Annotated in this window: 38 protein-coding genes, 3 tRNA genes and 3 rRNA genes (1 of these 44 running past the window's edge); 9 read left to right on the top strand and 35 right to left on the bottom strand. The window is 57.7% G+C overall.

The window, feature by feature from the left end:
- The 12 genes from tilS to ruvC all read right to left on the bottom strand — a co-directional run.
- Positions 1 to 732: the 5' portion of a tRNA lysidine(34) synthetase TilS gene (gene tilS, locus JNX03_RS00220; RefSeq protein WP_203210504.1), read on the bottom strand. Its footprint begins 525 nt before the window's first position; 732 of the gene's 1,257 nt are visible here — the first part of the coding sequence; the start codon lies at positions 730 to 732; its stop codon lies off the left edge, out of view.
- Between the two features lie 4 nt (positions 733 to 736).
- Complete coding sequence (gene ybgF, locus JNX03_RS00215) at positions 737 to 1,564, bottom strand: tol-pal system protein YbgF (protein WP_203210503.1); 828 nt, start codon at positions 1,562 to 1,564, stop codon at positions 737 to 739.
- A 14-nt stretch (positions 1,565 to 1,578) separates the two neighbouring features.
- A complete protein-coding gene (pal, locus tag JNX03_RS00210) occupies positions 1,579 to 2,100 on the bottom strand; it encodes a peptidoglycan-associated lipoprotein Pal (RefSeq protein WP_203210502.1) in 522 nt (173 codons plus the stop codon).
- 91 nt (positions 2,101 to 2,191) lie between these two features.
- On the bottom strand, positions 2,192 to 3,526 hold the full coding sequence (gene tolB / locus JNX03_RS00205) for a Tol-Pal system beta propeller repeat protein TolB (protein ID WP_203210501.1): 1,335 nt from the start codon (positions 3,524 to 3,526) through the stop codon (positions 2,192 to 2,194).
- A 127-nt stretch (positions 3,527 to 3,653) separates the two neighbouring features.
- Positions 3,654 to 4,766 carry an energy transducer TonB gene (locus JNX03_RS00200; RefSeq protein WP_203210500.1) on the bottom strand — a complete coding sequence of 371 codons (1,113 nt, stop codon included), beginning with the start codon at positions 4,764 to 4,766 and terminating at the stop codon, positions 3,654 to 3,656.
- Between the two features lie 3 nt (positions 4,767 to 4,769).
- Positions 4,770 to 5,249 carry a protein TolR gene (tolR, locus tag JNX03_RS00195; protein WP_203210499.1) on the bottom strand — a complete coding sequence of 160 codons (480 nt, stop codon included), beginning with the start codon at positions 5,247 to 5,249 and terminating at the stop codon, positions 4,770 to 4,772.
- 3 nt (positions 5,250 to 5,252) lie between these two features.
- Entirely contained in the window at positions 5,253 to 5,948 is a 696-nt protein-coding gene (gene tolQ, locus JNX03_RS00190; RefSeq protein WP_203210498.1) for a protein TolQ, read from the bottom strand.
- Between the two features lie 116 nt (positions 5,949 to 6,064).
- On the bottom strand, positions 6,065 to 6,463 hold the full coding sequence (locus JNX03_RS00185) for a YbgC/FadM family acyl-CoA thioesterase (protein ID WP_203210497.1): 399 nt from the start codon (positions 6,461 to 6,463) through the stop codon (positions 6,065 to 6,067).
- Positions 6,460 to 7,089 (bottom strand): hypothetical protein, encoded by a 630-nt coding sequence (locus JNX03_RS00180; protein ID WP_419584920.1) that lies wholly within the window; start codon positions 7,087 to 7,089, stop codon positions 6,460 to 6,462. Before JNX03_RS00180 ends, JNX03_RS00185 begins: the two co-directional genes overlap by 4 nt.
- A gap of 29 nt (positions 7,090 to 7,118) precedes the next feature.
- Entirely contained in the window at positions 7,119 to 8,138 is a 1,020-nt protein-coding gene (gene ruvB, locus JNX03_RS00175; protein ID WP_037910064.1) for a Holliday junction branch migration DNA helicase RuvB, read from the bottom strand.
- Between the two features lie 43 nt (positions 8,139 to 8,181).
- The gene (gene ruvA, locus JNX03_RS00170; protein WP_203210496.1) at positions 8,182 to 8,850 is read right to left on the bottom strand and encodes a Holliday junction branch migration protein RuvA; all 669 of its coding nucleotides are present in this window, start codon (positions 8,848 to 8,850) and stop codon (positions 8,182 to 8,184) included.
- Positions 8,847 to 9,350, bottom strand: a complete 504-nt coding sequence (ruvC, locus tag JNX03_RS00165) for a crossover junction endodeoxyribonuclease RuvC (protein ID WP_203212072.1) — start codon at positions 9,348 to 9,350, stop codon at positions 8,847 to 8,849. The genes ruvA and ruvC overlap by 4 nt, the downstream gene beginning before the upstream one ends.
- A gap of 335 nt (positions 9,351 to 9,685) precedes the next feature.
- Between ruvC and JNX03_RS00160 the strand changes: the two genes are divergently transcribed.
- The gene (locus JNX03_RS00160) at positions 9,686 to 9,904 is read left to right on the top strand and encodes a DUF1127 domain-containing protein (protein WP_203210495.1); all 219 of its coding nucleotides are present in this window, start codon (positions 9,686 to 9,688) and stop codon (positions 9,902 to 9,904) included.
- Between the two features lie 123 nt (positions 9,905 to 10,027).
- Here JNX03_RS00160 and JNX03_RS00155 read toward each other — a convergent pair whose 3' ends face one another.
- From JNX03_RS00155 to JNX03_RS00135, 5 genes are all read right to left on the bottom strand, one after another.
- On the bottom strand, positions 10,028 to 10,354 hold the full coding sequence (locus JNX03_RS00155) for a hypothetical protein (RefSeq protein WP_203210494.1): 327 nt from the start codon (positions 10,352 to 10,354) through the stop codon (positions 10,028 to 10,030).
- A 132-nt stretch (positions 10,355 to 10,486) separates the two neighbouring features.
- Entirely contained in the window at positions 10,487 to 11,359 is an 873-nt protein-coding gene (locus tag JNX03_RS00150; protein ID WP_203210493.1) for a 50S ribosomal protein L11 methyltransferase, read from the bottom strand.
- Positions 11,359 to 12,750: an MATE family efflux transporter gene (locus JNX03_RS00145; RefSeq protein ID WP_231024097.1), complete on the bottom strand. Its 1,392-nt coding sequence runs from the start codon at positions 12,748 to 12,750 to the stop codon at positions 11,359 to 11,361. The genes JNX03_RS00150 and JNX03_RS00145 overlap by 1 nt, the downstream gene beginning before the upstream one ends.
- 3 nt (positions 12,751 to 12,753) lie before the next feature.
- Positions 12,754 to 13,986, bottom strand: coding sequence for an MFS transporter (locus tag JNX03_RS00140; protein ID WP_203210492.1), 1,233 nt, complete (start codon positions 13,984 to 13,986; stop codon positions 12,754 to 12,756).
- A 115-nt stretch (positions 13,987 to 14,101) separates the two neighbouring features.
- A complete protein-coding gene (locus JNX03_RS00135) occupies positions 14,102 to 16,297 on the bottom strand; it encodes a primosomal protein N' (RefSeq protein WP_203210491.1) in 2,196 nt (731 codons plus the stop codon).
- A gap of 103 nt (positions 16,298 to 16,400) precedes the next feature.
- On the opposite strand from JNX03_RS00135, the gene fsa reads away from it, so the two are divergent.
- From fsa to JNX03_RS00120, 3 genes are all read left to right on the top strand, one after another.
- On the top strand, positions 16,401 to 17,054 hold the full coding sequence (fsa, locus tag JNX03_RS00130; RefSeq protein WP_203210490.1) for a fructose-6-phosphate aldolase: 654 nt from the start codon (positions 16,401 to 16,403) through the stop codon (positions 17,052 to 17,054).
- A gap of 179 nt (positions 17,055 to 17,233) precedes the next feature.
- Complete coding sequence (locus JNX03_RS00125) at positions 17,234 to 17,941, top strand: DUF484 family protein (RefSeq protein ID WP_203210489.1); 708 nt, start codon at positions 17,234 to 17,236, stop codon at positions 17,939 to 17,941.
- Positions 17,938 to 18,888, top strand: coding sequence for a tyrosine recombinase XerC (locus JNX03_RS00120; protein ID WP_231024096.1), 951 nt, complete (start codon positions 17,938 to 17,940; stop codon positions 18,886 to 18,888). Before JNX03_RS00125 ends, JNX03_RS00120 begins: the two co-directional genes overlap by 4 nt.
- Before the next feature lie 14 nt (positions 18,889 to 18,902).
- Here JNX03_RS00120 and meaB read toward each other — a convergent pair whose 3' ends face one another.
- Positions 18,903 to 19,877, bottom strand: a complete 975-nt coding sequence (gene meaB, locus JNX03_RS00115) for a methylmalonyl Co-A mutase-associated GTPase MeaB (protein WP_203210488.1) — start codon at positions 19,875 to 19,877, stop codon at positions 18,903 to 18,905.
- A 78-nt stretch (positions 19,878 to 19,955) separates the two neighbouring features.
- On the opposite strand from meaB, the gene hrpB reads away from it, so the two are divergent.
- The gene (gene hrpB, locus JNX03_RS00110; RefSeq protein WP_203210487.1) at positions 19,956 to 22,370 is read left to right on the top strand and encodes an ATP-dependent helicase HrpB; all 2,415 of its coding nucleotides are present in this window, start codon (positions 19,956 to 19,958) and stop codon (positions 22,368 to 22,370) included.
- A 93-nt stretch (positions 22,371 to 22,463) separates the two neighbouring features.
- On the opposite strand, the gene JNX03_RS00105 is transcribed toward hrpB, so the two are convergent.
- The 6 genes from JNX03_RS00105 to JNX03_RS00080 form a co-directional block, all read right to left on the bottom strand.
- Complete coding sequence (locus tag JNX03_RS00105) at positions 22,464 to 22,955, bottom strand: hypothetical protein (RefSeq protein WP_203210486.1); 492 nt, start codon at positions 22,953 to 22,955, stop codon at positions 22,464 to 22,466.
- Positions 22,952 to 24,595 (bottom strand): hypothetical protein, encoded by a 1,644-nt coding sequence (locus JNX03_RS00100; RefSeq protein WP_203210485.1) that lies wholly within the window; start codon positions 24,593 to 24,595, stop codon positions 22,952 to 22,954. Before JNX03_RS00100 ends, JNX03_RS00105 begins: the two co-directional genes overlap by 4 nt.
- Entirely contained in the window at positions 24,592 to 25,572 is a 981-nt protein-coding gene (locus JNX03_RS00095) for a membrane dipeptidase (RefSeq protein ID WP_203210484.1), read from the bottom strand. Before JNX03_RS00095 ends, JNX03_RS00100 begins: the two co-directional genes overlap by 4 nt.
- Positions 25,573 to 25,757: 185 nt before the next feature.
- Positions 25,758 to 26,303 carry a fasciclin domain-containing protein gene (locus tag JNX03_RS00090; protein ID WP_203210483.1) on the bottom strand — a complete coding sequence of 182 codons (546 nt, stop codon included), beginning with the start codon at positions 26,301 to 26,303 and terminating at the stop codon, positions 25,758 to 25,760.
- A 130-nt stretch (positions 26,304 to 26,433) separates the two neighbouring features.
- On the bottom strand, positions 26,434 to 27,126 hold the full coding sequence (locus tag JNX03_RS00085; RefSeq protein WP_203210482.1) for an anti-sigma factor: 693 nt from the start codon (positions 27,124 to 27,126) through the stop codon (positions 26,434 to 26,436).
- Positions 27,123 to 27,665 (bottom strand): sigma-70 family RNA polymerase sigma factor, encoded by a 543-nt coding sequence (locus tag JNX03_RS00080; RefSeq protein ID WP_203210481.1) that lies wholly within the window; start codon positions 27,663 to 27,665, stop codon positions 27,123 to 27,125. The genes JNX03_RS00085 and JNX03_RS00080 overlap by 4 nt, the downstream gene beginning before the upstream one ends.
- Before the next feature lie 159 nt (positions 27,666 to 27,824).
- Here JNX03_RS00080 and JNX03_RS00075 point away from each other — a divergent pair, with 159 nt between their 5' ends.
- The 4 genes from JNX03_RS00075 (at position 27,825) to JNX03_RS00060 (ending at position 30,859) form a co-directional block, all read left to right on the top strand.
- Positions 27,825 to 28,436 carry a 2-hydroxychromene-2-carboxylate isomerase gene (locus tag JNX03_RS00075; protein ID WP_203210480.1) on the top strand — a complete coding sequence of 204 codons (612 nt, stop codon included), beginning with the start codon at positions 27,825 to 27,827 and terminating at the stop codon, positions 28,434 to 28,436.
- A 42-nt stretch (positions 28,437 to 28,478) separates the two neighbouring features.
- Positions 28,479 to 29,321: an NAD-dependent epimerase/dehydratase family protein gene (locus JNX03_RS00070; protein ID WP_203210479.1), complete on the top strand. Its 843-nt coding sequence runs from the start codon at positions 28,479 to 28,481 to the stop codon at positions 29,319 to 29,321.
- A gap of 213 nt (positions 29,322 to 29,534) precedes the next feature.
- On the top strand, positions 29,535 to 30,506 hold the full coding sequence (locus JNX03_RS00065; RefSeq protein WP_203210478.1) for a response regulator: 972 nt from the start codon (positions 29,535 to 29,537) through the stop codon (positions 30,504 to 30,506).
- Positions 30,503 to 30,859, top strand: coding sequence for an Hpt domain-containing protein (locus JNX03_RS00060; protein WP_231024095.1), 357 nt, complete (start codon positions 30,503 to 30,505; stop codon positions 30,857 to 30,859). Before JNX03_RS00065 ends, JNX03_RS00060 begins: the two co-directional genes overlap by 4 nt.
- An 83-nt stretch (positions 30,860 to 30,942) precedes the next feature.
- Here the strand turns inward: JNX03_RS00060 and JNX03_RS00055 are convergent, their stop codons facing one another.
- The 11 genes from JNX03_RS00055 to JNX03_RS00005 form a co-directional block, all read right to left on the bottom strand.
- Positions 30,943 to 31,320, bottom strand: coding sequence for a response regulator (locus tag JNX03_RS00055; RefSeq protein ID WP_203210477.1), 378 nt, complete (start codon positions 31,318 to 31,320; stop codon positions 30,943 to 30,945).
- 12 nt (positions 31,321 to 31,332) lie between these two features.
- Positions 31,333 to 33,000, bottom strand: coding sequence for a PAS domain-containing sensor histidine kinase (locus JNX03_RS00050; protein ID WP_231024094.1), 1,668 nt, complete (start codon positions 32,998 to 33,000; stop codon positions 31,333 to 31,335).
- Between the two features lie 149 nt (positions 33,001 to 33,149).
- The gene (locus JNX03_RS00045; RefSeq protein ID WP_203210476.1) at positions 33,150 to 36,365 is read right to left on the bottom strand and encodes a CHASE domain-containing protein; all 3,216 of its coding nucleotides are present in this window, start codon (positions 36,363 to 36,365) and stop codon (positions 33,150 to 33,152) included.
- 263 nt (positions 36,366 to 36,628) lie between these two features.
- A complete protein-coding gene (locus JNX03_RS00040; protein WP_203210475.1) occupies positions 36,629 to 37,678 on the bottom strand; it encodes a TIGR03032 family protein in 1,050 nt (349 codons plus the stop codon).
- Between the two features lie 102 nt (positions 37,679 to 37,780).
- Positions 37,781 to 51,325 (bottom strand): Ig-like domain-containing protein, encoded by a 13,545-nt coding sequence (locus JNX03_RS00035; protein WP_203210474.1) that lies wholly within the window; start codon positions 51,323 to 51,325, stop codon positions 37,781 to 37,783.
- Between the two features lie 310 nt (positions 51,326 to 51,635).
- A tRNA-Met gene (locus JNX03_RS00030) sits at positions 51,636 to 51,712 on the bottom strand.
- 161 nt (positions 51,713 to 51,873) lie between these two features.
- Positions 51,874 to 51,988: ribosomal RNA gene (gene rrf / locus JNX03_RS00025) — 5S ribosomal RNA — on the bottom strand.
- Between the two features lie 88 nt (positions 51,989 to 52,076).
- Positions 52,077 to 54,953: ribosomal RNA gene (locus JNX03_RS00020) — 23S ribosomal RNA — on the bottom strand.
- 519 nt (positions 54,954 to 55,472) lie between these two features.
- A tRNA-Ala gene (locus JNX03_RS00015) sits at positions 55,473 to 55,548 on the bottom strand.
- A 22-nt stretch (positions 55,549 to 55,570) separates the two neighbouring features.
- Positions 55,571 to 55,647: transfer RNA gene (locus tag JNX03_RS00010), tRNA-Ile, on the bottom strand.
- Between the two features lie 158 nt (positions 55,648 to 55,805).
- Positions 55,806 to 57,266, bottom strand: a 16S ribosomal RNA gene (locus JNX03_RS00005).
- Together the 16S, 23S and 5S rRNA genes with 3 tRNA genes alongside form the textbook arrangement of a ribosomal RNA operon.
- Positions 57,267 to 57,671: the final 405 nt, after the last annotated feature.

Raw genomic sequence — 57,671 nt, 5'->3', positions numbered from 1 at the left:
TGCATCAATCGTCACGATATCCCGCGCCACGAGAAAGCTTTGCCAATTCAGCGCCTTACGCGCCTCGGCCATCTGACCAGCCACTTGCGATAGCCCTTGGGCGTCAATGCCCAAAGGTTCCAATAGCTTGAGCGCCTCGCGCATGCGAACCCGTTCAAATGTGGCATCTTCGTTGCTTGGGTCTTCGATCCATTTGATATTTTGGTGCAGCAGGTAATCCCGCAGATCCGTCCGGCTGGCCCGCAAAAGCGGCCGCACCCAAATGACGCTGTGGCGGGTGATACGTGGCGCCATACCCGAAAGGCCATCCACCCCGGCCCGCCGCGCCAGCCGCATGAGCAGCGTTTCCGCCTGATCATCCGCGGTATGGCCCAGCGCAACTGTCGAAATCTCATGTTGTTTTGTCCAACCCGCAATCAGCTCATACCGCGCCTTGCGGGCTTCGTTTTGCAGATTGCCGGTGCCGTCCCACCCCTTCCAATACAGGGTGTCATGGGCAATGCCGTGGCGTTCACAAAAATCGGCGACTGATTTTGCCTCGGCTTCGGCCTCGGGGCGCAGGCCGTGATTGACCGTAACGGCCCGCACTTTGGTGCCGTGCAATGTGGAAAATCCATGCATCAGGTGCAAAAGCGCAACGGAATCGCCGCCGCCTGACACTGCAACGCCCGTCACCGCAGGTGGATGTGGAAGGAACGCATCCGAAACCTGCTGTGTCAGGCGTGTGAACATCCGCTCAGGAACAGCCGATGGTCTGCCGACGCTGTTCGGCTTGGGCCACCATGGGGCTGTTGGGGAAACGCACACCAATTTCACTGAGTGTCACGCAGGCCTCCTGGGTTTGGCCAAGATCCGCGAGGGCACTGCCAAGCTCATAAAGGGAATGCGGGGCCATCGGCCCTTCGGGTTCGGTGCTAAAACTGGCGAGGAATGCGCGGGCGGCCTCTCGGGTGTCGCCCAGCGCGGTCAGTGCCTCGCCGCGGCGCAATTCGGCCTCTGCGGCTAGTGGTCCGCCCGGATAGGTCTGATTGAAGGTCGCAAAGAGGTCTGCGGCGGTGCGAAAGTCACCGGAGGCGAGCACCTCCTGCGCCCGCTTGAAATCATCCGCTTCGCCAATGGCAAGCGATGCCTGATCTGTGGGCGTTGAGGGCGCGGTGATCGGCGCCGATACAGAGGTTTGCGTGTCGCCGCCCAAGGTGGTTGTCTCACCCAATGCGGACAGATCGCCCCCTTCAAGCTCAACCAAGCGGAATTCCAGATCGCCGATCCGGTTGGTGCCATCGGCAACAATGCGGTTGATGCGGTTTTCCAGCTCTTCGGTTTTGGAAGTCAGGCGCTGCAATTCGCTTTCCATCGCGCCGACACGTTCCAGCACGCTCACGCCGGCAGCATTGACCGACGCGCCGCCCGTTGTTGACAGCTCCCGCTTGAGCTTTTGCACCTCGACAAACAGCACGTTCAGTTCCTGGCGCACATCGGCCAGTGTCTGATCATCCTGGGCCATTGCCACAGCAGGGCAGAGCAAAAGCCCGAGGATCGCACCGCGTAGAATTGCCACTGTCATGTTCTTCCCTTCGGTTAGCTGGTCAAACCACCAGCAAGCACTGTAACCGCACGGCGGTTCTTGGCATAGCAGGCCTCGTTCGAACACACCTCGATCGGCCGTTCTTTGCCATAGCTGACAACCCGCAGACGCGATGCTGGCACGCCCTTGGACACCAGATATTCGCGGGCCGCATTGGCGCGGCGTTCGCCAAGCGCGAGGTTATACTCCCGCGTGCCTTGTTCATCGGCATGGCCTTCGATCACCGCCTGATAGTCGCTGTTGGTCAAAAGCCACGTGGCTTGGCCGTCCAATGTGGCGCGGCCCGTGGCCGTCAGGTTGGACTGGTCCACCTCGAACAGCACCCGGTCGCCGATGGCCTGCTGGAAATAGGCCGTTGAAGCCGGATCATTGGCACTGCCCGGCACAATGCCGGTATTCACAGGCGCGGCGGAGCCGACATAGGTGCCATCCTCACCGCCAAAACGGCCCGGATTGGTACAGGCCGACACGGCCAAGGTTGCGATCAGGATCGTGCTTGTCGTAATGCGTTTCATGGTCTGCCTCTCATGGGTGGCGTTTTTGTTGTTTGATTGATGTTTAACACAGGCCGCGCGGGCATTGAAATTTTTTCCCGCACCGGGCCGATCACTTTTGCAGGGGAGACCACGATGGGTCGGACCCGCCTTCGGGTGTGCGCACCGGACGCAGATTGCGGCCAGAGACATCCACCGAATAGAGCGTCGATGAACCGCTTGCCCCTTGAGTCTCGCGGGCAAACATCAACACCCGACCGTTGGGTGCCCATGTCGGCCCCTCATCGAGGAAAGATGCCGTCAAAAGCCGCTCTTCGGAGCCATCGGTGCGCATGACGCCGATATGGAAACGGCCTTTGTTCTGTTTGGTAAAGGCGATCAGGTCACCACGCGGTGACCAGACCGGCGTACCATAACGCCCCTCGCCAAAAGAAATGCGCGTCGCCTCGCCGCCGGTCGCGGGCATGATATAAAGCTGCTGCGTGCCGGACCGGTCGCTTTCGAACACGATGCGCCCGCCGTCTGGCGAATAGCTGGGCGCGGTCTCAATGGCCGGTGTGTTGGTCAGGCGCACGGATTGGCCACTGGCAATGTCCATGCTGTAGATGTCAGTGTTGCCGCCCTGCGAGATCGAAAACACCACCGTTTGCCCCGATGGGGAAAACCGGGGTGCAAAGCTCATGGTGCCGTCGGCACTTTCCAGAACGCGCCGCTGCACCGAGCCGACATCCAGCACATAGATCCGCGGAAAGCCGGTTTCGTAAGATGTATAAAGCACCCGGTCGCCCGTGGGTGAGAACCGCGGTGCCAGCACGATGGAACCGCTGTCCGTGAGGTACTGCACATTCGCGCCGTCATAATCCATCACCGCGAGGCGTTTCTTGCGGGCATCTTTCGGGCCGGTCTCGGATACAAAGACCACGCGGCTGTCAAAATAGCCGCCTTCGCCGGTGATCCGGCTATAAACCGCATCGGCCACCTTATGTGCCATGCGCCGCCAGCCCTCGGTTGTGCCGGAAAACTGCAATCCGCTGCCCAACTCGGCGCCTGAGAACACATCATAAAGGCGGAACTTGACGGTCAGGCTGTTGCCTTGCACGTTCACCGCGCCTGTGACCAAGGCCTGCGCGTTGATTGCCTTCCAATCGGCATATTGCACCGGCGCGTTAAAATCGCTGACTGTCGAGATAAACGCAGAGGCGGGAATTTCCCGGAACAACCCTGTGCCGGTCAGGTCATCTGAGACCACGCGCGCCAGGTCATTGGCCATCTGTCCGGCCTCGGCGCTTTCTGGTTGAAAGCTGGGCACTGCAAAGGGCAAGGGTTCAATCACACCCTCGGTGATTTCAATACGCAACGGCCCCTGCTGGGCCAATGCCCCGCCGGCCTGAAATCCAAAGATCGCCACAGCCGCGGCAAGACATTTCAACGTAAACCTGACACTCATCTGATACGCATCCTTTCGGGATTGAACGTGATCTTACTATTCCGCCAATTGCGGCGGTTTTCGAGGGGAAGTTTGCCCGCAATGACACCATGGCGGAACGCCGCTGCAACGAGATACAAATTTCCCATCATTTGACCCGCATCTTTTCGGGATTGAAGGTCATCTCAATGCTTTGCCACTGGCCGTATTTGTCTGCTGGCAGATCATATCCTTTCGACCCGCAGCGGATGATCGCGCGGCGGGCTGCCTCAAAGGCCTGCTTGGCCGAGGCCGCCGTCCCGCCGGAGCTGCCCTCCATACGGATCGACCCGACAATCGGTTTGCCGTTCTGCGCCATTTCGACACTGACGACCACCGTCGTCTGCAAGGCGGCGGTAGACAGCGAACCCACGTTCCAACAGCTGCTGACCGCAACGCGCAGGTCTTCCTTTTCACCTGCGGTCAAGGGCGGACCGCTGGGCGCGGCGGGTTTGGGGGTTTCTGCCGGTGCTTGCGCAGCGGCAACCGCTGCTGCAATCGCGGCGGCGTCGGCGTCTTCGCTGCTGCCGCTTTCCGGCTCGGGCTTGGCGGCCGCCACCTGCGGCTTGGGCGCAGCAGGCCGTCTTCCCGGCGGGCGCGGCGAGGCTTTGGGCGCCTGGGTCGCTTCGGTCACAATTTCCGTTGTCGCCTCTTCCGGCGCGGTGGCCTCTTGCGGCTCCTCGGGCGGCGCTTCGGCAGCAGGCTCCGGCGTCACGGCCTCTTGCGCAACCGGATCAGGCGCCGCCTCCGGTGCGGGTTGGGCCACCGGTTCGGGCGCGACACGTGGCACAGGGCGCGGCACGGAACGCGGCGCCAAATCCGGGATGATCACGGCCACATCGCCGCTGGGTTGATCCAGTTCCGGCGGGGTGTCTGCGACTTCGGCCTCGGGTGGAAGGGCGGCTTGCTCTGTCACCTCGGGGGCCGGATCGGCGGGCGGCGTTTCCGTTGGAATGGGTTTGGGCTGCTCAATCGCCTGATCCGGCGTTGCCGCAATCTCGGGCGCGTCTGGTGTCACCTCGGGTGCGGCAGGTTGGGCCACCTCTGTTGGCGCATCCGGCGCTTGCCGGGCGGCCAGCATTGCCTCAAATTCCGCGCCGGTGATCACCGAGACCTCAGTCATTTCAAACGGCAAAGGCTCTGACTGGAACACACCACCCAAAAGCAACCAGCCAATCAGGCCAATGTGGCCTGCGCCAGAGATATAATGCCCGGCATGCACCGCCTAGTTCCCCGATGCAACGTCGCCGTCCAGCGCCGGACCGCCAATATCCGTCACCAAACCGATGTTGGAAAACCCGCCTGCATTCAGTGCGCCCATGATCTCCATCACGGCGCTGTAAGGCACCTTGCCATCCGCCCGCAGGAACACGCGGTCGCTGGTGCGCTCTGCCGCGATGGCCCGCAGTCGCGTGACAAGCGCGGCCCGTTCCACCTGCGTGGTCTGGATCTGAACGGCGCCCTCGGCGGTGATGGTCACGGTCAGCGGCTCTTCCTGATCGGCAGGCAATGCGCCTGCGGCGGTCTTGGGCAGTTCAACCGGCACCCCAACCGTCAGCAAGGGGGCAGCAACCATGAAGATGATCAAAAGCACCAGCATGACATCCACGAAAGGCGTCACGTTGATCTCTGACATCGGCTGAACCCGGCCACGCCTGCGGCCGCGTCCGCCCCCGCCTTGCTTTTTGACTACACCTGCGCCCATCTGTCAGCTGTCCAACTGGCGTGACAGGATCGTGGCAAATTCATCGGCAAAAGCCTCATGTGTGCCCAGCACCCGGTCACTGTCTGCCGAAAGCTTGTTGTAGAAAATAACCGCCGGAATCGCGGCAAGCAGACCAAGACCCGTCGCCAAAAGCGCCTCGGCAATGCCGGGGGCCACCACGGCGAGGTTGGTGTTTTGTTGTTCCGCGATTTCGATAAAGGCGTTCATGATGCCGATCACCGTCCCGAAAAGACCGATGAAAGGCGCGGATGACCCGACTGTTGCCAGCACCGTCAGGCCTTTTTGCAGGCGCTCGGCCTCCTTGGCGATGGCCACATCCATGCTGCGGTCAATGCGGGCCGTGGCACCGGGGATCAACCCGCCATCATCGCGGTGCGAACGGCGCCATTCCGACATGCCTGCCGCAAAAATCTTCTCCGACGGGCCATCGGGATCTGCGCCAATGGTGTCAAACAATCCATCCAGCGGCTCCCCCGACCAGAACGCCCGATCAAACCGCGCGGCCTCGCTTCGAGCGCTGCGATATTGGATCAATTTCTGGATGATGATCGACCAAGACCAGAACGAAGCGATGATCAGCATGATCATCACAAGTTTCACCGTCAGCGTGGCCCGCGCAAACAGACCCCACATGGAGAAATCAATCTCCTGCGCCAATGCCAGCGTTTCTGCTTCCATTTTTCCCGCTCATATTTGTGCCGTTTACACGGCGTGCTGCCTCAAGGGCCCTGTTTTCAAGGCTCCATTTCGCCTGAATCTAGCGAAGTGCAAGAGTGAAAGCTAGTGCAACGGCCTTATTCCGCCGGATCGGCCAGCATTGAGCGAAGTTTTGCTGGCAAACGGGTCGGTTTTCCGGCGGTTGTCATGCAGACCGCCGTAACCTTGGCGCGAAAAATCACCTCGTCCCCCCGCAGCACCTCCTGATCAAAGATCCAGCGCGTCGCGCCTTTGCCGTGATGGCTGGTGCGCACCTCAAGCCGGTCGCCAAAGCGGCCAGAGCCAAGATAGTCCGCCTCAACCCGTGTGATCACGAACACAAGATCCTCATCGCGCATGCTGCGTTGGTCGACGCCCATCTGCTCGACAATGTCGGATCGGGCCCGCTCAATATAACGCAGATAGTTGGCGTAATAGACGATGCCCGCCATATCGGTGTCCTCGTAGAACACCCGCACAGGAAAACTGTGGCTCATTGCACCGCTCCAACCCGCGCGGCCAGCCGCAGCGCATGTGAGGGGTCTTGCGCCGCATGGGGCAAAACCGGATCATAAGCGGCGCGGATCAGTGCCGCCACATCGGGGCGCAGCACCGTGGTGTCCGCCGCGATGGCCAGCGGACTTTGGTCCTGAAACGCCTCATCCGACCATAGCAGCATGGATTGCACGATCTGGCTGAGCGCAAGGGTCTGCGCCGGTACATCGGCCAGATGGTCGTCCATGCGCAGAAACACGAAACAGGCCTTGATCGCGCCCGCCTCATCAAAGCGGAAAAACCGGTATTGATTGGCATCTGCGGCCTGCAGCCGCCCAACCATCTGATCCAGATCCGGCACCAGACGGTCCATGCCCGGCACCTCGATCAATTCGGCCCAGTCCGAGAAAAAGAACATCATCAGATTGCTGCCCAACTCGGCGTCCATCTCTCCCATGTCGTGGCCCGCCAATTGGCAGGTCGCCTCAATCGCACCCTTCACAACCGCCAGCGTGGCGTCATCCACGCCAAATACAATGGGGCACACCGGCCGCCCCCAGCGCGCAAAGGCAAAGCTGCCATCACTGCGGGTGAACAGGGTTTCGATCTGCGCTGCATCCATCTTCATTTGGCCCTTAAAAACTCATTTCTGCCCTGTCATCCAAACAGATCGCTCTGCGATTTGGGCGGTGTCATGCCCAGATGCGTCCAGGCTTTTTGCGCCAGCATCCGCCCGCGCGGTGTGCGCTGGATCAACCCTTGTTGCAACAAGAAGGGCTCGATCACCTCTTCCAGGGCATCGCGGCTTTCGGACAGGGCTGCCGACATGGTCTCAATGCCCACCGGTCCGCCTTGGTAATTTTCGGCAATCAAACGCAGATACCGCCGGTCTGCACCATCAAGGCCCAGGTGATCCACCCCCAGCCGCGTCAGCGCCATATCAGCCAATGCGCGGGTCACGCGTCCGTCCCCTTCGACCACGGCAAAATCGACCACCCGGCGCAGCAGACGGCCCGCGATGCGCGGGGTGCCGCGGGCGCGTTTGGCGATCTCGCGGGCGCCGCCCTCATCAGCGGGGGCACCCAGCTTGCGGGCGTTGCGGTCCACGATGACGAACAGCTCGTCCTCGGTGTAGAACTGGAGCCGGGTGGGAATGCCGAAACGGTCACGCAGCGGCGTGGTCAAAAGCCCCATACGGGTGGTTGCCCCCACCAGCGTAAAGGGCTGCAGTTCGATCCGCACCGTGCGGGCGGCGGGCCCTTCGCCGATCACCAGATCCAGCTCAAAATCTTCAAGCGCGGGGTAAAGCACCTCTTCGACGGCCGGGTTGAGCCGGTGAATTTCGTCGATGAACAAAACGTCGCGGGCTTCAAGGTTGGTCAGGATCGCGGCCAGATCGCCCGCCTTGGCCAGCACAGGGCCAGAGGTCATGCGAAAGCCAACACCCAATTCACGCGCCATGATCTGTGCCAGCGTTGTTTTGCCAAGGCCGGGGGGGCCGTGAAACAGGGTGTGGTCCATCGCCTCGCCGCGTTGGCGGGCGGATTGGATAAACACCTTGAGGTTTGCCCGTGCCTCTGCCTGCCCGACAAATTCGTCCAGCATTTGTGGACGCAAAGCCCGGTCAAAGTCTTCCGGCAGCGCCTCGGGGCGAACAGTGGGGTCTATTTCTGTCATCATTTATCCAAGCAGGACCGGCGCCGGGGCCGTTGTCTGCACTCTACCCTTTGGGGGCCAGAAGTTTCAACGCCGCACGGATCAATGTGGGGGTGTCCGCGCCCTCTTGGTCTCCGGCGGCCTGGGCCACGGCCCCTGCTGCATCGCCGGGGGCATACCCGAGGTTGGCCAGCGCCGACATCGCCTCGGCCTGCGCAGAGGCATTCGGCGGTGTCATTGGTGGGGAGGCCGGCGATACCGCTTCGATTACGTCAAAATCTGCCGCGCTTTCGCCTTGGGCCTGCGCCATGGTGCCGCCCATCGCCATCACGCTGGGCGCCTTGTCTTTGAGATCCAGCACGACGCGCTGCGCAATCTTGGGGCCAACACCTTTGGCCGCCTTAACCGCATTCCAATCCCCAAGCGCAATGGCCCGGCTGACCCCATCCGGGCCAAGCGTGCCCAGGATCGCCAGCGATGCCTTTGCCCCGACCCCTTGCACAGAGGTCAACAGCCGGTGCCATTCCTTTTCCACCAAGGTCTGAAATCCAAAGAGTTGCAGCACGTCTTCGCGCACCAGCAAATCGGTATAAAGCGCGGCGACCTGCCCCGCGCCGGGCAAAGCGGCCAAAGTGCGTTCGGAACAATATACCAGATAACCAACACCGCGCACGTCGATCAGAACATGATCCGTGGTACGGTACTCGATGCGGCCCGAGATTTTGCCAATCATGCGCTTGCCTTTGCGATTGCAGCCGCCAGTGTGCTCGCGGCGCCGTGATGGGCATGGCAGATGGCGATGGCAAGGGCATCGGCGGCATCCGGTCCTGCGATTTCAACCCCCGGCAATTGCATTCGCACCATATGCGCGATCTGGCCCTTGTCGGCATGACCGACACCCACAACGGTTTTCTTGACCTTGTTCGGGGCATATTCGCCCACGACCAAACCGGCCTGCGCCGGAACCAGCATCGCGATGCCCCGCGCCTGCCCCAGTTTGAGCGTGCCAGCCCCGTCCTTGTTCACGAATGTTTGCTCTACCGCCGCTGCCTCGGGGCGGTAAGTGGCCAAAACACGGGTCAATTGCCCATGCAGAGACAATAAACGATTCGCCAGATCATCCCCTTCTGAGCAACAGATTCCGTTCGCGACATGCGAAATGCGGCTGCCCGCCACGTCGATCACGCCCCAGCCGGTGTTTCGCAACCCCGGATCAATGCCAATAACCCTGATCATCTGCCCGCCTCGTTCAATTTTGTTGCTTTTTTGATGCACTAGCACGAAACGCGAACATCCGCCAAGCATTTCGACAAATCATCCGATTGCGACACCCCGATTGTCGCTTTCCGGCCGCATCGGTCATTATCGCCAAATTCGAGGTCAAAAACGACAATACCAAGCCATGATTTTGCCTTACTTAACGGTAGCTTAACCACAATCCTGACCTATGCAAAAAACGCAGGTCACACATGCGTTTCCATCTGTTGTGCAATCCCGGACTTAGGCCTATCTGCCCCTCACACCGCCGGGGAAACCGGCCCAACGATTAGACATAAAGGACGGCTAACATGGCATCTTTCGACACATCCCGCACCGCATACGGCTCCGCGACAGCCGTTTCTTCAATCGCCGCATTCTTCGCAGGCATCGTCGCCTCCGTTGTTGCATGGAACGACGCACGCGTGACACGCGCGGCACTGGCATCTCTGTCCAACCGTGAGCTGGAAGACATCGGTCTGGTTCGCGGGGACATCGACTACGTCGCACAATCCAACATCATCCGCTAAGGCGGAACGCGGCGCTGCCCAGCGCCGCACCACGTCCTAGAACGAAAAGCCGCGCTTCTGATCGACAGAAGCGCGGCTTTTTCGTGTGGAGGGTTGCGGCCCCATCGCAGGGGCCGTTCCAGATTACTTCAGCTTGGTCACAGCTTTTTCTGCCAGTGTTGCAGTCACCGGATCAACGGACAGGGCAAATGCGCCTGCTTTTTCGATGATGGTGCCGTTCTCCAGCGTGGCAAGACGCGCGTTGTAGGTCTCAGGACCGACAGCCGCCAGCATAAATACCTTGAAGCCCAAAAAGCCAAGCAAAGCCATCATCACCAGCTTGACCGGAAACGCCCAATTGCGGCGTTCCTCTTTCGGCTCAATTACAATCAAACCGCTGGTACTGATCTTAGTGCCATACCCACGCGTCATTTTAGCGTGTTTCTCACCCAGCATTTCCAGCCGGTTCACGAAGTGATCATGCGTTTCTACCATGACAGTCTCTCTCAACAGTCGGCCCCCACCGCTGTTAAGAAAGTATTAGTCATGAAATGTGGCGAAAACAGGGCAAATCGCGAGAATAAGACCTAAAATAGCCGAAAGTTAATGGCCAATCCGCAAGGTTAGTGTCGTCCAGTCAACAATGCTCTCGCGATGGACCAGATTGATGCCGGATCGTGCATAAACCTCGATCACCTCATCCGCCTGTTCATTCAGAATCCCCGAGAGAATCGCATAGCCGCCCGGTTGCAGCGCCTGCGCCATGTCCGGGGCCAATGCGACAAGCGGCCCTTTGAGGATATTGGCAAAGACCAGGTCAAACGGTGCTGCCGCTGCCAGATCAGGATGATCAAAACCAGCCGCCTCAACACAGGTCACCCGCCCCTCAAGGCCATTGGCCACCACATTGGCCCGAGCGACATCCACCGCGACCTCGTCGATATCGCTGGCCAGCACCGTTTCCGGCCAGATCCGCGCCGCTGCCATCGCCAGAACCGCCGTGCCGCAGCCGATGTCGGCCACGTTTTGTCCATGAAAGCCCTCGTTGGCCAGACGGTCCAGCGCCCGCAGGCAACCCAGCGTCGTGCCATGGTGGCCGGTGCCAAAGGCCATCGCGGCCTCGATCAACAGTGGCGCGCTGCCCTCAGGCACCTTATCGGCGTCATGGCTGCCATAAACAAAAAACCGGCCTGCCTCGACAGGGGCCAGTTCGCGGCGCACATGGGCCACCCAATCGGTTTCGGGCAGTTCCGACACAACAAAGGGCTTTGCGCCCATCGCCGTGGCCAGCAGCGTCAGCGCCGTTTCATCTGGTGCCTCTTCGAAATAACCGCCCACTTCCCACAGGCCCGATCCGTCTTCCATCTCGAAGACGCCGACGCCTGTTGGCTCGGGCTCCAGCCGCTCCATCGCATCGCCAAGGGCATAGGCCTGATCGCGGCCTGTCAATGTGGTGAGCGCAGTGAATGTGGTCATTATCTTCTCCGATGTCTGTCGGGGTTCGGGTAGGGCCGTGGATGCGCGGGGTCAAGGGCCAGAGGTGCGGCCCGGTCCAGCCTCGCCACATAGATCCAGCCCCAGATGGCCGCGACCAGCCCCATAACGCCTCCCGCCAGTGCCTGACCATAGATCACGCCCGGCGCACCAAAAAGCGCAGCAAGCCCCGCCGCCGCGGGCCAGCTCAGCGCGCCGTCCTTGACCCAGTTCAAAAAGGTCGACCGCCCCGGCTTGCCCAGATTGTTGAAGGCCGCGTTGGAGACGAACAGCGCTCCGATAAAGACAAACCCGCCCACCCCGACAAAGGTAAAGGCCCGCAACACTTCGGCCCCCTGCCCGTCCAGCGCAAAGGCCTGCATGACAAGAGGTGTGGCGGCATAAAGCAGAACCCAAGCCACCAGCGTGTACCCCAGACAAAACAGCAGCGCGTCCCGATAGGTGCGGCGCACCCGGTCCATCTGGCCTGCGCCATAGTTCTGTCCAAAGATACCGCCAATGGCGCCGGACAGCGCAAAAATGCCACCAAAGACCACCACCGTCAGGCGGCCCACCACGGCCCAGGCCGCCACTGCATCATCGCCGAACTGCGCCATAACGATGGTCAGGATATAATTTCCCACAGGTGTCGACATCTGCGTCGCCACAGCCGGAATTGCCACCGCGATGAACGGCGCCGATATATTGCGCAGCGTCCGCAGGCGTGGCCGGTCCACCAACCCGCATTGATGCACCGCGTAGAAAAGGCCAAGTCCCATCAGGCTGAACCGGAACAGCACCAATCCGACGGCCGCGCCATCCAGCCCCCACTCCAGCCAGAATATCAAAATCGGATCAAGCACCAGCAGCACCAGTCCCGAATACAGGGTGATATACATCGCCTTGGCGCCGAACCCTTCGGCCCGCAGCGCCCCCGAGCAGATCAGCGAGACCGCCATGGGCAGCAGGGAAGGCACCGTCATGGCCAGATAACGCGCCGCCAGTCGCGCGGTTTCTCCTTCGGCCCCCGCAAGGGCCACAAGGTGATGCCGAAACCCAACAATCACCGCCACGACCAGTGCCATCACGGCAACGGCAATCGCGATACCAGCCCCGGCCTGCCGCCGCGCCTGATCGCGCCGCCCCTCACCGATGGACCGCGAAATCACGGCGGTGGCCGCAATCATCAGGCCGACAATGATCGAGACCGAAAAGAACTGCACCGCATAGGCAAATCCAATGGCAGCGACCAGTTGCGGATCACCCAGTTGCGAAATCCACAACAGGTTCGCAGCATCCACCAGAAAGACAAAGGTGATGCCCATCGCACCGGTGGCCGTCATCCTCACCACATGGCCCATCGTGCCGCCGGTCAGGAAGCGCCCTTCGGACATGGATTACTCCGCCGCCTGCGCCAGCGGGCGCGAGAATATCGTCTCATGCCCCGGTTCGGGATGGCGCGGGATCAACATCGCCAGCATCAACGAAACCGCCGCCATGGCTGCCGCCAACAAAAAGACCAAAGCGGGTGAGAGCAGCCACAAAAGGCCCAGCCCCACGGGCAGAAACACCGCCGCGATGTGATTGATGGTAAAGGCCACTGCCGCCGTGGGTGCAATATCCGCCGGATCGGCGATTTTCTGAAAATAGGTTTTGAGCGCCAGCGCGAGGGCAAAGAACATGTGGTCCAGCACATATAGCGTCGCAGCCACCATCACGCCCCAGCCGAGATAATAGACACCTCCATAGCTCAGAAACACCAAAATCAGCCCGATGTATTCAAAGCCCAGCGCCTTGCGTTCGCCAAAGTAACCCACGGCCCGGCCCATCAGCGGGGCAAAGATCATATTGGCAATCAGGTTGATCAGATAAAGCGTGGTGATCTCATGCACTTCGAACCCAAAGCGTTCGACCATCATGAAGCCGGCAAAAACAACAAAGATCTGCCGCCGCGCGCCCGACATGAATTGCAGCGCGTAATAGAGCCAATAGCGGCGGCGCAGAACCATTTTCTTGATCTGCACGGTCGGGGCTTCGAACTGTGGATAGGCGAGCATTGCAAACACCGCGATCAAAACGGTAGCACCGCCGCCGATCAAATAGACGATATTGTAGGTCAGATTCAGCGTCTCCCAGAGCGCCATGATCGCCAGATAGGCAACCAAAGTGGCCAGAGATCCCGCCGCCATCAGCCATCCCAACATGCGCGGGGCGTCTTCGATCTTGAGCCATTGCAACTGCAACGACTGGTTGACGGTCTCGTAATAGTGAAACCCGATAGAGCTGAGCATGGTGATCGTCAGAATGCCGCCCATCGAGGGAAACCACGCCGTCACGGCAGTGGCAACGCCCAACAGGATCAAGGACACCAGCCCAAGCACCTGTTCACGCACAAAAACGATAATGGCGATCACGCCAACGGCCAGAAACCCCGGAATTTCCCGAACCGTGTGCAACAGCCCGATATCCGAGCCGTCAAAATCCGCGACCTCGATCACAAAGTTGTTCAGCAGCGCCGACCAGGTGTTGAAGGCGATGGGCATCGCCAAAGCCATCAGGAAGAGCAGCGCCACGGGCCGCCGCCAGAACGGGAGCGCCTTGGCGTCTTGAAGGGTGATATACTGTGCCATAGGGGTTCAATACGCCTACCGCCAAGAATTGACGAGACCCAAAACACGGGCATATCCGTGCAAGGACGCACAGCCTCCCTGCTTCATTGGCCAAAAAACTCATCCGCATTGAAATCTAGTAGAAACTTTGCGGATCAATATCCACAGCCAGCCGCAAATCCCCCTTCAACCGGACCTGCGCAACCCAGCGGGCCAAGGCCTCTTGCAAAGGTGCGGTTTTGTCCGCCTTGACCAGCAATCGCACCCGATGCCGCCCTCGCACCCGCGCAATCGGGGCGGCGGCCGGGCCAAAGACCTGCGCCCCAATGGCCCTGAGCGGGCCGTCCTGGCGGGCCAGAAGATTGCCTGCATCAAACACCTGCGCCACATCCGGCCCGCTGAGAATGATACCGGCCATCCGGCCATAGGGCGGCACCCCTGCTTGTTTGCGCTCTCCTGCTTCGGCGCTCCAGAAGGCTTCTTCGTCACCGGCCAGAATGGCGCGGATCACCGGATGTTCCGGCTGGTACGTTTGCAAAAGGGCCGTGCCCGGCGCTTCGGCCCGGCCTGCACGGCCCGCCACCTGCCGCATCAGTTGAAAGGTCCGCTCTGCCGCGCGAAGGTCAGAGCCCATGAGCCCCAGATCCGCGTCGATCACACCGACTAGCGTGAGATTGGGAAAATTATGCCCCTTGGCCACCAGTTGCGTGCCGATGATGATATCCGCCGCGCCCGCCGCGATGCCTGCAATCTCGGCCTTGAGCGCCCGCGCCGATCCGTACATGTCAGAGCTGAGCGTGGCCACCCTGGCATCGGGCCAGAGCGCCAGTGCCTCTTCGCCCAGCCGTTCCACCCCCGGCCCCACCGGGGCCAGCTTGTCCACCGCTTCGCAGGACGGGCAGGCCTCTGGCATGGGTTTGCTTTCGCCGCACTGGTGACACACCAGCCGCTTGAGAAACCGGTGTTCCACCATCCGCGCATCACAATGATCGCAGCCGATCTGATGCCCGCAGGCCCGGCAGAGCGTGATCGGCGCATAGCCGCGGCGGTTGATGAACAGCATCGCTTGTTCACCTTTCTCCAGCCGTTTGTTGACTTCGGCTTGCAGGCTCGGTGACACCCATTTGTCGCTTGGCAAGGCTTCGCCGCGCATGTCGATTGCGCCCATGGTCGGCATCACCGCCGGACCAAAACGAGAAGTCAGATCAAGCCGCCGGTATTTGCCCGCCTCGACATTGGCCCATGTCTCAAGGCTGGGTGTAGCCGAAGCCAGCACCACCTGCGCCCCGCAGATCGCGGCCCGCAGCACGGCCATATCGCGGGCATTGTAAAGGACACCCTCCTCTTGTTTGTAGGAGCTGTCGTGTTCTTCATCCACGACGATCAGGCCAAGGTTCTGATAGGGCAGGAACAGTGCCGAGCGTGCCCCGATCACCAATTGGGCTTGCCCCTGCCCGACCATCCGCCAGATCCGCCGCCGCTCGGTCATGGTCGCGCCGGAGTGCCATTCGGCAGGTTTTGCGCCAAAGCGCTCCTCGACACGGTGCAGGAATTGTTCGGTCAGGGCAATTTCCGGCAGCAGAACCAGCGCCTGCCGGCCGGCCCGCAATGCGGCGGCCACCGCTTCGAGATAAACTTCGGTCTTGCCTGACCCTGTCACCCCGCGCAGCAATGTTGTGCCGTAGGTCTCTGATCGGACGGCCTCGGCCAGCATCTCCGCCCCCTTGGCCTGATCTTCGGTCAGTTCCTTGCCCGGCAAAGCGGGGTCAAGGCGCGGAAAAGGCAGATCGCGCGGGCTGTCTTCTTCGAAGACCGCGCCGGATTGCGCCAATCCCTTGACCACCGAAGGCGTGACCCCGGCCATTTCGGCCAGTTCCTTGAGGGTGAAGGCCAGATCGCCGTATTCTTCCAGCGTCTCCAGAACACGGCTGCGGGCATCTGTCATGCGCGGCGGCGTGCCGCTGCCGCGCCGGTAGATCTTGCGCATCGACGGTGGATCGCCCAGCCCCGGCGCACGGGTCGCAAGGCGCAGCATCGCGGGCATCGGGGTCAGGGTATAGGCTGCTGCGCGGGTCAAAAACGCGCGCATCTCGCTGCGCATCGGTGCCGCATCAACCACCCGGATCACATGGCGTACCTTTGCGATATCATAATCACCCTGCCCCGGCCCCCAAACCACACCAAGAACCTTGCGCGGACCCAGCGGCACCTCGACAAAGGCACCCAGAAAACAGCCACCCTCCGGCGCTTTGTAATCCAGCGCCTTTCCCAAGGGCTGCGTGGTCAACACCGCGACCAGGGCGCCATGGTCATAAAATTCCGGTGTGCTCACCAAGGGCTCCGATCAGACAAAGGGGTTTTCAGGGTTTAAGCAGGTCAGATCATGCGGTAAAGGCAGGATCAAGGCTCCCTTCCTCAAGCGCAAGGACACTGAGATGAAATTTTTCGTAGATACCGCCGAAATCGACGCCATTGCCGAACTGAACGATCTGGGCATGGTGGATGGCGTCACCACCAACCCGTCGCTGATCCTGAAATCAGGACGCGACATTCTGGAAGTCACCAAAGAGATCTGTGATCTGGTGGATGGCCCCGTCAGCGCCGAAGTGGTCGCACTGGAAGCGGACGCAATGATCGCCGAGGGCCGCAAACTGGCCGAAATTGCGGACAATATCACCGTTAAACTGCCCCTGACATGGGACGGGTTGAAAGCCTGTAAAGTGCTGTCCGGCGAAGGCAAGATGGTCAACGTCACCCTGTGCTTCTCGGCCAATCAGGCGCTGCTCGCGGCCAAGGCCGGCGCGACCTTTATCAGCCCTTTCATTGGCCGTCTGGACGACATCCATCTTGATGGTCTGGAACTGATCCAGGACATTCGCACGATCTATGACAACTACGGTTTTGACACCCAGATCCTTGCTGCTTCGATCCGGTCGGTGAACCACGTGCAGGATTGCGCCTTGATCGGGGCTGATGTGATGACCGCGCCGCCAGAGGTGATCAAGAAGCTGGCCAACCACATGCTGACTGACAAGGGCCTTGACCAGTTCATGAAAGACTGGGCCAAGACCGGCCAGAACATCCTTTGAGAAACGCCCGCCTTTGGTGAGCTGACCCGCCGTTGCGCATGCCGCTGCGGCGGGTTTGTTTTGAGACGAAATGACTCCCTTTGGACACAGGGCCAAGGCGCAGGCAAAAAAGAACGCGACGGGGGGCAGATTTCGTTCTGCAACCATGCTATACGGGCGCAAATAAAAAAGAGACGACCATGAGCAGCAATCCCAAGATTGATGACGCCCTGCGCGAGGCGATCATCACACAGCCCAATGTTATTTTGGATGACAGCGATGTGATGCAGGCCCTGATCGCGGCCAATGAAAAGGCGATGGGCGGCAATATCGTCGATTTGCGCGGCATCGCAATGGAACGATTGGAAAGCCGTCTGGACCGGCTTGAAGACACCCACCGCAGTGTGATTGCCGCCGCTTATGAAAATCTGGCGGGCACCAACCAGATCCACCGTGCGATCCTGCGGATGCTTGATCCGGTCGAGTTTGAGACCTTCCTGCGCGATCTGGGCGGCGAAGTTGCAGAAATCCTGCGGGTGGATACGGTCAAACTGGTGCTGGAATCGGTTCAGAATGACAATGACCCGGCGGTCAAACGGCTGGGCGAGGTTCTCAGTGTGGCCGAGCCGGGGTTCATCGACGATTACCTGACACGCGGGCGCAGCACACCGCCCCGGCAGGTGACTTTGCGCGGTGTTCAGGACGGATCAGAAGAGATCTTTGGCGAAAAGGCCAACTGGATTCGCTCAGAGGCCTGCCTGAAACTGGACTTCGGCGAAGGCCGCCTGCCCGGTTTGCTGGTCTTTGGGGCAGAAGATCCACATATGTTCGGCCCGCAGCAGGGCACCGATCTTTTGGCTTTCTTTACCGGCGTGTTTGAGCGTGCGATGCGCCGCTGGCTGTCTTGAGCGGCCCTGCCAAATCCGAACATCCCGGGCTGATCAGCCCAGCGGCACGCGATGCCCTGCAAAACTGGCTGTCCCAGCAAAGGGCGCTCAAAGGCGCGGCGGAAAACACGCTGACCGCCTATCAGGGTGATGTTGCCGAATTTCTCGCTTTTATGACCGTCCACAAGGGTGACGCCCAAGGTTTGGGGGCTTTGTCCAAGATCACCATATCCGACATGCGCAGCTGGATGGCGCAGACCCGTTCGGGCGATGTCGGGCCGCGTTCGATGGCCCGCAAGCTGTCCTCGGTCAAAGCCTTCTATCGCTGGCTGTCCGAGCGCGAAGGGTTTGAGCCAACGGCAGTTTTGTCCACCCGGTCGCCCAAGTTCACCAAGAAGCTGCCGCGCCCCTTGGCGGTAGATGCGGCCAAGGCATTGCTCGACTGCGTCGAAATCCAGTCAGACCGGCCATGGGTCTCGGCGCGGGATGTGGCAGTGTTGACCCTGCTATGGGGCTGCGGCTTGCGCATATCCGAGGCCTTGGGCTTGCGCGGTGCCGATGCGCCCCTGCCCGACGTGCTGCGGATCGTTGGCAAGGGTGGCAAAGAACGCGTGGTTCCGGTGTTGCCTGCCGCGCAGGCGGCGGTGGCCGAGTATTTGCGGCTCTGCCCGCATATGCAGTCAGACGAAGCGCCGCTGTTTCGGGGCATTCGGGGCGGTGCACTTGGGGCGCGTGCAATTGCGCAGGTGATGGCAGATGCGCGGATGCAGCTTGGTCTGCCCGCCACCGCAACGCCGCATGCGATGCGCCACAGCTTTGCCACGCATCTGCTGGATGCCGGCGGCGATTTGCGGGCCATTCAGGAATTGCTGGGCCATGCGTCCCTATCGACGACACAGGCCTATACGGCGGTTGATACCGCACGTTTGATGGAAGTCTACAACAAGGCGCATCCCAAGGCGGGTTAGGCACCGAAAGCGGGTTACGCCCTGCCAAGCTGATCTACAAAATCTTGCGCCGCTGCTGCCGGATCAACCGCGCCTTCGGCAACCTTATCCCCCAGATCGGCCAATGCGGCCTGCGCGTCGGGCGCCTGCAATCGTGCCAAGAGCCGCTGTTTTACATCTTCGTTGAACCAATACCGCGCCTGGGCGGCACGGGTGCTGTCCCAAAACCCATTGGCGCGGCGCCAGTCCGTGAGGTTTTCCAGCGCCTCCCAAGCCTCGCCCAGTCCGTTTTCCTGCAGTGCCGAAACGGTCATCGCCTTGGGGTAGCCATCGGGATCTTGCGGCCGTTTGCGCAGCAGACGCAGGGCGCCGGCATAATCGGCGCAGGTGCGCGTGGCGGCGGCTTTCAAATCGCCATCCGCCTTGTTGACCAAGATCACATCGGCCATTTCCATGATGCCGCGCTTGACACCCTGCAATTCATCGCCGCCTGCCGGGGCCAGCAGCAACAAGAACAGATCAGACATTTCCGCCACAACGGTTTCGGATTGGCCGACGCCCACGGTTTCGATCAACACCACATCAAAGCCGGCCGCCTCACAAAGGCGCACGGCCTCGCGGGTGCGGCGGGCCACGCCGCCCAGGTGGGTCTGGCTGGGGGACGGGCGGATAAAGGCATTTGGATCACGGCTGAGATGATCCATGCGGGTCTTGTCGCCCAAGATCGACCCGCCAAAGCGCGACGACGACGGATCAACCGCAAGCACCGCTACGCGCTTTCCCTGCGCGGTCAACATCATGCCGAAGCTCTCGATAAAAGTCGATTTGCCCACCCCCGGCGTGCCGGACAGGCCAATGCGCAGCGCCTGACGGTCCTGCGGCAATGCGGCGAGCAGATCAGTTGCCGCCGCGCGATGATCGTCGCGGGCCGATTCAACCAATGTGATCGCGCGGGCAAGGGCACGGCGCTCTCCGGCGGTGACCCGTTGGGCAAGGTCTTGAATATCCATGCCGCTTTTTCGCGGGACAGCGGTGAAATGTCCATCCCCTGCCCTTGGCGCGGCCCTCTGTTTCCCTGATAAAGCGCTATGTCATTTGCTTTGCCCATCGACGACGTATTGCCGCAGGTCCTTGCCGCCCTGCGCAGCACAGGCCGCGTGGTGCTGCAAGCGCCGCCTGGTGCGGGTAAAACCACCCGTGTGCCGCTGGCCATGCTGGAGGCAGGTTTGACCGAGGGGCGCATCCTGATGCTGGAGCCGCGCCGCCTTGCCGCGCGCGCAGCGGCGGAGCGGATGGCGGCCACTTTGGGGCAAGAGGTCGGACAGACCGTCGGCTACCGTGTGCGCGGTGCCTCGGCAATCAGCAAAGAGACCCGCATCGAAGTGGTGACCGAGGGTATCTTGACCCGCATGTTGCAAGGTGATCCGGATCTGCCCGGTGTCGGCGCGGTAATTTTCGACGAATTTCATGAACGGTCCCTCAATGCCGATCTGGGGCTGGCGCTCTGTCTTGAGGTGGCCGGGGCGCTGCGCGATGATCTGATGCTGGTGGCGATGTCTGCGACACTGGACGCCGCCCCGGTGGCCGAGCTGATGCAGGCGCCGATTGTGACATCCGAGGGGCGGTCTTTTCCTGTTGAGTCGCGCTGGTTGTCTCGCCCAATTGGCAAAGAGCGCTTTGAGAATGCGGTCTCTGATCTGGTTCTGACCGCGCTGGCGGAGGCGAAGGGATCGGCGCTGGTGTTTCTGCCGGGGGAAGGCGAAATCCGGCGGGTTGAAAGCCTGCTGGCCGCGCAGGTGCCGAAAGACTGCACCATCGCGCCGCTGTTCGGGGCGATGGATTTCAAAGCGCAACGGACCGCGATCCGCCCTGCGCAAACGGGGCGCAAGGTGGTCTTGGCCACCTCGATTGCAGAAACCTCCCTCACGATCGAAGGCATCACGATCGTCGTGGATGGCGGGCGGGCACGTCGGGCGCGGTTTGACGCGGCCTCCGGCATGTCCCGACTGGTCACGGATAAGGTCACCCGCGCCGAGGCCACACAACGGGCGGGCCGCGCGGGCCGGATGTCCGAAGGAGTGGCCTACAAGCTGTGGACCAAGGGCGAAGAAGGGGCATTGGCCGCCTACCCGCCCGCCGAGATTGAGGCGGGAGATCTCACCGGATTTGCGCTTGAACTGGCGCTTTGGGGGGCGCAGCCAAACGATCTGGCCTTTGTTACGCCGCCCCATGAGGGGCGTCTGGCCGAGGCGCAGAATGTGCTGCGGATGTTGGAAGCGTTGGACGCTCAGGGCCGGATCACCGCACATGGGCGGGCCTTGGCGCGGCTGCCGCTGCATCCCCGGCTGGCGCATATGGTGGCCAAAGGCGGCCCGCTGGCCCCGACATTGGCGGCGCTGCTGGCGGAACGTGATCCGCTGCGCGGCGCGGGTGTCGATCTGTCCTTGCGCATGGCGGCCATTCGCGGCCAAGGCGGCGCGGCGCAGGCCCATGCGCCAACGCTGGCCCGCATCCGGCAGGAGGCCAAGCGGCTGGCGAAGGGCCAGAACGGCCCCGGTTCTGACGATATCGGGGTTTTGGCGGCCCTGGCCTATCCGGACCGGGTCGGCCTGCGCCGCAAGGGGGACGCGCCGCGCTATGTGCTGTCTGGCGGCAAAGGGGCAGTGATGCCGCAGGGCGATGCGATGGCGGGGGAACGTTTGATCGTGGCCACCGATCTCGATGGTGATCCGCGCGAGGCCAAGGTTCGGCAAGCCGCCCGGATCAGCGAGGCCGATCTGCGCGAGGTGTTTGAAGATCAGATCCTGTGGCAGGATGTCTGCACCTGGTCGCGACGCGAAAACCGTGTGTTGACCCGCCAGCAGCAGCGTTTTGGCGCATTGGTTCTGGAAGATCGCAACTGGCCAGACGCACCGCCAGAGGCTGTGGCGCTGGCGATGCTGGACGGCGTTCGGCAGTTGGGGCTCTTGCCCTCCGCCGCAGCGCAGCGGTTTTTGTCGCGGGCAGCCCTGATGGGCGAAGGGTTTCCCGACTTTTCCGATTCGCATTTGATGGCGACACTGGAGGAATGGCTTTTGCCGCATCTGACAGGGGTGCGCAGCGCGGGGGACTGGAAGGGGTTTGATCTTTTGCCAGCCCTGCGCGGGCGACTGGATTGGGATCAGACCCAAGCGCTTGACCGCGCCGCCCCCGCGCATTTCGAAACGCCGCTGGGCCGCAAGGTTCCAATAGATTATTCCGGTGCGCAGCCGCAGATATCGCTGCGATTGCAGGAGGTGTTTGGCGTCACACGGCATCCGCAAATCGCAGGGCAACCCTTGCAGATCACCCTGCTGTCCCCCGCCCAGCGCCCGGTACAGGTGACAACCGATTTGCCGGGGTTCTGGGTCAGCTCTTATCTGGATGTGCGCAAGGACATGCGCGGGCGTTATCCGCGCCATCCATGGCCCGAAGACCCCACCGTGGCCGATCCGACCCTGCGGGCCAAGCCGCGCGGGACGTGATAGGATGTGCGGCTGCGCCGCATTCTATTTTGGTGATGGGGGGCTGTTTGCCCCCCAAACCCCCCAAGAATATTTAGGGCCAAAAAGGGGGGATCAGTCGTTGTCGGTCAGACCGGCCCCTGCCCCGGCAAGGCGGGAGGCTTCGGTTTCGGGAACCAAAAGGCGGGCCGCGAGAGTTTGCATTTTAGCCGCCAGTGTATCGGGCAATGTGACGCGTTTGGCGGGTGTTTGGACGGCCTGTTGATCGAAGGTCTGGGATACAGTGAGTTGACTGCCGCAGAGTATCGCGGTGCAGGCGAAGGATTGGGTTTGGGCATAGCTCAGCGTGAGTTCGGGCAGTGGACCGGCGGGAATCATTGCCTCATGCTGCCGGGCTTCGGCGCAGGCCATCAGCAGCACCGGCAGATCGAGGATCGGGCCGTTTGGCAGAGCGTCAAGCGCCGCACCCAGATCCGCGGCGGGACGGCCCGCAATGAGGTGGCAGGCCGCAGCCCGGCCAAAGGCATAGGCCTGCGCCACGGGGGCGCCACCACCGCGCGCGGCCTTTGCGGCAAGGTTCATCACTTCATTTGCGGAACCGATCATGGGGCAAACACCGGCAGCCACCAGTCATCTGCTGATGCGTTCAATTCATCCGCAAGCGGCGCGCCCTGACACAGGGTGATCCGGGTCCAGCGATCCGATTTGGGGTCAAATTTCGACGCGCCAAAGAACGACAGTTTGCAGCGCAGCATGTCGATGGGCAGGCAGGAGGTCGCGATCAGGTTATCGCGGATCTCGGCATAGGGATGCACCGCGCCCAGTTGCACACGCTCCACCGCCATGGCGTGCTGCGGGTGGTCCGACAGGAAGGTTGAAATGGGTTGATCCTCATCCGGCAGCGCCATCTGGAGCGCTTTGATCTGACGTCCGATGTCCAGCGGACTTTCCAGTTCTGCGCCGGGCTCGGAAAAGCGCAGGCCAAGGCGGGGTTCCTGTTTCGCTTCAGACACATACCAGAACTGGCCGCAGCCGGTGTCTGCATCGTAATCCGGCACAAGCGCCCAATTGAAGTGGCTGCGGATGCTGTCTTGCAGGGCGGCGGTGCCCGTCAGCGGCGGGCAAAACGGGCCTTGCGGGTCGGCCATGCAACCGCACAGGCCGTCGACCAGATCACCAAAGGGTTCGATCACCAGTGCCGCCATCAATTCCTGCACATCAAAGCTGAAGCGGGCGGCCTGTTCCATCGCTTTGTCCAGCGGATGCGTGCCATCAAATTTCAGATCTGACAGGACCGACTGCCAATCCGCCCGCAAGGTCACGATGCGGGCCTGATGTTCGGGGTCCGGTACATCCCATTCCGCCAGATGCCGTGCGGCGCGGATGGCCAGTTGCATCAGGCGGTCCTGCTGGGCTGGGCTGAGCGTTTCAATGGCGCGGACCCGTGCCAATGCAGTCTCACGCGCCATCATCCAATTGTTGAGCAGCACCGGATGGGTCACCAGAAACGGCGCCATGCCAAGGCCGGTGGAATTGCCGATGCCCAGATGGCGCTTGATCCGGGGATCCAGCTTGGCGCCGCCCACATGTTCGACCAGATCATGGGTGAAATGCCGGATCAGCCAGACCGTCAGCATTTCAGCAGCGAACGGCCCTTCCAGACCGGGGCGATCCGCGATCAACGCCCGATCCGCGATGCCAAATTTGCCGTTGCCATAGACCGCCGTGGTGCGCATCAGATAGCCTACGTCGCGGATCATCTTTTCATCCGGTTGCTGACCATCCTGCAAGGCCTGCACCACATGGGCAAAGAGCCGCACGGATTTGTTGGCACGGCTGAGAACCAGATCACGTTCGGTGAACCGGGCCGCCTCCTGTTTGGGGGCGGCAGCGGCGATCCGGGCGATTTCTGCTTCGTCCGGCACCCCGTCATAAAGGACATAGGCACTGTCCCACGCGGTGGCGATCACCCGATCCGTGCGCAACTCAGGTGGCAGATCGGTAGAGATGGCCACCAGAGAATATACATGACCGCCAAATCGCAGCGAATAAACAGCATGGCCAAAACCGTCTGCGTCCATGTTCCAGACCGGGCGGGCGACATGGGCGTTTTCCTGTGCCAGCCGCCGGATCATACTGCGCAGAAACGACAGCCGGGTGGGAAACATCGATCCCATCCGCGCCAGGCGCATCACCTCATCGGGAGGGCGCAGGGGCATTTGTGGTGGGATCACATCGTCCTTCATGCCGGGCCAAAACTTTCGCTGTAGAACCGCGCCCAGTTGCCGCCCATGATCCCGTCAACTTCGGCAACGCTCAGCCCCGCATTGGTCAAGCCATTGCGAATGTTGCCAAAATCGCGGTTGTCATTGAACCAGTTTGGCATCGGGGGAAAGCCCGCGTTGCTGGCGGATCCTTCGCCATAGTCGATGCCCTTGGTCCAGCGGCCCACACGCATCCATGTGACGATGCTGTCGGGCTGGTTCTGGCAAAGATCTGTGCCAATACCGAGGTTCTGCGCCCCGTATCGGTCAGCCGCCTCTGCGATCATTGTGCAGAAGCTCTCAATCGTACAATCAGAGCCGCCCGCGAGGTGGTGTGGATAAACCGAGAAGCCAAGCATCCCCCCTGCCTTGGTCAAGGCTTTGAGCACCTCGTCTGATTTGTTGCGCAGCGCGGCATGCCACCAATGCGGATTGGCATGGGTGATGGCAATCGGGCGGGTCGAATGGTCAATCGCCTCCAACGTGGAGCGGTCCGCAGAATGGGACATGTCCACCACCATGCCGACGCGGTTCATCTCAGCCACCACCTCGCGGCCCATGCGGGTCAGTCCGGTGTCGTCCTCCTCATAACAGCCCGTGGCCAGTAAGGATTGGTTGTTATAGGTCAGCTGCATGAACCGGATGCCAAGTTGATGGCAAATCTCGACAAGGCCGATGTCGTCTTCGATTGGGCTGGGGTTTTGGAAGCCGAAGAAGATCGCGGTGCGTCCGGTTTCTTGGGCCAGTTCCACATCAGCGGCGCTTGTGCCCTTGAAAATCAGATCGGGATGGTCCTCAAACCAGCGGTTCCAGCGTTCAAGGTTCAGCACCATTTCGCGAAAATTCTCGTGATAGGCGATGGTCACATGCACTGCATCCACACCGCCCTGCCGCATCTGTTCGAAGATCGCGGGAGAGAAATTGGCATATTGCAGATTGTCAATCAGGGGGGCTTTCATAACGTCAGCATGCGTCCGGCGCAGCATTTTCTCAACACAGAAAACGACCTGTAGGTCAAAATGCAGCGTCGCTCCTGATCAAGTGGCGTTGCGTTTGCGGCGCGAAATACAAACCGGACCGACATGCAGGCACATCGGTCCGGTGGCACCATTTAAGCAAGTGGGGTGGTCACTTGCGGCACTGGTTACTTCGGTACGAGGACATGATCGACGACATGGATCACGCCATTGGATTGTTTGACGTCAGCGATGGTGACTTTGGCGGCATTGCCGCTTTCGTCATAGATATAGACATTGCCGCCCCGCACCTGTGCGGACAGCGCATCGCCTGAGGCTGCGTTGAAGTGATAGAACCCGTCATTGGATGCCTTTGCCTTGGCCGCGATGGTCGCCGCTGACCAATCGCCCGGCACCACATGGGCCGTCAGAACCTTGACGAGCATATCCTTGTTTTCTGGCTTCAGGAGCGTTTCAACGGTGCCCGCTGGCAGCGCTTCGAAGGCGGAGTTGACGGGTGCAAAGACCGTGAATGGCCCTTCGGAATTCAAAGTGTCCACCAGACCTGCGGCTTTGACCGCGGCTACAAGTGTTGTGTGATCGGCAGAGTTGACCGCGTTTTCAACGATTGTCTTTTTCTCGAACATCGCCGCGCCGCCCACATCGGGGTTGGCTGCGAAAGATGCGGTTGCTATCAGGGCTGCTGCTGCGGTTATTGCAAATTTGTGAAACATTGTGGTCGTTACCTCCAAAAACGCCGCCCCTTCGGCGGCTTGTAATGAAGATACGGAGCGGGGTGGCGGAGAGTTTCAAAATAGTTGAAATTCTCTCGCGAATTTCAGCAAGACCTTGAGTTCAGGCCTTTTAAATTTCTTCCAAAGCACCAAGAGCGCGAATTTCGCCCGTCGGGCTGCCGCCTGGCGCGCCGCCAATGGGCTCATCCGTGATGGCGAGGGTGACTTGTTCCAACTGACCAGACAGCACATCAGGCAATGCAATGCGCATGACCTCCGCCTGCGGCAGCACGCCGAGAGACAACGGTGGTTGCTCTGGCAAAATCGCCCAAAGCTCTAGCACACGCCCCTCGGGCGCAGCGCCTGCGACGCGGCGCAATCCAACCTCGTTGCTGCCTGCCTCAACAATGGCCAGAAGTTCAAGCGGGCCGGCTTGCCCTTTGAGTTGTGCCGCCAGTATCGGCACCTGCACTTCTGGCGGCGCGGGGCGCAGCATCGGAATGGCGAGATAGGCAAGCAATCCGATCGCAGCAAAGCTGATACCCTTCCACACCCAGAGCCGTTCCAGCAATGGAACCTGCTGTTTCGGGAAGAGGTCCTTGAGCAGTTTTTTCTTGATCTTGCGCGGCGGTTTTACCGGGGCGATATCGTCCGTCAGCCGTGCAAAGCTTTCTTGCCATGCGGCCACCTTGATCGCGAACTGGCGGTCATTGGCCAGCTTGAACCGAGCATTGGCCAGATCTTCGCCTTCGGAAAGGCCGAGCGCATATTCTGCCGCCAGAAACGCATCATCTTCCGGCGGGATTTCCTGCGGTGCGGTCATTGGCTCATACACTCCCGCAGGGCAATCAAGCCGCGGCGCAACCATGTACGCATCGTGTTGAGCGGTACGTTGAAACGATCCGCCAGATCGGCATAGCTTTGCCCGTCCAGATAGGCTCCGCGCACCGCCAAGGCGCGATCCGGCTCAAGCGCATCAAGACAGCCAATCAACCGCTTGGCCTCTGATCCGGCAACGGCGGCCTGTTCCGGCGACGGACCGGGCGCAGACAGCTCAAGCCCCGGTGTGTCAATGTCCTGATGCCCGCTTTTCCGCGCGCGCAAACGGTCGATCGAGGTATTGCGGGCAATGGTGATCAGCCAAGTCATCGGAGACAGACCATTTGATTGGTATCTATCCGCATTGTTCCAGATTTTGACAAAAGTGTCCTGCATCGCATCCTCAGCCGCGGCCCGTTTGGACAAGACACGCAGGCAAACCCCAAAGAGTTTCGCGCTCACTTGATCATAAAGCATGTCAAAGGCCGCGCGGTCTTTGAGCGCGACGCGGGCAATCAGGTTTTCAATTTCGCGGCGATCCATGCCGGTGTTGCCTATTTCCTAGGGTGTTGACCAAAGATGACCTGCGCGGCGCAGAAGTCAAATCCACACTTTTCCCCCTGCCACATGTCTTTGGCTTTCCTCACTGCGCCAGACCTGATTAGGTTGCCGCATCTGCCATCTGCAACAGAAAGCCCCGCCATGCCAGCGACGCCGATTATCGAGTATTTCTATTCTGCCCATTCCGCCTATGCCTATCTTGGCGCATGGGAGCTTGACCGTATTGCAAAGGCCGCAGGGGCGCAGGTTCAGCACCGGCCGTTTGACTTTATGCCGGTGATGGATGCGGCAGGCGGCAGGCGGTTCAAGGACCGGACGCAGGCGCATGTCGATTACTTCTTCGGGCGCGAGATGGTGCGTTGGGCCGAATGGCGCGGTCTGCCGATGATCCGCCATCGTCCTACGTTTCATGACAATCCACTGCATTTGGCCAATGGAATGATCATCGCATCGGACGATCATGCGCCCGCGCTGAGCAAGGCAATCTTGCAAGCCCATTGGCGGGATGATGCGGATATTGCCGATCGGGCCACCTTGATCACACTTGCCGAGCAAATTGGATTGGACGGAAACGCCCTGTTGCTGGCCGCCGAAACGGATGCAGTGCAGGCCCAGCATGATGCCAACACCCAAGAGGCCATTGCCCGAAACGTCTTTGGCTCGCCCACCTATTTCGTCGGCGGGGACATGTTTTATGGTCAGGACCGGCTGGACATGGTGGCGCGGGCATTGGACAAACCCTTTGCCGCCTAGGCCCTGATCGCCACGGGTTCACACCATTCGAAAGGACATCTCATGAAACTCAAGAAAATCGTTCTCACCGGTGCCGCGGGGCGGCTTGGCTCTTATCTGCGCGAGCCACTGAGCCAGATGTGCGACACGTTGGTCAGCACCGATATCGCCGATGATATTGGCAAGCTCCACCCAAATGAGACCTATGAGCAAGCTGATCTGGCCAGCTATGACGCGGTGTTTCCGGTTCTGGAAGGCGCTGAAATGGTTGTACATTTTGGTGCCATCGTGGACGAAAAACCTTTTGAGGAGTTGCTTGGCCCGAACTTTGTCGGCTCCTACAACATCTGGGAGGCCGGGTATCAACAGGGCGTACGCCGGATTGTCTATGCGTCGTCTATCCACGCCGTCGGGATGCACAAGAAGTCCGACTTCATTGGCGTTGACGCGCCGCACCGCCCGGACACATTCTACGGCCTCGCCAAATGCTTCACCGAAGATCTGGGCAGCATGTACTGGGACAAACGCGGGCTGGAATCCGTGCATCTGCGCATCCTGAGCGCGGCACAGGTCAACAACGCCCGGGCTTTGGGGTCTTGGCTGTCTTATGATGATTTGATCCATCTGGTCACGCGGGCGGTCGATACACCATCGGTCGGATTCAGCATCATTTACGGTGTGTCCAACAATGACCGCGCCCCGGTCGACAACACCAAGGCATCGTTCCTCGGCTATCGGCCCAAGGACAACGCCGAACAATTTGCCGAAAAAGTGCTGGCTGAAACCCCTGCCCCCGATTTGACCGATCCTGCCGAAATGTTGCAGGGCGGACCTTTTGCCAAAGTTGATTTGGGGCAGAGCGGGATCGCACAGATGAAAATCGTGAATGACAAGAAAACCATGTAGTTTGGTAATAAATGAGGCCGAACGTACCATTTCCTACACGCCCGCCCCCCGTTTAGAGGGGGGTGGGTTAAAGCGATGTAAATAATTGCAGATAATTTGACCTAGAATTCAGAATTTTCTGATCTCCGCCCAAATTAGGCCATGTTTCCCGTTCAGATTGGTAACATCGCAGTCAAAGCTTTTGGCGCATATAAACGGTTTTTGGAGTTTGAGATGAGAATCCTGGCGGTAGACGATGATCCGATCATTCTCGAATTGCTCACGCAGTTCGTGATGGCAATCGGCGATCATGATCTGACCACAGCGGACAGCGCAACAGAAGCGCTGGTTGTTCTCGAAAATCCCAACACCCCCGAATTCGATTGTTTCCTTTTTGACGTTCAAATGCCCGCAATGGACGGGATCAGCCTGACCCGGTCTGTGCGCAGCATGTCCACCTATGCGGACACGCCTGTTCTGATGCTGACCGCGATGGCGGACAAACGTTACGTGGACGCGGCCTTTGCAGCCGGAGCCACTGACTACGTTACCAAGCCATTCGACATTGCAGAGCTGACCGCACGTGTCACGATGGTTGAAGGGCTTGTCGAGTCCCGCCGGGAACGCAATCGCAAGATTTTCGCAACGCAGGGGCTGGCAGAACCAGAAGCCCACGTGGAGCTTTATGAGCCGATTTCGATTTATGACGTGGAAAACGTCATCGATTATATGGCGATGGAAAACTACGTTGAACAACTGTCGCGCAGCGCCTTGTTCGGCTCGACGACCTTTGCCTTTACCATCCGTGAAGTGCTCCAATTCCATCAAAGCCTCAGCTCTTTCGAGTTCTATAGCCTGATCTCTGATGTGGCGGAGATTATTTCCGACACGCTTGAGGGCCATCAATACCTGATGTCCTACGCCGGAAATGGCACCTTTGTGTGCATCACTGAAAGCGGCTGGCGTCCTGACATGGGCCGGTTGATGGATGCGGTGAATCTGTCGCTTGCGCAGACCGAGCTCTACAACAACAAAGGCGAACGTTTGCAGGCCCGCGTGAGTGCTGGCGAAGCCGTGCGTTTGATCTGGAAATCTGGCGCCTCCCTGATGGATGCGATGGCGCAGGCCCATGCCAGTGCCGAAAATGCCAGCTTGGCCTTTGAGCAATCCAAACATGATTTTTGGCAGATGGGGCAAACAGCGTGAAACGGTTCAATTACGAATTACCCGGCATGTCCGAAATTCGGACTCGATTTATCGACCTTCTGGCCGAACGGCGCGAGCAAATCGCGTCTCATACCGTTGCAGCATGGGACGCAAAGAACCCCGACGACATCAAGACCAACCTTGCCGCGGCACAAGCCACATTGCACCAGATTGCCGGCACAGCCGGATCGCTGGGCTTTGGTCCTTTGGGCGACACCGCCCGCGCCTGCGAGATCCGCATCATCAAACACCTCGAAGACAACGATGGCAGATCGCTGACCTGCCCTGGTGATCTGATTGTGGAACTGGATGAATTCGTCGTGCAATGCCGGGCTGTGTCCCACCCGAGTTGATTGATCAAAATTGAGGTAGAACGACAAAGGGCCCGCGCGGGCCCTTTTGCATTTCTCAGGTTGTTTTGAAAGTGATCGCAGTGTCAGGCGTCGATCTTGGCCATCGCCTCTTTGATCTGATCGGACAGGGTCATCGGGTCAAACGGCTTGGTGATCACCTCGACATTGCCTATCGCCCGCAGTTCATCCATGTCCGATTGTTGGGTGCGGGCTGTCATAAAGATCGCCGGAACCTCGGCCAAATGGGGCATCTTGCGCATGTGTTGCAGTGTCTGAAGACCGGTCATGCCCGGCATCATCATGTCCAACAGGATGACATCCGGCGTTGAGTTTTCAACTTCGGACAATGCCTCATCCCCGGATTCGCATTGAATAATGGCAAACTCTCCCGAGATGCCCAGCGCCATCATCGCAATTTCCCGGATATCAGCATCGTCTTCGACATGAAGTAAGTTGATCATCTGCGTTCCCTTTTACGAGGCTTCGCGGAACTCTTCTTCTGCCCTGTCGCCATCTTCTGCGCACTGCGTCTGCGGGAGAACAAAATAGAACGTCGTTCCGACATTCTCTTCCGTTTCAAAGCCTATAGTGCCTCCTAGACTTTCCACGATGGCTTTGCAAATACTCAAACCCAAGCCTGTACCACCTTTAGAAGATCTATCCGAATTTTCCAGATCTGCAAAGCGTTCAAAAATCTTGTGATGATCGCTGCTTGGGATGCCCGGACCCTCGTCCGTGACGGACACCCGCAGGCTTTCATCAAGCTGCTGAACTTCGATGACGATCTTGCCGTTCGGCTTGGAAAATTTGCAGGCGTTGGACATGAAGTTGGTCAACACCTGAATGATCCGGGTGGAATCTGTCTTGACCGGAATTGGCTTGTCGATGCCCTTGGTTTCCACCTGAAGCGCAAAGCGTTGTTGCAGCATTTCGGTGGCATGGTTGGTTTCGCGTACAAGGTCGGACATGTCACAATCTTGCAGATCAAAGTCCATGCGACCGGCAGAGATTTTCTCAAGGTCCAGAATATCGTTGATAATCAATACCAAACGATCCGCATTGCGGTGTGCAATGCCAAGCAGTGCCAGCGCTTTGTCCGGCAGCTCGCCGGTGGCATTGGACAACAGCAGTCCCATGGACCCCTTGATCGAGGTCAAAGGCGAACGCAATTCGTGGCTCACCATCGCGATGAAATCGGATTTCTTACGTTCTTCGGCAACGCGGTCAGAGATATCGTTCAGCAAGATCAGGAACCGGTCTTCGGCATTTTTGACCCGCAGCAGCTTGATGCTGACGTAAAACGGTCTGCCCTTCAGAACCGTTTCGAAATGGGTCATGCCCTCGCCATTTTCTTTCAGCTCCCGGCAGGCGCTGACAATAGCCTTCGCGCCGCGGTCCTGGGCGATATCACCCAGTGATTTTTCCTTGTAATTACTCTTGGTCCAGTCGGTGCGGCGCATTGCCGCCCTGTTCATATAAGTAAAGCGCTCGCTGTCGGCATCGACAATCCAGATGTCATCGCGGAGCTCTTCCAATGTTTCCATTGTTTCTTGCTCGGCCAGCAGTTTTTTCGTGCGCGTGATGTCCGTGCGCGCGGCAATGGACCCGGTCCATTCTCCCAATGCATCGAACAACGGAATCACAGTTGTATGCGTGTGCATCACAGTGCCGTTCTTGCGGCGCAACGGGGTCTCACCCTGCCATGTCTCGCCGCGCAGCAAAGTCTTGCGGATCTCATCCGCCTTGGATTGTCCATTGCTTTCACAATAGAGAATTTTAACAGGCTGACCGATCAATTCGTCACGTGCATAGCCGGTCACATCAAGAAATTGGTCGTTCGCTTCGCTCACACAATGATTTGTGTCGACCACATTGACCATTACATGCCGGTCCAGAACGCCCAGGCGTTGGGTCAAGGCGACATTGTCGATGTTGGCTTGTTGTTTGACCGCATGGCGGTTCAGGAAAACCGGAATCATACCCGCCAGCGCGATCGCGCCGCCAATGGGGATGAACATGTCCAGCAGGAAACTCGAAGGGGACGCCATAAGGGCGCTGGTAATCGCATACCAACCTGTCGCCGCCAATGTCCCGACGGCGAAGGCCCTTGCGGAGGTCTTGCTAGAAATAATGTCTGCCACAATCCTGCCCTCATACTCAAATCTGTATCGCTTTCGCCCGCTTAAATGACCGGGACGCAACTCAACATTTTTGAAACCTTGCACAAGCAAACTGGCAAGAATGTGGCAGCGGCAACATTTTTAAATAAAAAGGACCCTCAATCCGGTCTTTAAGACACTTTCGCCATCCGAGAAGAGACATATTCCGCAATTGTCGACAATTCTGTTCGGGATTTCTCCAAATTGACCGTCACCCGGCTGTCGCGGCGCCTGTTGCCGTCTGAAGACAAGCCCAGAACCGTGACATTCGGGAGGATTTGGTCAATGTCATCAAACAGTTCAGAGGCATCCCCGTCAGGCAGAGACCAATCCACGATGAGCAGATCCAGATTGCCGTTCTTGATACATTTTCGGGCTTCTTCCAGACTGCCGGCATGGGTGACATCCGCCACCTTTGACAGGCCGGATTTGACCACTTCGGCAAAGTCGTAATCGTCTTCAATATGCAGCACGCGGGCTTTTCCGCGCCTCGGCAGGCGCTTGACGTTGGGTGCCGCAACGGGATCATCCAGCGTATCTTCGGCGGTGGACGGGTAGGTGAACCAAAAGACCGTGATGCCATCGGGCGTGCTTTCAAAGCCTATTTCGCCCTGGTGGCGCGTCACGATCTGTTTGGTGATATTCAAGCCAAGTCCGGTGCCCCCCTTCGCACGTGTGTCAGAGCTATCGGCTTGGGAAAAGGCTTGGAACATCAGCGGCTTAAAGTTGTCAGGAATGCCTGGACCGCGGTTTTGAATGTAGACAATGACTTTGCCTTCCAATTGCTCGGCCTTTATCAACACCTCGGTTTCGGGGTCTGAATATTTGCAGGCATTCGAGATGAGGTTGGCCAGCACCTGTTTGCTCCGGTTGAAATCGGCACTGACGTTCAAGGGCTTGTCCGGGTGCTCAAATCGCAAGGTGTTCTTGTGGGTGGTTGCAAATGGCGAATTCTCCCGCACCGCCTCGTTGATCAATGCTGTCATGTCGAGATCCTGAAAGACAAAATCCACCTCGCCGGATGAAATCTTCTCAAGATCCAGAATGTCGTTCACAATGGTCGTCAGGCGTTCGGTATTGGACAGCGCGATGTCGATCAGGCGTTTCTTGGCATCTTCCAGCTGATCCGACCCAGTGGCCAGAACCAGCCCCAATGCGCCCTTGATCGAGGTCAAAGGTGTGCGCAACTCGTGGCTGACGGTTGAGACAAATTCATTCTTGATCTGCTCGATCTTTTTCTGGTCGGTGATGTCGATGATCTGCGAGATAAAATAGTGTTCGTCCTTGTTTTTGTCATAGGCCCAAGTCGTGTGAAACAAGCCCCAGCGCTCGGTTCCATTGCTGTTCACGATGCGATGTTCCCCGGTGTAAACATGGCTGCCATCGCTGTTCATCAAATCGCTGATCGCTGAATAAAGCTTCTTGCGTTCGTCCTTGGACATCATGTCCGGCATGCGCACATTGGCCAGCAAATCTTCTTCACTGTAGCCGGCAAGGGCGCAGAACGCGTCATTCACCCCAAGAAATCTACCGTTATTGTCCATCAGCACCATGCCAATCGGCGCGGCCGACAGCACCTGTCGGAAACGTTTTTCGCTGGCCTCAAGCGCATGTCTGGAATTGTGCAGTTCAGTAATATCGGCTTGCGTGCCGATCATCCTGAGGGCTTTGCCCTCTTTGTTGCGGTTCACCACGACCGCCTCTGATCGCATCCAGCGCCATTCGTTGTCCGAAAACTTGATCCGGTATTCTGAAATGGACCGGGCGGTTTTGCCCTCGATACAGGCGGCGTCGTTGGCCAGCAACACAGGTAGGTCTTCCGCATGCACACGGCTTAGAAAGTTGTCCTGTGCGTCAATGTCGGTTTCTGATGGATCAACTCCCATGATCTCGCGCCATGTGTCCGTGACATCGGAATGACCGGTCTCAAGGTTCACGTCAAAAACGCCGATCCCCGCCCCCTGCAAGGCCTGATCATAGCGGATCTTGGTGATCCGTATCTCCTCGCGGGCTTCGGTTTCGCGGGTCAGATCGCGCACAATCGCAGTGACGCGGGGAGCCCCTTCAAAGGTGGTCCATTCATTGTAGTGCAGATCCAGGACCAGCTCCGCCCCTTCGCGGGTGGTGCCTGTGGCGTTAACGCCGGATGTCTCATCCTGATCGTGCGCCGCCGACACCAGATCGTCAAAGAGCAACCCTTTGATCTGCCGAGGAGAATACCCAAAGCTTTCTTGTGCAGCCTGGTTTGCGAAAAGGATCTTTCGCTGCCCATCAAGGATAAAGACAGCCGTCACAGCGTTTTCGACAACGGCGCGGTTCTCTTCCTCGCGGGCACTGATCTGACGCTCGCGCAATTGAGCCAGCTCATGGGTTGCATCGCCCCGTATGCGCAGGCTGCGCACCGAAAAGACCAGCATCGCCGACAACACCAAACCGCCGATCAAAAGCGTCCAGGCCATGGTGTTGCGGAACGTTGCCTCGAACGGCAACGTGCTTTCATACAGCACCGTCCACTTGCGACCGTAGTTTTCAAATGTATAGGTCGCTGTATATTTTCCGCTCGGCGCTTCGCTGTCGGTTTCGCTGGCGTAAATCAACTGGTCCATGTCTGTCGTGGTGCCATCAAACACAGAAAATTGGTAAACAACCCCTTGATTGGCGGTCAGGTTGGTCAGCAGATTGCGGCCCACAAACGGGGCATAGACAAACCCTTTGAAACGCGACACCGCCGGATCGGGCCGCACTTCGCCTGTGTCGTTAAAATAAACAGGCCGAAGCAACAGAAAGCCCGGTTGGCTGCTGTGTTCCTGCACCAACAAAATGCGCGGCGTCAGTTGCGGCAATCCGGTTTCCCGCGCCGCATTGGCCGAATTTCTGCGACCTTCTTCAAACGAGATATCAAGGCCGAGCGCCTCTACATTGGGGCCAATCGGGGAAATCCGGTTGATGATGTACTTTTGCGCGTTGTCAGTCAGCGGATGAATGTTCAAATCCGGCTCACCCAGAGCGGCCATCTCATCAACCAGTTGCTGTTCCTGACCCGACTGAATGGGGGTTATATAGCCAATGCCGTTGATCCCCGGCAGATATCTCTCGATTTCCAGCTGAGAAACAAACCGATCGAATTCGGCGCGTGTCACTTCGCTAGAGGATTCCAGGAACGCGGCCGTTGCATTGAGGCTGCTCAGATAGGTGCTCATCCGGACTTGCAGGCTATCAATACTGTCATCCGTCAAGCGCCGGAATTCAGCGTTCGCAACCTTGGCGTTCGTGCGAACGCTGTTTGCAAAAAGGCCGAGGATGACCAGAACACACACACATCCCAGCAGAATCTCAAGTTTGCGCAATTGATCGCACCTTGTTTTTTGTGACTGCCGAGCGGTGCAAAGCTTCTGCTTCGATCACGACCCCGCACCAAATCAAGTCAATTGTTCTTTTCTATCCTCAGTTGATAAGTAGGTTTTTTCAACCAATCAATCAATTTTCCGGTGAGAACAGACAAGAGCAGTAAACTGAAGCACTTTCGCCCGTCAAAATTAACCCAAGATTAACCCAGCCGTAATTTCTCTCTATTCATGGTTGAAACAAGAACAACGCCTTTGCTAGCGCATCACCGACCAAGCTGGCTTTCAGGGCGGAGGAAAAACCGGATTTCATCGCTTCGAAAACCCAGCACCCTTGGCCGTTTGACATCAGGCAGCACTGCCACGTCATAAAGTTCCTGCACCACGCCTTCGATCTGCAACATGTGCTCCAACTCGCCCGTTTTGAGGTTCACCACACACAGCCCGCATTTTGGGCTCAGCCCCTGTTGCGCCAAGCGGGCATCAAGCATGAGCCCTTCAAACGTGCGGTTCTCGCGCGGGCGCGACAGGCCGATGACCGCATGATCGCCGACAAAGGACAATCCACGCGCAAAGCCGGGCAAAAAACAAATCGGGTTGAACCGGCCGGTTGCAAGATCCATCTCGCCAAATTCGCCAGTGCCGGTTTGCAAAATCCATAGCCGTCCCTGATGCAAACGCGGGGAGTGCGGCATGGACAGCCCGGCCGCAACGGGTGCCCCGCTTGCCACATCCAAAACCATGCCCCCGTCCCGGCGATGGTCACGCCAGCCATCGGCGACGTTGGTTTGGCCAACAAGGCTGACATAGCGTGGCCCCATGTCATCCGCGGCCATGCCATTAAGGTGGCAACGGTCTTCGGCTGTCAGCCGATCAATAAAAGGGGGCCGCCAAACTTCGGCAAAGCTGCCCGTATGGCTGAGCGTCGCCAGGCAATTGAAACGCGTGGCCACAAAAAGCGGTGTGCCATCCGGCTGTACGTGGATATCATGCACGTCAATGTCGCCTGTGGTATGGCCTGCAATCGGGACGTAGGTCGCATCAAAGCCATCCTGAATGACGCCTTGATCATGGAAGTTCTCGAACTGCCAAAGCTGATAGAGAGAGGACATCCAGAACCGGCGTTGCCCCACCCCCAAGCCCATGCAGTGATCAAAGGTGCGTTCAAAGACCGCCAGCTTCCCGTTCGACTGGGCGCCAACCAAAAACAACTTGCCGATTTGATAGGTCGTAAACGCAATCGACAGATCCTGCCCTGCCAACCACGCAGCGAAAGACTCTGATCCGGTCAGTGAAAACAGTGGGGTATCTGTCATGATCTCTCCCTCCCCGAAGGGGCTGGAGCTTGCCTAATATCACAGGCCGCCATGACCAACCGCAAACAGATCATCTGCACGTCCTGCCCCGTCCCCGGCCGTTTAGGCAATCGCAAACGGGTCATCGATGACGCCGATCAGCTGCATCAAGAACTCTCCCGTATTGGGATCAAGCGCGTCTTCGAAATAGGCGTCGATGGCAAAGAGCGTGTCAGCGACGCTTTGCGCTGATCCATCATAAAGCGCCATCGCGGTCTTGGCATTGTTGACCTCGGACATGCCTTTGAGAACGGAATAGTAGGCGCCGATGTCTGTCTTGGTCTGCAAATAGGCCTGGTCGAGCTGTTGCTGGTCGATAAACTCTTGCGTTGAACCCGGCGCTGGATCGGCTTTGGCGCCCCGCAGGACTTCAAGGATAAAGGCATCACGTGCGACAAAACCGTTGTCCAACAACCCAACCCAGAAGTTGAAACCGGCAGCATCGGGTGTCCGGCCAAGCACGTTGTTATAGACGGTCTGCGCAAAGACGTCGTTGGCCGTGCCTTCGGGATATTCAAGCTGCGTTTCCGGTTGCCCGACAAACAGGGTTGCCATCTCTTCCAGCGAGGTGCCGGTGGTAAAGGATGTCGCCCAGAAGTAGAGGCCCAGCGCATCCGGGGCGCGGTTGAAATACGCGATATAAAGCTCAATGATCGGCGCAAACTCTTCGGCCGTCAGTGAAGCCGGACCGCCAAAGATGTTCAGTGGCATAGGCTGACCACCAAAGATCGGCAACTCAGTTTCGAAATCCAGAAACTCAACGTCGATAAGCTCATCCGTGCCATCGCCGCCGGCGCGGCGATCGGTGATCCGAGTGCCGTCAGGGGTGAAGGTCAGGGTATAGCCCAGCTGGTCGCCGGAATAAATGGCGCGATCTATGCCTGCGCCGCCGTCGACAGTGTCATTGCCCTTGCCCGGATTGATCACGTCATCGCCATCAAGGGCGCGAATGACGTCTGACCCTGCCGTGCCGTCAAGAGCCTCGGAGCCCGTGCCGCCTGTGATCTCCTCGCCGGTGGCAATGATCGGTCCGACACCTTCGCTGGTGACCGTTTCCGGCGTGCCAAAACTGTCTTCGAACATGTAGATCACGGTGATGGTCTTGCCGACATCCTCTTCGGTGAGGGTGTAGGTAATTTGTGTTCCACCCGGAATATCCACGCCGTCACGCTGCCATTGATACGTAACGCTGTCCGGGTTGATTTTCTCGACGTCCTCGACCGTAGACGGATCCGCCTGAAGCACGGCCCCCTGTTCGGTCTCGCCGTTCACATCCGGTGTGCCGGTGGGTTCAATGTTGCCGTCGGCAAACAGGAAATCGTCAAAGGTCAAAGTGTCCGGACTCACGCCCTCCCCTTCGATCCGCAGGACGCTACCATTGTCAAAGATCAAAACCGCGCTGCCCTCGGTGGCATCGTTCACGGCGCTCAGCGCATCAAGCAAGGCAACGTCACGCAGATCAATCCGGTCTCTGCCCAGTTCAAACCCTTTCAGATTTACAAAACCGGGGATTGCCCCATTTGGACCTCCCGAACCGTCGAAGGGATCAAACAAGTCATCCACGCCGGGTTGCAGGTTATAAGAGATAATGACCCGCACATCAGGCACAGAAACGGCCGCGCTCTGGATCAAGCTGGTGTTGCCCTGCTCATCCGTCAGGGTTGCCTCTACTGTGAGCTGTTTCTGCCCGTCGTCCGGCGCGGGGAAATATTGCGCATCAAAGCCTTCGACAACGCCCCCATCGATCCGCCACACCCAGTTGTCGAAATAGCCAAATTCATCATCCGTGGGCGTTGCGCCATCTAGAAGGTCATCCAAGGACAGGGCCGGTAATCCGTCAGCATCTTCCAGTTGCGATGCATCAAGCATGAACTCGGGGTTTCCAAAAACGTCAAAGCTGGTCTGGATCAGCAAATCCCCGGTGATCGGGTCGTCCTGGGGAGCAACGTTAAAGCTCATGGTCGAGGTCACCGACCGGCCAAAACTGTCAACGATGGTGTATTCCACGACGTCCAAGGCATCACCAAACAGGTTTGCGTTTGGTGTGTAGGTGATCGTGTTCTGATTTGCATCGAACTGGACCACCCCATTGGCCGCAGCGCCCACATTGGTCAAAGAAAACGGATCGCCCTCTGTGTCATCGTCATTGGCAAGCGGGCTGTCGCCGCCTGCAAGATCGATGGTGAGAGTGGTGTCTTCGTTCAGCTCATAGCTGTCTGGTCGTGCGACGGGGGCGTCGTTGCGGCCCACGGTGACGGTCAAACTGGCCTCATCAAACCGTCCGGTGCCATCACCGATCCGATACAGAAATGTGTCCTCGCCGATAAAGCCCGCATCGGGGGTGTAGATAAGCTGGGTCAGATCGTCGGAGAGCGCGAGCGTGCCGTTTTGGGCGGTCGCAAAGGTATCCAAGAAAACCGCATCGCCATCGGGGTCACTGTCGCTATCCGCAGGATTGCCAGTGGTCGATTGCAGAGGATCAAAGGTTAAGCTGCTGTCTTGCTGGACAAAAATAGATTTGTCCTTGGCATCCGGATCATCCGGCAGCGCCGCAACATCGATGGAAACGGTTGCTGTGCTTTCCTGCCCTGCGTTGTCGGTGATCACATAGGTAAAGCTGTCCGGGCCGTTGAAATCCTGATCCGGCGTATAAAGCAGATTGCCATTGGCCAGTTCAATCACACCGCCCGAATTGCCTTCTGAGAAACCGAGGATCGAAATGTCATTCTCGCCAAAGTCCAGATCATTGGCCAGCACGTCAATCTCGATGGGGGTGTCTTCGTCCGTCGTGGCAATGTCATTGAGCGCCACAGGCGCATCGTCCACGGCGGCAAAGCTGACAGTGATCTGCGCCTGGCTTTCCGCACTGGCGCTGTCGCGCACTGTATAGGTCAGGATCTCTGTGCCAAACGCCTCTGCCTCGGGCGTCACGGTGATTGTTCCATCCGGATTGATCACGGATGTACTGAAGGTGCCGTTTGTGACATCAACAACGGTCAAAACGGCGCCAGTATCTGGATGCGTGTCATTGCCAAGCACGTCGATCACCAGTGCCACATCCTCACTGCCTTGGGCCGTGTCGTCATTGGCTGTCGGTGTATCGGGCTCGTCTGTTACGTTCACCGTGACCGTGGCCGTGCTGGTGTTTCCGGCTGTGTCCCTGATCCCGTAGGTAAAGCTGTCCTGGCCATTGAAATTGGCGTTGGGCGAATAATGCAGCGTATCATCGGACAACAAAACCACACCGCCAAAGGCACCTTGCGAGAACCCGTTGAACGACAGATCGCCTTCGCCGAAATCCTCGTCATTGGCGAGGACATCAATGGCAAAAGGTGTGTCTTCCCCCGTGGTCGCCACATCGTCGAAGGCCACCGGCGCGTCGTCCTGGCCGATCACGTTAAAGGTGATGGTGGAACTGACAACGCGCCCGAAACTGTCTGAAAGAAAGTAATTGACCGTATCGAGGCCAGTGCCAAAGAGATTGGCGTCAGGCGTATAGGTGATTGTGCCTTCGATCGCATTAAAGGCAATCGCGCCATTGACCGCTGTGCCGATGCTCTGAAATGCAAAGAAATCACCTTCGGCGTCATCATCATTCTCCAAAATGCCGCCGGGGTAAGCTTCAAAAACATCAATGATAATGTTGGTATCTTCGACCAATTCAAAGCTGTCGGGCCGGGCGATTGGCACATCGTTGCGGTGGACGGTGACTGTGATGTTGGCCGTGTCTGTGCGCCCTGTGCCGTCGTCGATGACATAGTCAAAGGTATCCGTGCCAAAGAAATCGGCATCCGGCGTGTAGATCAGGCCCAATCCGTTTGCCGCAAATTCAACGGTGCCATCCTCAGCCTCGGCAAAGCTGCTGATGCCCAGCGGATCGCGGTCGGGGTCACTGTCGGCATCCGCCGGGTTGCCCGTCGCCGACAGGCGCGGGTCAAACATCACGGTGCTGCCCTGCTGAAGTTCAACGGTGAAATTCTTGGCAACCGGATCGTCCGGCTGGGGCGTGACCTCCACAAAGACCGACGCACCGCTGACTTTGGCATCATGGTCGGACAGCAGGTACTTGAAGCTGTCTTCCCCATCAAAATCCGGGTCCGGCGTGTAAAGCAGGTTGCCGTTTTCCAGCAGCGCAACCTCGCCAGAGTTGGGCGCCGTAAAACTGACCACAAAGATATCTTCTTCGCCAAAATCCTCATCATTGGCGCGCACGTCGATCTCTATGGAGGCATCTTCGTTCACGGTCACATGGTCATCAAAAGCAACCGGCGGGTCGTTCACCTGATCAAAAGTCAATGTCAGCGTTGCTTGCCGCTCAACCCCGTCAGCATCGCGCATCGTGTAGGTGAGAACCTCTGTGCCGAACTCTTCTGCAATCGGGGTTACGGAAATGGTGCCGTCTGCGTTGATCTTTGAGGTACTGAATGTGCCGTCTGTAACGCTTACGACCGTCAGGACATCGCCCTCATCGGGGTCCGTGTCATTGGCCAGAACATCCACAATCTGAACAAGGTTTTCCGGTCCTCGCGCAAAGTCATCCACGGGCATCGGCGCATCATTGACCGGCGATATTGCCACCGCGATATAAGCCGTTGCCTCGGCGCCTCTGGCATCGCGAACGGTATAGGCCACGATGTCATCGCCGGTTGCGTTCAGATCGCCAGTGATGGTGATCGTATCGTCGGTAAAGCTGATCTCGGTCTTGTCGCCGAGATAGGCATCGACAATCGAAAATGCGTCGCCCTCTTCGTCCGTGACACCCAGCAAGGGCGACAGCGTCACAGAGTTTTCTTCGACAATTGTAACCGCCAGATCGGTGATCTCAGGTGCATCATTGACCTCGACCACGTCGATATTAACGGCCGTGGCGACAGATGCCACGCCGTCTTCGTCGATTAGCTGATAGGTAAAGAACACAGGCCCAAGGAACTGATCTGCCGCCGTGAAAGTCACTGTCTTGTCGTCATTGACAGTGAGTGTCCCCGCACCGCCAATGGTCGAGGTGAAAAAGCTGTAGGTCAGATCATCGCCATCTGCATCAAAATCATTGGCTTGCAGATCCATCCGCAGCGGCTTGTCCTCAAAGGCGGTATAGCTGTCCGCTTCTGCCGTTGGCGCATCGTTCACATTCACAATCGGGCCAAGCAGATCACTCTGTGCGATGCCCGCATTGCCGAAGTTATCGACATAGCTCAGTGTCACATAAAACTCACCGTCCACATCGGCCTGCGTCAACAGATAGGTCGCCTCTGTCGCCCCCTGAACCGGCGTGCCGTTGCGATACCACTGGAAATCCAGTGTCGCAAAGCCGTCTCCGTCTGACAGGTTCTCCATGTTTGCGGTAAGCGTTTCGTCTTCCTGCGCCAGCCCCGTGATCTCAATCGTGCCGAGCGTTGGCAGGTCAGAAAACGGCGTGCCGAAGATCAGCTTGCTGGGCGAACTGCTTGCCCCGATAAGGAAATCCGCGCCGCCATCGTTGTTCACATCGCCCGCATAACGCACGATGCGGCCCGATCCATCCCCCTCAAATCCGTCGACAACAAACCCGTCCAGATCGGTGAGGTCTTCAAGCTCAAAAACACCGCCAAATCCTTCGGTGCGCCCGTAAAGGACAAAAGTTTGGCCGGTGTTGAGGCTAGTATCGGTGCTCTCGCCCGTGTCCTGATCGTAAACGACCTCGCGGGAAAACGTGGTTGTCCCGATCACAATGTCCGCAATTCGGTCATTGTTCAGATCATCCACGATCTCGATTGCACCGCCGCCGATTAAGGATTTGAAATCACTCTGTGTATTGGGGTTTGGCGAATTATATCCTTCGGGGATCGCCAGCGTGAACACTGTGCCATCTGTCCCGTCCAGGTCTGCCAGACTGACCCGCCGGCCCGTACCGCCATCGTCCAGATCAAAGCTTTCGCCCATGGGATCGCCCGACCCGAACAACACATAAGCCCGTTCAATCAGATCACCTTCTACCGCAGTGCTGAAGGGGCCTTTGTGGATCGCGCGTGAAATCATGATGACCACATCATCAAATCCGTCGCCGTTGACGTCACCGCCGCCTTGGACCACGCCGCCCGTACGGCTTTGACCTCCGTCGATGTCGCCGTCGATCAAGAAGCCCTGATCGGCGGTCATCTTTTCCAGTTCGATGCTGCTTGCAAAGGCTTGATCACTGCCAAACAGGATGAATGCGCCGCCGGTCCATGTGTAGCTGGAGCCATCCGGGGATTCGACGCTGTGGTAACGCGATCCGATAATGAGATCGTCAAAACCATCGCCGTTGACGTCACCCGCAGACGCCAGTGAATCGCCGGGATTGGTGAAATAGCTCGGCCCAAGCAGGGTAAAGCCGTTGGTGCCGTCCAGATCCGCACCCGAGATCGTCGCAGGCAAGGGATCAGCCGCGTCAGAGCCGAACACAACATGCGTGGAACTGCCGTAGTATGCGCCGTCACTGACGATCATATCGTCAATGCCGTCCCCGTTGATGTCAAAACCGCCTTCAATGAACTGCTGGCCGTTCGCACCCTCCATCGCCAGCTTCACACCTTCTGTAGCGCCCAAACCACCAAGATCGACGTGATCTAAAAAATCACCATCTCGGCCAAATATGACGTGGGTCGACTCTGAGGTGCCCACCATAAAATCATCAATTCCGTCATTGTTGACGTCACCGGCCGCGGCGAGGGAAATGTTGGCATCCCCCGTTTCTGCCAGAACAGAGAAACCTTCATCAAGATCCAGCAGGAATGGCTGGGTCAGCGGATCAAAATCCGCGTCATCCTTGCCGTAAACCACATAGGCAATCGGCGTGATCGTGGCAAAGAAAGTCCGGTCTGTCCAACCCACCATGAAATCGTCGATGCCGTCATTGTTGATGTCACCCGCCGCCGAGACAGCAATGATTTCGGGGAATTCAAAGCCGTTGGTGCCAAGGCCAAGGTCAAACTCAACCGGGTCGGTTTCGCCAGTGTCAAAGGGCACAATCGGCAAATCGTTGATCTGCGTGCCAATCAAACGAAGGGAACCACCATCGGACAATCCGATCAGCGTATCCGCGTTATCAATTGTGACCGCCATCAGATCTCGCTCGGCCTCGGTCAGAAGCGAAGTGTCGATGAAATCTTTCGCCGCGTCGAAGTCAAAGGCAACATCCGCGCCCATCTGTGCATGGAGGAAAATCGTGTTGACGCCGTTGCCGCCAAAATGCGTATCGTCACCCTCGCCGCCATTGTAAAAATCGTTGAAAACGCCGTTGCCGCCAACAAGGGTGTCTTCGCCCGCGCCGCCGAATAATGTGTCATCCCCCTGCCCGCCCGAGATACTGTCGTCGCCGCCATCGCCTTTGATCAAGTCGTTGCCGCCATCTCCGAAGAGGGTATCGTCGCCTTCGAACCCTCTGAGGGTATCGCCCAAATGCGTGCCGCTCAGATTATCTTCGCCGCCAAACACAGCGACCTGGTAGTAGGTCCAATTGGCTTCGGTCATCACATCTAGAGGTCGGAAAATGCCCGACAGATAGAACTGCGCTGCTGACGGCGCATCGCCCGGCACGACCGCCAGAACTTCGACCTGACTGGTGGCCGGGTCGGTGAAACTATGGCCAAGAAATGTGCCGGCGCCATTGTCACCAAAAGCAGTTGAGAAATTGTAGATGACATCGTTGGCGCCGGGCGCACTGGCCACATGCACGAACTGGGCACCGTTTGACGCATCCGACATGTCGATGCCGAAGATGACGTCACCCTCGACGCCCGGCACGATCACACTGCCCGTGGGGGCGAATACCGTTGTGATCAAGTCATCTAACGTAAGAAACTGATCGGTAAAATCGAATTTCTCGATGTTGGTCGCACGGTTTGTGAGCTCATCGAAAGTGATGGTCAGATAGCCTTCATCGTCAAAATCAAAGGTGCTGCCTTCGAAGTCATGGCCAAGGACCAGGATATCCGCGCCCGCCTTGCCATCAAATGTGCTGCCGCCGGTGCCGTCGGTCGGGTTGCTGTTGCCATCCAGAAGCCGCAGCCCGGTGTAGAACTCGTTTACACCGTCATTGCCGATGGCATGAACGCTGGCCCCGTTCGCAACAGCCAGCAGTTCGACATTGTCCGGCAAAGTATAATCAACGGTCGCATAGACCGCGTCAAAGCCGCCATCTTCGGCCTCTCCAAAGATCAGGTCGATGGTTTCGTTGATCAGATAGACGTCGCCATCCGCGCCGCCCAAAAGCGTATCGGCCCCCAAGCCGCCATCCAGCGTATCGCGCCCGGCTTTGCCGACCAGCACGTTTGCAGCGTCCGAGCCGATGATCGTGTTGGCCGCATCGTTGCCTGTGCCTGTGGTCCCGTCTGTTCCGGTCAAGACCAGCGTTTCCACGTGATCGGGCAGCGCAAAATCGACCGAGCTTTCTGCGGTATCTTCGCCCTCGCCATCTGCTTCGGTGATGATCTCGGTGCTGTCGTCGATGATGAAGGTGTCATCGCCCATGCCGCCAATAAAACGGTCGCGCCCCAAGCCGCCGATCAGACGATCATCGCCGCCCTGACCTTGCAGCAGATCGTTGCCCGCACTGCCAAGCAGCAGATCCGCACTGTCCAGACCTTGCACAATGTCATTGCCGCCGCGCCCGTCAAGCGTATCCGGGACGGGCGTACCGATCAGGACGTCGGACCCTTCGGTGCCATCATTGGCGAGCGCTTTGATCTCGGCAAATGTCTTGTCGCCATCCTCAAAAGACAGGATTTCGATATCATCCGCGATAAAATCAACCGAGATCGGCACGTCACCTTCAAAGCGCATGATGTTGACGCCATCGGCAAACCCTTGGATTTGGGCGATATCTCTAAAATCGAAGCCCAAAACAACCGTATCGACCCCGTCATAACCGCGGGCGCTGTCGTTGCCTGTGCCCAAAACAATGGTGTTGTCCAGATCATTCCCGCTCAGGGCATCCGACTGGCCCGAGCCGATCAGGTTCTCCATATTGATGATCTGGTCACCTTCCGCCTCGCCCCCCGAAAAGGTCATCATCTTCAGATCGACCGATACGCCGATTTCGGAGAAGGCATAGCTCATGGTGTCAATGCCACCGCCGCCATCAATGACATCGCCGCCAAGGCCGCCATAGAACACGGTATTCTCGGCGTTGCCGAGAATGAAATCTGCGCCCTGCGATCCGGCAATACGTTCAATATTTGAAAATATATCGACGGCTTCTTCAAACCGCTCGACGACTTCGACTTCTTGCTCTGGCAGCAGCAGACCGGGCAAGAAGGGAATGTCATCCGCGTCACTGGTCTGTGTTGCATAGCTTAGGTTCAGGAACTTCCAGACCCGTTCGGGGGTGATGGACCCGCGTGGGACATAAACGTCATCGTCCGGGTCGTCATTGCCTTGATCAAAGACCTCATAGGTGCTGCGCGCCTCGGTGGTGCCAGTGGTGATCGTGGTCTGCTCTACATAGCCGTCAAAGGTGGTTTCTGTTTCGCTGTCGCTCCAGATGAACAGATCAACGGGCGTGTAAGACCGGACGATCCCGGACGTGTCGCCTGCACGTTCGCCCACGCCCGACATGATGACCTGAACGCCAAGTTCCAGAACGCCGTAGTCAATCGTGTCGAAATCCGCGCCGCCATCCAGGACGTTGACACCCGCCCCGCCAAAGAGCGCATCATCGCCAGCGCCGCCTTCGACCGTGTCATCGCCAACGCCGCCAATCAGCAGGTCCGCGCCGTCGCGACCCTGCAGCAGGTCATCACCGATTGAGCCGGCCAAAAGATTGTCACCTGCGTCCCCACGCAGCGTATCGTGGCCCACACCGCCGGTAAGGTTTTCGATACTGATCAGGATGTCCGTGCCCGCTTGCCCGGTTTCAAGATCCGCAACGATGTCGGAGGTGTCGTTGGTCAGACGTTCTACGCCGCCCTTTGGATGAACCTGATAGAAATTCCACGATGCCGTATCAATCCCTGCACCGCCATCCAACAGATCGCCGCCATTGCCGCCATGCAAGTAATCATTGCCCGCACCGCCATAGAGGAAATCATTGCCGTCACCACCAAAGAGATTGTCCGCGCCGCCCAATCCCAGCAACACATCGATGCCGTCCCAGCCGACAATTTCGTTCAGCTCTTCGTCGCCGGTGATGGTGTCTTCGAATTGCGTGCCGGTGACATCTTCGATGCCGCCCAGCAGGATGTCGCCCTCGGCATAGCCACCATCGACCTGATTGGTGCTGAGATTGACAATAACACTTGCGCGGCTGGTCTCAAAAGTGAGCCTGTCCAGCCCCTCACCGCCTTCATAGCTTTCCCGAAAGTCGCCCGCGACAAATACATCGTTACCCGCGCCACCGGACAGTGTGGTGATCTTGTCCTTTTCGTAAAGACGTACAAACGCAACATCACCGTTGGTAGGGTTATAGGTGCCCAAAACGTCATCGCCATCGCCACCATAAAGTTCACCTGTGGTAAACTGGCTGACATAAAGGACATCGTCGCCGCCATTGCCCTCAAAGATGACCGGAGACAGGATATAGCCGCCGGTGATTATGTCCCGCTGGTCTGATCCGATAATGTGCTCAAAACCGGAAAACGCCGTTGCGAGGCCGCCTTCGTCCGGCGTGTTCGAATTGGCCTGGAGCGCGCCCGGTACCTTGCCGAAATCTGTAGGAACGATGTCGCCCTCTTCGACACCATTCACGCCGACGGTTTGCTGAATGAACAGCGAATCCTCGACATCGGTGCGCAGAATGGTCTCTTTGCCGACCAGGCTGCCAAGGGGGCTCAGCGGGTCGATATGTACATGCCAGGCAAAATTGCTGTTGCGCAGATCCAGTATATCAACACCGTCCAAAGGCAATTGAAGCCCCGTCGCTGCCTCATCGCCGTACAGCTCGTCACCATCGACCGTGTTGTCGTTCCAGACACGCACGGTATCGCTTTCGCTGCCGCCATAGAATAGGTCCGGCGAAAAGGCGTGTGAGACAAAAAGGTCAGAACCGGCGCCGCCGTAGAACACGTTGCCGATATCGACTTCATCGGCAAAAAGCTGGTCGTCTCCGCCATTGCCGTAAATGTGCTGGCTCTTGCCGCGGAGCGAGAAAATATAATCGCCGCCCGTGCTGCCGACGATGTATTCGATGTCTTCGAGGTAGTCCACGCCGTAGCGGTCACCAACGTTTACGCTTGTCTGATATTTTGCGACCTGCTGCTGGCCCGGCTCCGATGTTTGCACAACAACGATCCCGCCGGGCATGTCATTGACATTGAAGGCGTCAAAGCCGGTTATGGCGAAATCCGGGAACTCTACACTTTGATCGTAGAGGGATGATATCGCAATCGTCGAATATTTGACTGTGCCATAGCCGCCCGCAGTGTCGTTGATATCATCGTCACCGAGACCACCGATATAAACGTTTCCGCCAGTGCCTCCTTCGAGATAGTCATCCCCCCAATCCCCAATCAGGATGTCGTTGCCAGAGCCGCCATAGATCTCGTCATTGCCATCAAGGCCGCGGATCATGTCGTTGCCAGCGCCACCATCAAGCCGATTCACATCGTCATTGCCGATGATGATGTCATGGTTGTCCGACCCAACGACATTTTCGATGCCCTGGATCACACCAGCGTTGTAGGTGACGGTCTCTGAGGTGGTGCTGCCATCTGGGTGCTCGGTGATAATCGTGACCGGATCGTTGATGTCATTGCCATCGAAATCCGCATGAAATTCGACCGAAGGCGGGATGTAGAAGGCTTCCCTGTCGTTTGGGTTTGTCGAGCCGAGATACACCTTCACCCCCCCGCTCGCCAGATTGTAATCCACTGTGTCGATGCCGCCGGAATCGATGATCAGATCACGGTCATAGCCATCAGGGCTGACCACATAGACATCATCGCCTTCGCCACCGAACAAGGCGTCGCCATCATATTTCCGGCGTGTGATGCGCCCGTTGCCGCCACTGCTCAGCTGGTCATTGCCGCCGCCCGTGATGAGAATATCGAGCCCGTAGGCGCCGTAGACCCAATCACGTTGGCCATCAAGCGTGAGCGGCAATTGCCCGCCAATCGGCTCCAGATTGGTGGCATAGGGGGACACATAGGCAATCTCGCCATCTTTACTGCGGGTCTCGATCAGTTGATCAAACAGCCGCAGGTCCAAACCGTCATCGGCAAAAATGATCAACTCAATATTCTTGAGAATGTCTTTGCCGTCGTTGCGTTGTGTGACCACGCCGTCCACGGTGATCGTTTCGCGGGTGTCGACGACGATCCAATCCCCGGTCGCCACGCCATCACTGATAACGGCGGTGTAATTATAGTCTTCGCGGTTGCCCGCATAAATCACGCTGTCGGGGCTCTCGTCATCTTCATCGCCGTTCGGGTTGTCCGTGCCGCCGTCAATAATATCATTGCCACCGCCGCCGGACAGAATGTCCCGGCCCGTGCCGCCGTTCAGTGTATCGTCAAAATCACCGCCAAAGATGTTATCGTTGCCGCCGAGCCCATCAAGGGTCAGGCTGCCTGTGGCATTCATGGACCCGTTGAGCGTATTGTCCCCATCCGTCCCGATGGACAGTGTTTCGGGGAAGTTCGGATTGTTGATCGTTTCGAGAATACTGGCGTATTTCGCGACGATTTCAGTCTCATAAAAGTCCTGAATTTCCTCAAGGAACAGTTTTTCCAGCTTTTCGGCCAGACCGTCCAACAGATCGATATTTGGCAAAAGCGATGTGATTTCGTCAGCGGCCTTTTCCAGCAAGGCCGTGATCCCGATTTTATCGATAATCCATTCCAGCGCCGCCTCAACCGGAGCCAGAAGGAAGCTAAAGAATGACCCCATCAGATCCAGCACCGGTCCGAGGTAATCCAGAACGGTCTCTAGTGGGTCGGTAATCTTGCTGACCACATCAGTGATGGCGCCAAGGGATTCCGCGAGATCGACAACGATATCCAACAGGTCATTGTCCAGCTTGGACGACAACTCTTCCATGGCCTGGTCGATTTCGGACAATTGCGTGACGAGCAGGAGCAAAGGGCCATTGATGCTATCCGCCTGGGAAATGCGCGCCTCTGCCAACTGCACCGCGATCGCCCGCGCATCGGCGGACTCCTTGTCCAGAAACTCGACCCCAGTGGAAAACTGTGATGCTGCGGGCGCCAGGTTCTGTTCGGCGCTGGCCAGTTTACGTGAATAGGCTTCTGCTGCGACGCCAAGAGCATTTGTGGCCTTGTTGATGTTCCCAAGCTGTTTTTGAACATTAAAGAGGAAATCGCCGATTTTGGTCGATGTCCCTTCGAGGGCTTCAATCTTGGTTTCCACCTTCTTGGTGTAGTCAATCACCTTCTCTGCAACCTTATCGGTCACCTTTGCTGCGGGGCGTGTAAAGGACACCGACTTGAGGGAGTCAGAAATATCCTCAATGACCTTGGCGGCCTTTTCGAGCTTCTTGACCTTGTCTTTGAGTTTTTCAACGGATTTGAATGGCTTGGACGCCAGTTTGACGACCTTCTTGGCCGTCCCCGCAGCGTCCGCGACGGACCATGAAATACTGGCGGCGTCCCGTAGCTTTACAGCGGCTGACTCTTGCAGAGTATCGTCGTCTTCCATTGTATCCCCACCACAATAAGAGGGTTCAACGGCTAGAAAAAATTTCCGTCGAACGCTGTTGGAGCACCCGACGATCAAACTCTAGATCGATTTTCCGGACTGACGTTGCGCAAGAACTCTTGATTTCTTGGGCAGTCGGCCACCATGCTGACCCACGCGCCCTTCATAAGCAACATAATTGTCAAGAATCCCGCTGTGAATTTAAGGGGTTACAACCACAGGTAGAAGAGTCGTTGCCGGCACTCCCAGGTCTGCATGAAACGCGTTTACGCCCCATGGGGCGGTGTTTCTGTTTTTATTGTTCTGATATTGGTTGCGGGAGTAGGATTTGAACCTACGACCTTCAGGTTATGAGCCTGACGAGCTACCGGGCTGCTCCATCCCGCGACACTTTTGTTGGCCTTGTGCACGGAGTGCTTTTTGAGGCCGTTTTTTGGCCTTTTGCACGGTGTTGTGCTTGAGGCCTTTTTGTCCTGTTACATTTTTTGTATCAGGCATTGTGTCTTGTTTGTCATCGTTGAGAGATACTGCTCTAAAAACCTTATTAGGTTTGGCGATGACCTACTCTCCCACGTCTTAAGACGCAGTACCATCGGCGCTACGGCACTTAACGGCCAGGTTCGGGATGGGGCTGGGTGTTTTGCTCGCGCTATGATCACCAAACCAAATAAAGTTTTTAGAGTTTTCCAAGTCAGTACACTGTGTTGTGTATGCTTTTGATTTATCGAGTAAAGTCTTGCTTTTACTGGATCAAATCAAGCCTATCGAGCCATTAGTACCAGTCAACTGAACGTATTACTACGCTTACATCTCTGGCCTATCGACGAGGTGGTCTACCTCGGCTCTCAGGGATACCTTGTTTTGAGGGGGGCTTCCCGCTTAGATGCCTTCAGCGGTTATCCTGTCCGATCATAGCTACCCAGCACTGCTATTGGCATAACAACTGGTCCACCAGTGGATCGTTCACCCCGGTCCTCTCGTACTAGGGGCAACTCCTCTCAAGTATCCTACACCCACGGAAGATAGGGACCGAACTGTCTCACGACGTTCTAAACCCAGCTCACGTACCTCTTTAAACGGCGAACAGCCGTACCCTTGGGACCTGCTCCAGCCCCAGGATGAGATGAGCCGACATCGAGGTGCCAAACACTGCCGTCGATATGGACTCTTGGGCAGTATCAGCCTGTTATCCCCGGCGTACCTTTTATCCGTTGAGCGATGGCCCTCCCACTTGGGACCACCGGATCACTATGGCCGTCTTTCGACTCTGCTCGACTTGTCAGTCTCGCAGTCAGGCTGGCTTCTGCCATTGCACTCAACGAGCGATTTCCGACCGCTCTGAGCCAACCTTCGCGCGCCTCCGTTACGATTTAGGAGGCGACCGCCCCAGTCAAACTACCCGCCACACAGGGTCCCGGATCCGGATAACGGACCGCGGTTAGACATCAAGCAGAACAAGGGTGGTATCTCAAGGGAGCTCCACGCAAACTGGCGTTCACGTTTCAAAGCCCACCACCTATCCTGCACATGTTCGGCCTAATGCCAGTGTGAAGCTGTAGTAAAGGTGCACGGGGTCTTTCCGTCTAACCGCGGGTAACCGGCATCTTGACCGGTAATTCAATTTCGCTGAGTCTATGTTGGAGACAGCGGGGAAGTCGTTACGCCATTCGTGCAGGTCGGAACTTACCCGACAAGGAATTTCGCTACCTTAGGACCGTTATAGTTACGGCCGCCGTTTACCTGGGCTTCAATTCAGAGCTCTCACCCCTCCTTTTAACCTTCAGGCACCGGGCAGGCGTCAGACCCTATACGTCGTCTTGCGACTTCGCAGAGCCCTGTGTTTTTAATAAAAACAGTCGCCACCCCTGGTTTGTGCCCCCAGCCCCTAGTTGCCTAGGAACCGGGCCTCCTTCTCGCGAACTTACGGAGGTATTTTGCCGAGTTCCTTCAACATAGTTCTCTCAAGCGCCTTGGTATTCTCTACCTGTCCACCTGTGTCGGTTTAGGGTACGATCTCATGATGGAGCTATTTCCAGGGACCTCTAAGCAGCCCATTCAATCCGATAAGGATGAACTACCCTCGAGATCCGTCACTTCCATCTGGCCCAGGAATATTAACCTGGTTCCCATCGACTACGCCTTTCGGCCTCGCCTTAGGGGTCGGCTTACCCTGCTCAGATTAGCTTTAAGCAGGAACCCTTGGACTTTCGGCGAGAGTGTCTCTCACACTCTTTGTCGCTACTCATGTCATCATTCTCACTAGTGATCTCTCCACCGGATCGCTCACGCGCCAGCTTCACAGAAAAGACTACGTCTCCAATATTCCCGAAGGAAGTAAGGAGACAAAGTCTTATGTCACACTACGCTCTGCTACCATGCAATAAATGCATCCTCAGCTTCGGCTCATGGCTTGAGCCCCGTTACATCTTCGCCGCAAGACAACTTATTTAGACCAGTGAGCTGTTACGCTATCTTTAAAGGATGGCTGCTTCTAAGCCAACCTCCTGGTTGTTTTGGTCGTCTCACCTGCTTTCCCACTTAGCCATGAATTAGGGGCCTTAGCTGGAGGTCAGGGTTGTTTCCCTCTTCACGACGGACGTTAGCATTCGCCGTGTGTCTGCCGACTAGTACTCATCGGTATTCGGAGTTTGGTTAGGATCAGTAAGCCTGTGGGGCCCCATTACCCATCCAGTGCTCTACCCCCGATGGTATTCGGTCGACGCTCTACCTAAATAGATTTCGCAGAGAACCAGCTATCTCCGAGTTTGATTGGCCTTTCACCCCTAGGCACAGCTCATCCCGATCTTTTTCAACAGATGTGGGTTCGGTCCTCCAGTAAGTGTTACCTTACCTTCAACCTGGCCATGCCTAGATCACTCGGTTTCGGGTCTGATCCCACGAACTCGACGCCCTATTAAGACTCGCTTTCGCTACGCCTACACCTAACGGCTTAAGCTTGCTCGTGAGACCAAGTCGATGACCCATTATACAAAAGGTACGCTGTCAGGACGCAAGGTCCCTCCAACTGATTGTAGGCGTTCGGTTTCAGGTACTGTTTCACTCCCCTCGTCGGGGTGCTTTTCACCTTTCCCTCACGGTACTGGTTCACTATCGGTCAGTAAGGAGTACTTAGCCTTCGAAGGTGGTCCTCCGATCTTCAGACAGAATTTCACGTGTTCCGCCCTACTTAATACGTCCAATCATGCTTCTTATACGGGACTATCACCCACTTTGGTTGCGCATTCCAACGCATTCTAACCACAATCATGGCTCGGCTGGTCCCCGTTCGCTCGCCGCTACTAGGGGAGTATCATATTGATTTCCTTTCCTCCGGGTACTTAGATGTTTCAGTTCCCCGGGTTTGCCTTTTTAAGCCTATATATTCAGCCTAAAAATACCTGGTTTACCATATTATTTTGCCCTACCGCGCGGAGCGCTCCTTGAGGGCGAACCCGCAAACAACGTCTGTCTGGTAGTATAAATAACACAGTATCAGGTGGGTTGCCCCATTCAGAAATCCATGGATCAAAGCTTATTCTCAGCTCCCCATGGCTTATCGCAGAGTATCACGTCTTTCATCGCCTCTTACTGCCAAGGCATTCACCAAACGCCCTTTTCGCGCTTGATTTGATCCAGAAAAAGAAAGACTTGCGTCATTCGCGAAGATCAGAAGCTGGTAAGAAACTGATCCTCTTATTCTGAACCAAAAGCATACTTTTACCCGCCCACTCATCTGAGTGGACAATGAGTGATGTCTCTAGCTGCCATCCGTGCGGGAGGCAGCATCATCACTCTGGTTAGTGTACTTGACTTGGACAACACGTTCGTTTCAGCCGCGATATGCGCAGCAGACCGAGGAAACAGTCCGTTGTGCACCGGCCTCCGAAGAGGCAGCAACTGAGATCATCGCCTAACGCGGCGCGATCAATCGTGTTGTTAGTATCTCTCTATACGATGTCAATTCGGTCGACTTTCAAAGAAAGTCCGACCAACGCGAGGCAGCGTATCCAAAGGATGCGCGTTCGCGTCGTCTGTAGAACAGACGTCCAAACATTCAGCGAATGCTTGAAGATGTGTTCTACGCTGTACGTCTCATCGTTGCCACGCAACGACTGCCAGTACTTCACACTTTGCTGCGTAAAGTGTTTGGTGGAGCCTAGCGGGATCGAACCGCTGACCTCCTGAATGCAAATCAGGCGCTCTCCCAGCTGAGCTAAGGCCCCATCAGTTTCCTTGCGGAATACATGGTGGGTCGAGGAGGACTTGAACCTCCGACCTCACGCTTATCAGGCGTGCGCTCTAACCACCTGAGCTACCGACCCATACAGACCGGTAGGCCTGAAACTTAAACTGAAGAGATATGAGGACGGCTCGGTCCGTAGAGTGCACCGAAGTGCCTCTAAATATGGTCAGTTTTGTTTACTGACCTGCTAAGTGTTCCATGATGATTGCGAACAATCATGGCTAGGAACATCCTTAGAAAGGAGGTGATCCAGCCGCAGGTTCCCCTACGGCTACCTTGTTACGACTTCACCCCAGTCGCTGATCCTACCGTGGCCGCCTGCCCCCCGAAGGTTAGCGCAGCGTCGTCGGGTAGAACCAACTCCCATGGTGTGACGGGCGGTGTGTACAAGGCCCGGGAACGTATTCACCGCGTCATGCTGTTACGCGATTACTAGCGATTCCGACTTCATGGGGTCGAGTTGCAGACCCCAATCCGAACTGAGACAGCTTTTTGGGATTAACCCATTGTCACTGCCATTGTAGCACGTGTGTAGCCCAACCCGTAAGGGCCATGAGGACTTGACGTCATCCACACCTTCCTCCCGCTTATCACGGGCAGTTTCTTTAGAGTGCCCAGCCGAACTGATGGCAACTAAAGATGTGGGTTGCGCTCGTTGCCGGACTTAACCGAACATCTCACGACACGAGCTGACGACAGCCATGCAGCACCTGTCACTGCGTCACCGAAGTGAACGCCCGATCTCTCGGGTTAGCACAGGATGTCAAGGGTTGGTAAGGTTCTGCGCGTTGCTTCGAATTAAACCACATGCTCCACCGCTTGTGCGGGCCCCGTCAATTCCTTTGAGTTTTAATCTTGCGACCGTACTCCCCAGGCGGAATGCTTAATCCGTTAGGTGTGTCACCGAACAGTATACTGCCCGACGACTGGCATTCATCGTTTACGGTGTGGACTACCAGGGTATCTAATCCTGTTTGCTCCCCACACTTTCGTACCTCAGCGTCAGTATCGAGCCAGTGAGCCGCCTTCGCCACTGGTGTTCCTCCAAATATCTACGAATTTCACCTCTACACTTGGAATTCCACTCACCTCTCTCGAACTCAAGACCAGGAGTTTAGGAGGCAGTTCCAGGGTTGAGCCCTGGGATTTCACCCCCTACTTTCTGATCCGCCTACGTACGCTTTACGCCCAGTAATTCCGAACAACGCTAACCCCCTCCGTATTACCGCGGCTGCTGGCACGGAGTTAGCCGGGGTTTCTTTACCAGGTACTGTCATTATCATCCCTGGCGAAAGTGCTTTACGACCCTAAGGCCTTCATCACACACGCGGCATGGCTAGATCAGGCTTGCGCCCATTGTCTAAGATTCCCCACTGCTGCCTCCCGTAGGAGTCTGGGCCGTGTCTCAGTCCCAGTGTTGCTGATCATCCTCTAAAACCAGCTATAGATCGTAGACTTGGTAGGCCATTACCCCACCAACTATCTAATCTAACGCGGGCCAATCCTTCTCCGATAAATCTTTCCCCCGAAGGGCGTATACGGTATTACTCTCAGTTTCCCGAGGCTATTCCGTAGAAAAGGGTATGTTCCCACGCGTTACTAACCCGTCCGCCGCTCACCCCGAAGGGTGCGCTCGACTTGCATGTGTTAGGCCTGCCGCCAGCGTTCGTTCTGAGCCAGGATCAAACTCTCAAGTTGAAAAGCAATTGCTTGCTTATCCTTGACGTCGAACCTCTGCACATCGACCATAAGACCTTACTGAAATCTTATGGCGTCTTTTCTGTTTGATGTACTTAAAGTTACCAAAGTAACCGAAAGCCACTCAAACAGTGAAGCTGACACTCCATCATCGACCGAAGTCTAAGAGCGCGATATACAGACGTTGATCCATCGAATGAACCAAACCGCCCACATATCTCTTCAGATATCAAATTTTCAAACAGCGTAGAGACAAAAGTCACCGAGATGCGCCCTAACTTTTTGGCGCGCCCCGCCGAAATTACCTCAAATTTTCTCTCCGCCTCCGAACCTCACCTCCGCGTCTCCGCTTCCGTCTGGCCCGTCCAGCGCCCCGTTAGAGCGTCACCGCTCGTCCGGTAAGGG

The sequence above is a fragment of the Sulfitobacter mediterraneus genome (assembly GCF_016801775.1).
Lineage (GTDB): Bacteria > Pseudomonadota > Alphaproteobacteria > Rhodobacterales > Rhodobacteraceae > Sulfitobacter > Sulfitobacter mediterraneus_A.
The sequence above is the reverse complement of the archived record's forward strand: the minus strand, read 5'-3'. Positions and strand labels throughout refer to the sequence as shown.

What these genes read in the sequence shown, in the direction of transcription:
- ybgF (WP_203210503.1), bottom strand. Translation starts at nt 1,564, where the DNA reads ATGACAGTGGCAATTCTACGCGGTGCGATCCTCGGGCTTTTGCTCTGC.
- JNX03_RS00080 (WP_203210481.1), bottom strand. Translation starts at nt 27,665, where the DNA reads ATGGATCGCCGCGAAATTGAAAACCTGATTGCCCGCGTCGCGCTCAAA.
- JNX03_RS00040 (WP_203210475.1), bottom strand. Translation starts at nt 37,678, where the DNA reads ATGACAGATACCCCACTGTTTTCACTGACCGGATCAGAGTCTTTCGCT.
- JNX03_RS00185 (WP_203210497.1), bottom strand. Translation starts at nt 6,463, where the DNA reads ATGAGCCACAGTTTTCCTGTGCGGGTGTTCTACGAGGACACCGATATG.
- pal (WP_203210502.1), bottom strand. Translation starts at nt 2,100, where the DNA reads ATGAAACGCATTACGACAAGCACGATCCTGATCGCAACCTTGGCCGTG.
- JNX03_RS00145 (WP_231024097.1), bottom strand. Translation starts at nt 12,750, where the DNA reads ATGTCCGAAGGGCGCTTCCTGACCGGCGGCACGATGGGCCATGTGGTG.
- JNX03_RS00090 (WP_203210483.1), bottom strand. Translation starts at nt 26,303, where the DNA reads ATGTTTCACAAATTTGCAATAACCGCAGCAGCAGCCCTGATAGCAACC.
- JNX03_RS00035 (WP_203210474.1), bottom strand. Translation starts at nt 51,325, where the DNA reads ATGGAAGACGACGATACTCTGCAAGAGTCAGCCGCTGTAAAGCTACGG.
- JNX03_RS00180 (WP_419584920.1), bottom strand. Translation starts at nt 7,089, where the DNA reads ATGAAGATGGATGCAGCGCAGATCGAAACCCTGTTCACCCGCAGTGAT.
- JNX03_RS00055 (WP_203210477.1), bottom strand. Translation starts at nt 31,320, where the DNA reads ATGATCAACTTACTTCATGTCGAAGACGATGCTGATATCCGGGAAATT.
- JNX03_RS00065 (WP_203210478.1), top strand. Translation starts at nt 29,535, where the DNA reads ATGAGAATCCTGGCGGTAGACGATGATCCGATCATTCTCGAATTGCTC.
- hrpB (WP_203210487.1), top strand. Translation starts at nt 19,956, where the DNA reads ATGTCATTTGCTTTGCCCATCGACGACGTATTGCCGCAGGTCCTTGCC.
- JNX03_RS00125 (WP_203210489.1), top strand. Translation starts at nt 17,234, where the DNA reads ATGAGCAGCAATCCCAAGATTGATGACGCCCTGCGCGAGGCGATCATC.
- JNX03_RS00100 (WP_203210485.1), bottom strand. Translation starts at nt 24,595, where the DNA reads ATGAAGGACGATGTGATCCCACCACAAATGCCCCTGCGCCCTCCCGAT.
- JNX03_RS00095 (WP_203210484.1), bottom strand. Translation starts at nt 25,572, where the DNA reads ATGAAAGCCCCCCTGATTGACAATCTGCAATATGCCAATTTCTCTCCC.
- JNX03_RS00160 (WP_203210495.1), top strand. Translation starts at nt 9,686, where the DNA reads ATGGCATCTTTCGACACATCCCGCACCGCATACGGCTCCGCGACAGCC.
- ruvA (WP_203210496.1), bottom strand. Translation starts at nt 8,850, where the DNA reads ATGATTGGCAAAATCTCGGGCCGCATCGAGTACCGTACCACGGATCAT.
- JNX03_RS00070 (WP_203210479.1), top strand. Translation starts at nt 28,479, where the DNA reads ATGAAACTCAAGAAAATCGTTCTCACCGGTGCCGCGGGGCGGCTTGGC.
- JNX03_RS00150 (WP_203210493.1), bottom strand. Translation starts at nt 11,359, where the DNA reads ATGACCACATTCACTGCGCTCACCACATTGACAGGCCGCGATCAGGCC.
- fsa (WP_203210490.1), top strand. Translation starts at nt 16,401, where the DNA reads ATGAAATTTTTCGTAGATACCGCCGAAATCGACGCCATTGCCGAACTG.
- JNX03_RS00075 (WP_203210480.1), top strand. Translation starts at nt 27,825, where the DNA reads ATGCCAGCGACGCCGATTATCGAGTATTTCTATTCTGCCCATTCCGCC.
- JNX03_RS00085 (WP_203210482.1), bottom strand. Translation starts at nt 27,126, where the DNA reads ATGACCGCACCGCAGGAAATCCCGCCGGAAGATGATGCGTTTCTGGCG.
- tolR (WP_203210499.1), bottom strand. Translation starts at nt 5,249, where the DNA reads ATGGGCGCAGGTGTAGTCAAAAAGCAAGGCGGGGGCGGACGCGGCCGC.
- ruvB (WP_037910064.1), bottom strand. Translation starts at nt 8,138, where the DNA reads ATGACAGAAATAGACCCCACTGTTCGCCCCGAGGCGCTGCCGGAAGAC.
- meaB (WP_203210488.1), bottom strand. Translation starts at nt 19,877, where the DNA reads ATGGATATTCAAGACCTTGCCCAACGGGTCACCGCCGGAGAGCGCCGT.
- tolQ (WP_203210498.1), bottom strand. Translation starts at nt 5,948, where the DNA reads ATGGAAGCAGAAACGCTGGCATTGGCGCAGGAGATTGATTTCTCCATG.
- JNX03_RS00140 (WP_203210492.1), bottom strand. Translation starts at nt 13,986, where the DNA reads ATGGCACAGTATATCACCCTTCAAGACGCCAAGGCGCTCCCGTTCTGG.
- JNX03_RS00105 (WP_203210486.1), bottom strand. Translation starts at nt 22,955, where the DNA reads ATGATCGGTTCCGCAAATGAAGTGATGAACCTTGCCGCAAAGGCCGCG.
- tolB (WP_203210501.1), bottom strand. Translation starts at nt 3,526, where the DNA reads ATGAGTGTCAGGTTTACGTTGAAATGTCTTGCCGCGGCTGTGGCGATC.